The sequence below is a fragment of the Nocardia sp. 2TAF39 genome, assembly GCF_052114905.1.
Lineage (GTDB): Bacteria > Actinomycetota > Actinomycetes > Mycobacteriales > Mycobacteriaceae > Nocardia.
The window spans coordinates 1-57,671 of the sequence record NZ_JBFRFQ010000011.1 but is presented as its reverse complement, the minus strand read 5'-3'; the positions used below and the strand labels follow the sequence as shown (position 1 = coordinate 57,671).

The following is a 57,671-nucleotide window of genomic DNA, read 5'->3' as shown; positions in this document are numbered from 1 at the left end:
CCACGCGCGGCCCTCCGCGACAAGCAACGCGGCCACCCGACCCACGACCGCGTGAATCAGAGCTGTCGCAACGACTTCCGCGGCGATGTCGGCGCTGATCATCTCCGCGGCGTGACGGCTATACATGAGTTCGATCCGACCCTCGCGCGCTCCGTCCGACAGCCGCCACCAGCGTCGTTTGCCCTGCTCGACCATCGCTGCCACGGCGTACACCCGCGGATGCTCCGGTTGCAGCGCGCGCAGCCGAGCACAGGCGCGTCCGAATGCCGGCTGGGATCGGCGCGGTGTGGTGACAAGCTCAGTCATCGAACCTCCTCGGGTCGGCGTACTCGAAAGATAGGTTAGGCTTACCAGACCTAGCAAGTGTCGCGGTTCGAGTCAGGAGCAGTTCGTCGCCGTGAAACCCCTTGACACCGTGAGGCGGCGTCGTCTTTCCGGACTCCTCGTCTTGACCACCCTGCTGCTGTTCGCTGTTACGGCAGGCGTCGCCGTCGGCACCCGCTCGCTGACACCGGGAACCGTGTACGACGCCGCGCACCACGCATGGAGCTGTTCCGGCGGGCCCTTCACCTGCCCGGCGGACTCGACCGAGGAACAGATCGTGCGCGGCTTGCGCATCCCGCGCACGGCGCTCGCGCTGGTCTGCGGGCTGGCGCTGGGCATCGCGGGCGCGCTCATCCAGGGGTACACCCGGAACCCACTCGCCGACGCCGGGCTACTCGGCCTCAACGCGGGGGCGGCCTTCCTCGCAGCGCTGAGCGTGTATCTGTTCAGGTTCACCGCACCGGCGCAGTACATCTGGTTCGCATTCGCAGGGGCGTTGATCGCCGGTCTGGTGGTGTTCGGAATCTCGGCCGCCGGCGGCGGCAAGGCGAGCCCGCTGAGCCTCGTGCTGGCCGGCGTCGCGGTGACCGCGTCCTTGCAAGCGATGACGAACGCCATCATCGTGCTCGACGCGTCGGCGCTGGACACCTACCGGTTCTGGGTGGTCGGCACGGTCGCGGGCCGCGATGCCAGGGCGTTCTGGCAGGTGCTTCCGTTCCTGGCGCTCGGCACACTGCTCGCGCTCGCGGCGTCGCCGAGACTGAATCTGCTGAGTCTCGGCGACGAGGTCGCACGAGGGCTCGGCGTGCACGTCGGCCGCAGCCGGGCGGTGGGCCTGGCGGCCGTGGTGCTGCTGTCGGGAGCGGCCACGGCGGCGGTCGGGCCGATCGCGTTCCTCGGCCTCGCCGTCCCGCACCTCGCGCGGGTGTTCACCGGTCCGGACTATCGCTGGCTGGTTCCCTACTCCGGTCTGTTCGGCGCGTTGCTGCTGCTGGTCGCCGACATCATCGGCCGCCTGGTGGTCCGGCCCGGCGAGTTGCAGGTCGGGGTGACGCTTGCCGCGCTCGGCGCACCGTTCTTCCTCACGTTCGTCCGTCGCCGCAAGTTGGTGAGCCTGTGACGATTTCGCTGGAGACCAGAAGCAGGCGACGCGCATTGCGGGTAGGGCCGGTCTCGATGGTGCTGCGTCCGGCGATGGCGCTGATCGTCGTCGGGCTGGCCGCAGTGGCGCTAGCGCTGTTCTGCCTCGACATCGCCGTCGGCGAGTCGCATCTCCCGCTCGGTCGGGTGTTCGACGTGCTGACCGGAGGCGGCACCCGCTCGCAGCGGTTCATCGTGCTCGAATCCCGGCTGCCGCGCGCGCTCACCGCTCTGGTGGTCGGCGGTGTGCTCGGCCTCGCGGGCGCGATCACGCAGTCGATTCTGCACAACCCGCTGGCCGCCCCGGACATGCTCGGCATCACCTCCGGCGCGAGCCTCGGCGCGGTCGCCGTCCTCGTCGGCACCGGCGGCGCGAGCACAGGAGTGGCCGCCACGGTCGGCGCGCCGCTGGCCGCGCTGGCGGGCGGGATACTCACCGCGGTGGCCGTCTACCTGCTCGCCTGGGGACGAAGTCCCACCGGTGAGCGCGGCGCCACCGGCCTGCGGCTGGTGCTGATCGGCGTGGGCGTCAACGCGCTGCTGGTATCGGGAGTCAGTTGGCTGCTCAGCCGCGCCAGCTCGGTGGACGCCCAGCGTGCGCAATTGTGGCTCAACGGATCGCTCAACACGGCCGACCGCGCGCACCTGGCGCCCGCTGGGATCGCCACGACCGTAGTCGTGCTCGTCGCGCTGGGCTCGGCCCGCACGCTCGCGGCGCTGCGCCTCGGCGCGAACACCACCCGCGCGCTCGGTGTCCGAATCCAGACCCAACAGGCCATCCTGATCGGCGCGGCGGTGGTCGGCGCCTCGGTGGCGACTGCCACCGTCGGACCGGTGGGCTTCGTCGCGCTGACGGGCCCGCAGATCGCGCGCCTGCTGCTGCGTACTCCGGGCGAACCACTGATCGGCTCAGCGCTGATCGGCGCCATCCTCGTGGTCGGCGCGGATGTCGCCTCGCGCGCGTTGTCTCCGGTCGATCTGCCGGTGGGCGTCGTGACCGCGGCATTCGGCGGTCCGTTCCTGCTGTACCTGCTCGTGCGGATGAATCGGAAGGCGACGCTGTCATGACCACCGCGGATATCACCACTACGGACGCGACGCGCACCCGCCCGAACGCGCCGGAGCGCCGGCTCGGTGCCGATGGAGTCACCCTCGGCTACGGCGACCGGGTGATCGTCGAGGGGCTGAGCCTGGATATCGCTCCCGGTGTGATCACCACAGTGATCGGGCCGAACGGCTGCGGCAAGTCCACGCTACTGCGCTCGCTCGGGCGGCTGCTGCGCCCGCGAACGGGCCGGGTCCTATTGGACGGCAAGGCCATTTCGACAATGAAGACCAAGGATGTGGCCCGCGTCGTCGGCGTCCTTCCGCAGTCGCCGATCGCGCCGGAAGGGCTCACCGTCGCCGATCTCGTCGCGCGCGGTCGCCATCCGCATCAGTCCTGGTTCCTGCAGTGGTCGGCGACCGACGAAGCCGAGGTCACCACCGCGCTGGAGCAGACAGGGATCGCCGATCTGGCCGACCGCACGCTCGACGAACTCTCCGGTGGACAGCGCCAGCGCGCCTGGATTTCCATGGCGCTGGCCCAGGGCACCGACATCCTGCTGCTCGACGAGCCGACCACCTACCTCGATCTGGCGCATTCGGTCGAGGTGCTCGATCTCATCGACCGGCTGCACGCCGACCTCGGCCGCACCATCGTCATGGTGCTGCACGATCTGAACCTCGCGATCCGCTACAGCGACCAGCTGGTTGTCATGCGCGCCGGGCGCATCGTCGCCACCGGTGCCCCGGCCGACGTCGTGTCCGTCGAACTGTTGCGCGAGGTCTTCGACTTGCACGCCGCGGTGCTCGAGGACCCGGTTTCGAGCAGGCCGATGGTTGTGCCGATCGGCACCAGACACGTGCGCGGCACGGCGGGGGGACCGGCTACCGACGCGCCGGAAACCGTATCCTATGAGAAATGACACACCAGCTATTCCATAGTTACGACACCTTGTAGTACGCATCGTCGTCGTTGATTACCTAAAATTGTGGAATGGCAGGTCTTGGTGAACTCGAGAAAGCGGTTATGGACCAGTTGTGGTCAGCCGACGAACCGCAGACGGTCCGGCAGGTGCACGAGGCGCTCGCCACACGCCGTGAGCTCGCGTACACCACGGTGATGACCGTGCTGCAACGCCTCGCGAAGAAGAACCTCGTGGTTCAGCAACGCGACGACCGTGCGCACCGCTATGCACCCGTGCACACGCGCGACGAACTCGTGGCCAGTCTGATGGTCGACGCCTTACAACAGGCCGACGAGGCGGGCAGCCGCGCCGCCGCGCTCGTGCACTTCGTCGAACAGGTCGGGAAGAATGAGGCTGCCGCGTTGCGGGAAGCACTCGCTAAGCTCGAAGCAACCGAGGATTCGGCACCGCCACCGCAGTAGTCTCCTCGGGCGCCCTGGCCCCACAACGCAGTGAGCTGAGTCGATGAACGCAACCGCGCCGGTCTTCGCCGGACTCGCATTGCTTCTCGCGGGGCCTGCCCCGGCCTTGCTCAGTCGGGCGACCTGGACTTACCGCACGCCCCGGGCAGCGTTGGTGCTCTGGCAGGCCATCGCGCTGGCCGCAGTACTCAGCGCATTCGGGTCGGGGCTCGCCATCGCGGCCGAACTGCTCGTTCCCGGCCCGGACGGGCACCCGACCACCGCACCGACCCGCGAGATCGACGCACTCGGCCTGCCGCTGTGGCTGGCTTACGTGCTCGTCTTCGCGCTCACGCTCTTGGTCGGCGCTCGGCTGATCTACGCCATCGTCCGGGTCGGCGTACACACCCGGAGGCGGCGCGCGCGTCACCGCATGCTCGTCGACCTCCTCGACCAGAGCGGTCCGCGCCGGCGCGCGGCCGATATCCGGGTGCTGGCCGCCACCGAGCCGATCGCCTACTGCCTGCCCGGGCTGCGCCAGCGGGTCGTGCTCAGCGAGGGCACGCTGACCAACCTGGCAGACGCCGAGGTCACCGCTATCGTGAGCCATGAGCGGTCGCACCTGCGGGCCAGGCACGATCTGGTGCTCGAGGCGTTCACCGCGGTGCACGAGGCCTTCCCCAGGCTGGTGCGCAGCAAGGCGGCGCTCGGTTCGGTGAAACTGCTCATCGAATTGCTCGCCGACGATTCCGCCGTCAAGGTCACCGGGCCGAAACCGCTGGCCCGCGCCTTGGTGGCGTGTGCGAAGTCCACCGCTCCGCAGGGCGCGCTCGCGGCGGGCGGGCCGACCACGCTCATCCGTATCCAGCGTCTGAGCGATCGGATCGGCGACGTGCGCATCGCCACGGCCGCCTATCTCGGCTCGGCCACCATTCTCGTGGTTCCGACACTGGCTGTGGCCGTACCCTGGCTCGTGGAACTGGGTCGGCTGTTCCACGGCTGAGTCGCGTGCACGTATCCTGAACACTCGGCCCACACTCCGGTCGGCCGCAGCACCTCACCACCGGCACTCGATCGCTCGCGCCGCAGCGCGGTGAACCGATCCTGCACCGCTCTCGATCCCACCGAACAGTGCGTTCCCCGTCGAACGCGTTGTGCGACGAAAGGCATACACACCTCGTGACCCCCTCGACCACCGTCGCCGCGGCGCCCACCGTGACCTTTGCGGAACTGGGCCTGCCCGCCGTGCTCGTGCAGGCACTGCGGCGCGACGGCATCGAGACGCCGTTCCCGATCCAGGCCGCCACCGTGCCGGACGCCTTGGCCGCCAAGGACGTGCTCGGCCGCGGGCCGACCGGTTCCGGGAAGACCCTCGCCTTCGGCCTTCCGATGCTCACCCGTTTGGCGGGCGCGTCCGCCAAGCCGGGCAGGCCGCGCGGACTCGTGCTGGTGCCGACCCGCGAGCTGGCCGCACAGATCGAGCGGGCGCTCGACGAGCCTGCGCTCGCGCTCGGCCTCCGGGTTGCCTCGGTGGTCGGCGGCGCGCCGATCAGGCGCCAGGCCGACCGGCTCGCCCGCGGCGTCGACCTGCTCATCGCCACGCCGGGGCGGCTCGCGGATCTCCTCGCGCAGGGCTCCGCCGACTTGTCCGACGTGGCGATCACCGCGCTGGACGAGGCCGACCACATGGCCGACATGGGCTTTCTGCCGCAGGTGACCAAACTGCTCGACCGCACACCGAAAGACGGTCAGCGCCTCCTGTTCTCGGCTACCTTGGACGGCGATGTCGACAAGCTGGTCAAGCGCTACCTGCGCTCCCCCGTTACCCATTCCACCGCGCCGGCTTCGGCGTCGGTCGCCACGATGTCGCACCACCTGCTGTACGTACGGGACAAGGTGGCCAAGCGGGCTGTCGCCACCGAGATCGCCGCGCGCGACGGTCTGACCATCATGTTCGTCCGCACCAAGCACGGCGCCGACCGCCTCGCCAAACAGCTGCGCGGCGCGGGCGTCCCCGCGGGTGCGCTGCACGGTGGCAAGGCACAGAACAACCGGACCCGCACCCTTGCCGCATTCGCCGACGGCTCGGTGCCGGTACTGGTCACCACCGACGTCGCCGCCCGCGGCATCCACGTCGACGGCATTTCCCTTGTCGTGCATGTCGATCCGCCCGCCGAGCCGAAGGCTTACCTGCACCGGGCCGGGCGCACCGCCCGCGCCGGCGAGGACGGTGTCGTGGTCACGCTCGTCATGGACGAGGAACGCCGTGATGTCGAGTCGATGGCGCGCAAGGCCGGGGTCGAGGTCGACGGGGTCGAGGTCCGTCCAGGCGACCGCACTCTGATTCGGATCACCGGTGCGCGCCGACCGTCCGGTGTTCCGGTCGCGGCGCCGGCCGCACCCGCGGCACCCGCCACCGCCCCGGGGAAGTCCGCGCGCCGGAAGCCAGGGCGTCGCGGAGAGCCTTCCGCAACCAGTGGGCGCGGCGCGGCGAAGCAGTCCGGCGGACGTTCGGGCGCGGCGGCATCCCCGGCGGGCCGCATCAGCAGCCCCGCCAAGGGAACGTCGAGCCGACGCGGCGCCGCGAAAGTCGCTGGAAATTCCGCTGCGGGCAACACCCTGGGACGGCATGCGGGCACGCCGAAGGCAGCACCCGCGCGCAACGCTGGTGCGGCGGCCGAATTCTCGGCCCGAGCCGGAGGTTCCGGGTCCGCCGACACGCCCGGCCGGACGAGGCGACGCGCCGTGCGAGCACAGCAGTCGCCAAGGCTTGGCAATCACGGAGCGAACTAATCGGTGGCCAACCATCCGGTCGGAGCCGTCGCCAGCGCGCTGATCGCGGCGCTGCTGTTCGCGGTCGCCGCGGTCGCGCAGCAGCGGGCGGCGGCCGCGGTACCGGAAGGGAAATCACTCGTCGGATCGCTGTTGCGCAACCCGCGGTGGTGGGCGGGCATCGTCGGGGACGCGGGCGGATATGCCATGCAGGTCGCCGCGCTCGCGCTGGGCGCGGTGCTGTTGGTGCAGCCCATCCTGGTGAGCGCGCTGGTATTCGCGCTGCCGCTGGCGGCGCGGCTCAATAACCGCCGAATCACAGCCCGCACCTGGGCGACGGCGCTCACCCTGACTGCCGCGCTGGCCTGCTTTCTCCTCATCGGCGATCCAACTTCGGGCAATGTCAGTGCGCCGCTGCGCGAATGGCTGCTTCCGCTGGGAGTATTGCTCGGTCTGATCCTCGCAGCCACCGCAGGCGGCGTCGGCGGGGCGGACCCGGCGCGGCGGGCGCTGCTGCTCGGCGCGGCCAGCGGGTCCCTGTACGGTTTGGCCGCCGCCCTCACCTCCTATGTCACCGGACTGTTCGAACACGGCCTCGGTCACGTGGTCAGCGCCTGGCAGACCTGGGCACTGGTCGCAGCGGGCGTCACCGGCGTCTATCTGCAGCAGCGCGCGTTCCATGCCGGGCCGCTCGCCGCGTCACTGCCCGCCGTCACGATCGCCGAGCCGCTGGCCGCCGCCTTCATCGGCCTCGCGGTGCTGGACGAACGCTTCCGCACCGACACGGGGGGGCTCATCATCACCGGGCTCTCGGTGCTGGTCATGTGCGCTGCCGCGATCGCGCTATCCCGGTCCCAGGCTGCCGCCTGATCGCCAGCACCCGCGGCCGCCACGGCATTCGCCGCGCGGCAGGCTATCGCGCGCGCGTGTCCGCACCGCCCGCGATGCCGCGCAACAGTATTCGCACCTGATCGCCGACCAAGTGCGGCGGGACCACGGCGTGGTTCCGGGCCGTGGGACAGGCGGAGGGGAACCAGTTCATGACATGAGCCGATCAGCAGGTCGATCGCCGCGGCGGTGTAGGCGTGCCAGAGAACGGCGCACTCGCACCGCCTGCCGGTTATCATCGGTCAAGTGCACTTTCTCCCTGGTCACCAGCCGCCGTACGACCTGACCTACGACGACATCTTCCTCGTCCCGAACCGGACCGATGTCGCGTCACGCTTCGACGTCGATCTGTCGACGGCCGACAGGTCGGGCACCACCATCCCGATCGTCGTGGCCAACATGACCGCCGTCGCCGGGCGCCGGATGGCCGAAACCGTGGCCCGCCGCGGCGGCCTCGTGGTCCTCCCGCAGGACCTGCCGATCAGCGCCGCCGCCGACACCATCGGCTTCGTCAAGAGCCGCTCACTCACCGCCGACACCCCGGTTACCCTCGGCCCCGACCGCTCGGTCTCCGAAGCCGTCGCCCTCATGCACAAGCGTGCCCACGGCGCCGTGATCGTGGTCGACGCCGGACGTCCGGTCGGCGTGGTCACCGAGGCGTCCTGTGCCGACGTCGACCGCTTCGCCCGGCTACGCGAGGTCGCAGTCACCGATTTCGTGCAGGCGCCGGCAAGTGCCACCCCGCGCGACATCTTCGACCTGCTCGACGGCAAGCACGCCGCGTTCGCCGTGCTCACCGCCGAGGACGGCACCCTGGCGGGTGTGCTGACCCGCACCGGCGCCGTCCGCGCCGGCATCTACCAGCCCGCCGTCGACGCCAAGGGCAAGTTGCGGGTCGCGGCCGCGGTCGGCATCAACGGCGATGTGGCCGCCAAGTCCAAGTCCCTCGTCGACGCAGGCGCCGATCTGCTCGTCATCGACACCGCGCACGGCCACCAGACCAAGATGCTCGAAACTCTCGCCGCCGTCCGCGATCTCGGCCTCGGCGTCCCGCTGGTCGCGGGCAACGTGGTCTCCGCCGCGGGCACCAGGGACCTCGCCGAGGCGGGCGCGGACATCATCAAGGTCGGTGTCGGCCCCGGCGCCATGTGCACCACCCGCATGATGACCGGCGTCGGTCGTCCGCAGTTCTCCGCGGTGGCCGAATGCGCCGCCGCCGCCAAAGAACTCGGTCTGCACACCTGGGCCGACGGCGGGGTGCGCCATCCCCGCGACGTGGCGCTCGCGCTGGCGGCGGGCGCGTCCAACGTGATGATCGGCTCCTGGTTCGCAGGCACCTACGAGTCGCCCGGCGACCTGCGCGTCGACCGCGAGGGCAACGCCTACAAGGAGAGCTTCGGCATGGCGTCCAAGCGTGCCGTCGCCGCCCGCACTGCCTCCGACAGCGAATTCGACCGCGCACGCAAGGCACTGTTCGAGGAGGGCATCTCCAGCTCGCGGATGCGGCTGGACCCCGAGCGTCCCGGCGTCGAAGACCTGATCGACCACATCTGCTCCGGTCTGCGCAGCGCGTGCACCTACGCGGGTGCGCGAAGCCTCACCGAATTCCACGACAAGGCCGTGCTCGGCGTGCAGTCCGCGGCCGGTTTCGCCGAAGGTCGTCCACTACCCAGCGGTTGGTGAGCAGAGACACGCGCGAACGACCCGCCACCGGCCCACGCGACCCGATGCGTGGGCCGGTAACATAGTGGTTGCCGGACTCCGGCACCATGACTCATTCCGCGAAAGGATCCAGTTGTCACCCGCGTCCGAGGGCGCCACACAGGAGGGCTCCTCTACCGAGCCGGGTGACAAACCCGGCGTCCTCCTCTTCGCAGTAGTCGTCCCATCCCCGACGGGCCGGTTCCCAGCACTGTTCGGATGGTGCTGACGATGTCCGTCGCGCTCACCGCGCTCAGCTTGATCGGGTTTGTCGCTCTCACGGTAGGCACCGCCCTGTTCGTCGCCGCCGAGTTCTCTCTCACCGCGCTGGAACGCAGCACCGTCGAGGCCCACGCCCGCACCGGTGACGTGCGCGCGCGGATGGTCCGCAAGGCGCATCGCACGCTGTCGTTCCAGCTGTCCGGCGCACAACTCGGCATCACCATCACTACGCTGATCACCGGCTACATCGCCGAGCCCGTGCTGGCCAGGCTACTGAACCCGGTGTTCACCGGGATCGGCCTGAGCGACGCCGCCGCGCACGGCGTCGCGCTCGCACTCGCGCTGGTGCTGGCCACCTCACTGTCGATGATCTACGGCGAGCTGGTGCCGAAGAACATCGCCATCGGCAAGCCGCTGGCCACCGCCCGCACGACGGCCGGCCCCATGATCGGCTTCTCGGTGGTGTTCAAATGGATGATCCATTTCCTCAACAGCACCGCGAACTGGGTGGTCCGCAGGCTCGGCGTGGAACCGGCCGAGGAGTTGCGATCGGCGCGGTCCCCACAGGAACTCGGCTCCCTGGTGCGCACGTCCGCGCTACGCGGCGCGCTCGACCAGCGCACCGCGCAGGTGATGGATCGCTCGCTGCAGTTCGGTGAGCGCAGCGCCGAGGAGCTGATGACGCCGCGGGTGAAGATCGAGTCACTGGACAAGCTCGACACCATCGCCGATCTCATCGACGCGGCGGGCCGCACCGGCTACTCCCGGTTCCCGGTGATCGACGGCGATCTCGACAACACCTTGGGCTTCGTGCACGTCAAGCAGGCGTTCACGCACCCGGCGAACGCGCGCAGGACCATCCCCTTGCGCATGCTCGCCCGCCCGGTGCCGATCGTGCCAGCCAGCCTCGACGGCGACGAGGTGCTCGAACGCATCCGTGCCGACGGCATGCAGGTAGCGCTCGTCGTCGACGAGTACGGCGGCACCGCCGGCCTGGTCACCATGGAGGACATCATCGAGGAGATCCTCGGCGACGTCCGCGACGAGCACGACGAGGAGGAGCGCGATGTGCGGCGTGTCTCCGACGGCTGGGACTGCTCAGGTCTGCTGCGCATCGACGAGGTCTCCCGCGCCACCGGATACGACGCCCCCGAGGGCGAATACGAGACCCTGGGCGGCCTCGTGCTGACCAGGCTGGGCCGCATTCCCGTGGCGGGTGACGAAGTCGTGCTGCCGAATCCCCGCTCACAGCAGTGGTCGTCGGCGGACACCCCCCGCACAGGCGGCTGGGTTGCTCGCGTCGAGCGGATGGACGGGCGGCGCATCGACCGGGTGCGCCTGATACCCGTCGCCGCCGACGCCCTCGCCGCCAGGGAGCACAGTCATGGGTGACCTGTTCGGCGTGCTGCTCACCGTCGTGCTGCTCGGCGGCAACGCCTTCTTCGTCGCGGCCGAGTTCGCGCTCATCTCCGCGCGCCGGGACCGGCTGGAAGCGCTGGCGGCACAGGGCAAGCGCAACGCCACCACGGTGATCCGCGCGGGCGAGAACCTCTCGATGATGCTCGCGGCGGCCCAGCTGGGCATCACAATCTGCTCGATCCTGCTCGGCCGCGTCGGCGAGCCCGCCATCGCGCATCTATTGGAGGGCCCCTTCGAGCTGTTCGGCCTACCCGAGCAGCTGTTGCACCCGGTGGCGTTCACGCTCGCACTCACCATCGTGGTCATCCTGCACATCCTGTTCGGCGAGATGATCCCGAAGAACATCGCGCTCGCCGGGCCGGAACGCAGTGCACTGCTGCTGGTTCCGGTGCACCTGATGTGGCTGCGGCTGGCCCGCCCGCTCATCGCGCTCTACAACCTCGCCGCCAACCTCTCGCTGCGGCTGCTGCAGATCGAGCCGAAGGACGAGCTGCAAGCCACCGTCTCCTCGGTCGAGCTGGCCGAGATGATCGGCGAGTCACGCTCGGAGGGCCTGCTCGACGAGGAGGAGCACCGCCGCCTCACCCAGGCGCTCGGCACCAGCGACCGAGTAGTCGCCGACGTCATGGTGCCGCTGGACGCGACCCGGTCGATTCCGCTGCGTGGCTCCGGGACCACCCTCGGCGACATCGAGTCCGCCGTCGCCGAGACCGGGTTCTCCCGCTATCCGGTTCGGGCGAGCGACGGCTCGCTGGTCGGGTACCTGCACGTCAAGGACGTGCTCGACAAGGTCGCCGACGAGAGCGCCGGCCCCGCGACGCCGATCCCGCGCACCGATATCCGGCCACTGCCGACCGTCGGCACGGGCACCACGCTCTACGAGGCGTTGGCCCGCCTGCGCCGCACCAACAGCCACCTCGGCCGGGTGGTCGACGAGCGGGGCAACACCACCGGCGTCGTTGCCCTGGAGGACCTCGTGGAGGAGTTCGTCGGCACTGTCCGGGACGGTACGCACCGGGTGATCGAATGAATGCCTGGCGTCGAGTTCCACCGCCCTCGCCGTGGCGACGGGATGTCGGCATGACCGTACTACCGGCGGCGCGCTGGCGGGCGAGTGCTGCTGCCCACCGGGCCCGGCTCGACGAGCTGATCGGGCCATACTTCGAACGTCGGGCGCAGGGTTCGTCGCATCCGGTGATCGACTTCTTGTTCACCTATTACGGTCACAAGCCCGCCCAATTGCGGCGCTGGCATCCGGGTTACGGTGTCGCGCTGGCGGACGCCGCCGAGTACGAAGGCTTCCGCGGGTATCGCCGCATGGCGGCGGAAAGCGACACCGGAAGCGACGGCGCGGCACACGCACTACCCGGCGGCGTTTTCGTCAACGTTTTCACAGCCGACCCTGCCTATCTGGCAAAGCGCCGCGACACCGTCGAGTTCGTCGCGAACCTGCTGCGCGCCACCGCCTCCCGGCCCGCACAGCTGTCCTGCTTCGGTCTGCACGAGTGGGCGATGGTGTATCGCACCGACGACATCCGCCACCAGAAGGTGCCACTGCGGCTGGGGCGAGCGGGCACCGACACCGTGGTCGAGTCGATGTCGTTGCGCTGCACGCATTTCGATGCGTATCGCTTCTTCACCCCGGAGGCGGTGGGGCGGAATGCCGAGCCGCTGACGCGGGCCGACCAAGTGCTCCGCGAACAGCCGGGTTGCCTGCACGCCAACATGGACCTGTACAAGTGGGGCTTCAAGCTGGTCCCGCTGATCTCCTCGGAGCTGCTGCTGGAACTTTTCGAATCGGCCTGCGCCGCCCGCGAACTCGACATGCGCGCCAGCCCCTACGATCTGTCCGAGTACGGCTACGAGCCGGTGCGCATCGAGACGCCGGCCGGGCGCGCCGAGTACGTGCGCGCACAATCGGCGCTGGCCGATCGCGCGGCCGAGTTGCGCCAGATCTTCCTCGGCGTATGCGACGAACTTCTCGCGCAGCACTCCGCCCCGGGCGCCGTTCGCCCGGACCGGTCATTCGCGCCGGGCGTGGCACAGCGCTGAGCGTCGATCGCACGAAGATTTCCGTTCGGCCTTCGCCTACGAAGACCCGGCCGAGGAGAACGCTCGCTCGATGATCCACCAGCAGGGTCAGAAAGCGGGGCCGATGAGCTTACTGCCCGTTACCTTCTTCGTAGCTCCTGAGCTGCCACACCACCGGCCGGATCAGGCGTCCGGATCCGCGGCACCCGGAGCCCTGGCCGGAGCGCCGCGCTGCCACCAATCGATGGCGTCGCCGCCATCGGCCATGCGCTGAATCAGCTGCGCGGTGGATTCCACCTGCGTGCCGGACTGGGCACAGAACGACCACAGCTGCCTGGCCGCCCGATGGAACTGGTGGATCGCGGCGTCGACCTCGAACGCGTCTTGCTCGCCGGCACGGAACCGGTCCACCGCCCAGCCGACGTGCTCGATCAGCACACCGAGCTGCGCCTCGTGATACGCAGCCACCAAGCCACGGGCAGCCTGCCGCTCAGCCTTCGTCACCACCCAAGTCACGCTACCGACAACCGGCTTCGTCCAACACCGTGACCAACCAGAACACCGACACCGTGACTTGACAACAAACATAGGGACGCCCCAGGATCCGGGATCGTCACGGACTGGGTCTGGCCGATCTCGGAGGCGAAATACGTACTCGCATCACGCAACACAGCGTTGACACGTTCGAGTTCGGTGACCCGTTTCCGAAGCCGCTTGTTCTCCTCCATTGGCCGATCCAGTTCCGCAAGGCCTCGTGATGGACCCCGAGCTGGGCGGCGAGCTTGCGGATCACCGGCTCGGGCTCCGACTCCCGACACAAACGGACCGCCGGAGCCCTCGCCGTTCCCGTAGCGAACGAACGGGATGGTCGCGGTGACCGTACCGTCACAGCCGTTCGTGTGATCGTTCGCTGATTCGGGGTGCGCGCTTGGCTGCTTCCCTGCGGATCTCGCCGATCTGGCTTTTGGGCGCGAGTTTGATGATGTCTTGTCGTGAGGTGATCGCGAGCTTGTGAAAGATCGCCGACATTTGTGCGTCGACAGTTCTGACAGAATTGCCTCGCCGGGCCGCTATCGCGGTGTTCGTCCATCCTGCTGCAGCCAAGGTCGCGACCTCCCGTTCTGCTCTCGAGAGTTCCTCCCAGTGTGATGGGGTGTTCTTCCTGGCGGGATGGTCGATCGGCATCTTGTCGATGGACAACGTGCCCAGCGCCAAACGCTGCACCTCGCCCAGTTCGGGATGCAATAGGGTGCCTTGCCGGTAGGCGGAGGTGAACGCCGCGTGTCCCAGCACCCGATGGCAAACCTCGGTAGCCTTTTCGTTTCGGCAGCGAGCAACGCCAGATCGCCGAAATCGATACCCGGCCCCGCGTGCACCACTGCGGCTCCTCCGGCGAGTTGGGCGGTTTCGATCGCCAGCGCCCGGAGTTCGGCTGGGGCCGCACTTCCGGTGGCGATCGAATCGGCAAGGACCTGTGCCAATGCCCAGTGCCGAATATGCACCGCGAACGACACGCCCCATTGGTCGCGCGCGGCAGCCTGGTACGCGAGTGCCGAGTGACCGACGGCCAATGCCTCGCGGGGATCACCGTGTTTGGTCAATGCTATCGCCCGGGCCAACTCGGCCCATGCCTTCGCCCACCCGGCGCCGGATCTGGTGGCGTGATCGAGGTGACGCCCGGTGATCTCGAGAGCCTGCTGTGCGGTTCCGAGGGAGCCGGCGGCCACTGCCTGGTAGAACTCGCTTCTGCCCTCGCCACCGCGATTGTCGTGGGTTCCGAACTTTTCGCGAGCCCGACCGAACACGGCGATGGCCTTCGGGTCGCGGCGGGCCAGCATCAGTATCGTGCCCCACAGAAATTCGACGCTGGCGGGCAGACCGATATCGGTTTCCGGGTCCTGTCGCCAGTTCCGTCCGGCCTCCGCGTCGGCGATGGAATTGACCACACATTCGTCGAGTATCCGGTCGGCATCGTCGTTCCTACCCTGCAGCACGGAAAGCCACCCAAGCATGGTCATGGCGGCCGTTTGGAGTTCGGTCGGTTGTGACGCCAGTGTGCGGGTCGCCTGCAATGTGTGTTCGGTCCATCGACGTATTTCTCGGGGTGAGCCTTTGATAATCGGCAGGGCGACCAGGCCGGCGGAGATTTCCAGACCGAGTTCGGGCTCGCCGGAGCGGAGGCTCGACTCGATGGCGGTGATGATGTTGTCCCACGCCGTACGGGCACCCCAGTTCTCTTCGCCGGGGCTGAACCATTTGACCTGCGCTTTTACGACTTTGTCCCGATAGTATCGTCGGTGACGACGTTCGAGCCGCGCTGGCTCGTCAACCTCGCTGGTGGAGCGTTCTCTCAGTCGCTGCGCGGCGAAGACTCGGATACTTTCCAACAGGGAATACCGCACCGTCGTCGGCGTCTTGTGGGCGGTCACCAGCGACTGGTCGACCAGCCCCTCGAGCAAGCTCTCGATCTCGGCTCGCGCCAGGCGTACGACCGTGTCGCCGTCGGCTGGCAGATCCCCGCTTCGGGCGGGAACCACGTCGTCGGCGCACACCGTCCCAATGGCTTCCAGCCCGGCACCCACATCCGGGGAGGAGCCGGTGTCGTCCTCGGGGTTGGTGTCGTAGCCCGCGGCGAAGACCGACATCCGATCCAAAAGCAGCCGTTCCTTGTCCAGGCACAGGTCATAGGACCAAGCGATGACATCGGGAACGCTCTGGTGGCGTGGTTCGGCTCCCACCCGCGGCCCGCGCGACCAACGCATCCGTTTGTCGGTGGCCTCCCCGCTCAATTCCTGAACGATGACCGCCAACGGCTGACGCAGCAACCGTGCGGCCGCCAACCGGATATACAGCGGATTGTTGTGCACGTGACGGCAAACCAGGTTGGCCAGCTCGACCTGGTCGGGAGTGGTTACGGGATTTCCGGTGAGTTCGGCGCGCTGCCGGAACAAGGTGAGTGCCTGCTGCTGTGACAACGGAGCAACGACGACGACAAGCTCATCGACCCACCCTATCGGCCGGCGGCTGGTCGCCAGGATCGTCAAACCCGGCACCGCTTCGGTCAACTCCGCGATCAACTGTCCGGCAGCGGCCAGCACATGCTCGCAGTTGTCCATCACCAGCACGGTCTGCAGGTTCCGCCCTACCGCGTCCGTTTTGGTCAACGTATCGACCAACGCATCCCAGGTCGATTGTTGCGAGGAGTCGGGATCAACCACCGATCGCGTGACTTCATACTCGACCGCAGCGACGTCGGCGCCCCTGGCCAACCGCGCCAACCGCGCCCAGTACACCGGCCTGTGTGTGGCCGTGCCGAATCGGCGCACAGCTTCGGCGGCAAGGCGTGTCTTCCCGATCCCGCCTGGGCCGATCAAGGTGATCACCCGGGCAGAACCCAGCAGTAAGGTAGCGATCTTGTCCAGTTCCGGAGCACGACCAACAAAATGATCCGTAGTCGACACCGGATCTCCACGACGCTTGCCGCCAGCCGCCGTCATATTGCTCGAGCTTACTCATCCCCGCACAATTCCGAGGGGCAACCGTTTCTCTCGGCAACTCATGGGAGCGACGTACGCACTCATCGGCCCTGAGCTCGCTCTGCCGGGGCTTCGGCCACGCCTCGGTCCGCCGCGCCTCTGCCGACTGGCGGGTGTGTGGTTCGTCCGGTGTGAATAGGCGCTCGCCGAAAACGGCATCGACGTGGTCCACCTCGGCCGGCTCACGCCGGGAACGCACTGGAATGCCGCCGACATCCGGGCTGTCCGTCGATACCCATCGAGACTCTGATTACCTGATTCCGGCTGGACCTGCTGATGGTAGTGGGCCTCGTACTCGTCGGGTGACAGCCAGCCGAGCTTCTTCTGGATCCGGTGAGTGTTGTACCGACCATAATGTAGGCGAACAACGCGTTGTCGGCGTCTTCCTTTGTCCGCCAATTGTTTCGGCCCACAAGCTCGGTATCGAGTGTGGAGAAGGAGTTCTCCATGAGGGCATTGTCATAGAGACGGGATGGTTCACAACTCGACTTCGTGCACTGCGGCAGCGGCTCGCACGTCGAGGACCGCCAGCAGGACCATCCGGCATATGGACATATCCGACATGTGTCCGTGCGGTGTTATGACGGTGCGTGCTTCGGCTCGCCGGCATTCCTGGACGAGATCGACGAACGCCGGGGGCAGTGTCCCGTTCTGCGGTGCGGGCTCATGGAATACGGCACCCAGGTCGTATCCGAGTGACCTGGCGGTGTTGCGCAGTCTGTCTTCGCTCGAATTCGCGTCGCGGTCACGGAGCAAATCGTCGCGCAAGTATCCGTATGCAAGAGGCAATAGTGCGGTTGTCATGGGATGATACGGCTTCCGGTCGGCCGGCTACGGGAGATTTACCTCCGGGTAGCCGGATGGATCTGTCATCGCAGGGCGGCATGTGCCCACCTTGTGCCGTCGACCCGGCGTGACGTCGAGCTCGGCTGTCACTATTAATCGCTCGGGTCGCGTGTAGGTCATGGCCACGGCCAGCAGCGACCCGCATCACCTTCGACCTCGTCGGCGAAGATGTGGGACTGTCGCAACCCCACCGAGCGTCGTCGCTCGACCTCGCCCACACCCCATCGTGTGCCGCAGGGATCGTGATCGTCCTCGGCGGTCGTCTTGCGGTCGAACACCCCTTCCGGATGGGGGTTGACACATCTGTCCGCCGACACTTCCGATTCTCATCGACTAGGTAGTGGGCCTCGCATCAGTAGTGAGCCATTTTTGTGCAAACACCACCTACGGATGCGCCCGAACTGTCGATGTTCGAAGTCGACTTCAGTGATGTTCGAGGTCCTCTGCAGTCGCGTACTTGCTGGCGCGGGCTGGGTGGAGGATCGGCCTGCGCGGGCGGCACGGTCTGGGTAGGTTCGCCGGTCGTTGGATCGTGAAGACGGGTCCGACCTGGTCCGGTGGGTGCAGTTCACTGCGCCGGTGTTCGTGCGCAATGGCCACCACAACCCGATGGAGCCGTTCCACCCTCAACGACGAGCGGCGTACCACCAGCGGGCTCCACGAACCCAGCCCCGAGGAATCCCCGACCAGCTGTTCAACGAGCTGTTCGACCGGATGACATCGCATCGCGACCGGGCGATCCTGGCGTTCTACGTATCGACCGCCGCCCAGCCTGTTGAACTCCGCACTCTCACCCAAGCACGTGTGGACTACGGCGAGCAGTCGAGACGTACTCCATGCCGTCGTCGGCCCACAGATCGGCGACGGCCCGGCGGCGCAGCCGGGCATCGGCCTCGTTCCATACCGCCGGGTAGCGGGCAGCGTCCGGCGACTCCGCAACCTCGACATGCCGCTGGAGGAGATCCAGGTGATGCTGACGACCCTCCGATCCCGACACCCGCAACGGGACTGGCCCCCAGCGCGAGGCGGCGCGGCCGTCCTCACCGCCACGCGCCGTCAGGACGCCACGTGCAACCCGAACCCGCTCGCGCCCTTCGCTTCCCGGCCGGGCTCCAGGCGAAGACTCCGGTCGTAGTCGCCGCCGCCCTGCGAGCGGTAGCGGATCGGTTCCAGCTTCGCCAGGTTCGACATTCGCTGCCTGAGGTCGTCGGCAACCTCGTCGAAACGCTCCGAGCCGAGCCGAATGGTGCCGTGCACGAGGAACGGCGGCAGCACGTCCATGCCCGGATAGTAAAGAATGCCGTGGTGAATCGGGAACAGCAGGTCGTCGACCGGCCCGTTGATGCCGCGATCGGAGTACGACGGCTCCCTGCCACCGATACTCACCACGAGCATTGCGCGCCGGCCGGCCAGCACACCCGCCCCATACCTCGGCAGCGCACTCCCCCCGGCGCCGTAGGCGAACCCGCAGGTGAGAACTCGGTCGACCCAGCCCTTCATGATTGCGGGCATGCTGAACCACCACAGCGGGAAATGTAGGAGGACCGTGTCGGCCCAGAGCAGTTTCTGCTGCTCGGCGCGGATGTCGGGACTCAGCGTCCCGTTGTGATAGGCGGCACCTGAGGCCAGCATGAAGCTGGTCTCCTCCACCGCACCGAAATCGTCGGTGTCGGCGTGGGCTTTCCATCCCATGGCGTACAGATCCGTTATCCGCACGTCGTGCCCGTCGGCCCGTAACTGTTGTACTGCAACGTCTTTCAGCGCACCGGTAAGTGAGTCCGGCTTCGGGTGGGCGTACACGACCAGTACGTTCATTCCAGCTTTCGTCACATTTCCGCGCAACGCCACTCGCCACGAAGGAATTCCCGCAACTTTCCGACCTGCACGTCCGGCGGGGTAGGACGAGCAGGTAATGACTCAACCGCTGGGGACTCAGGGGACGCCGGTATCGTCGGACCGGACCGGGGACCATCGTCAGCCGGGAAAGGTTGAGCAGCAGATGATTCGGACCGATGCGTTCGCGGTGCCCAAGCACGTGCGCGGCTACCCGGGCGTCGCGTTCGGCGGCTACATCGCCGGGCTGCTCGCCGCTGCGAGCAGCGGCGCGGAAATACGCGTCGACTTCCGACGCAAAATCGCGGTCGACACCCCGATCGTGCTGACCACCGACGACTCCGGCGGCGCGACGCTGACCGATCTCGACGGCACCGTCCTCGCCGAGGCTTCGGCCTCGGTCGTCACGATCACTCCGCCCGCCGCGCCCTCCTCGGCGGAGGCCGCGGCCGCCACCGCGACCGCCGACGTGTTGCGCAAACTCAGCCACTGCTACGGCTGCGGCGCTGCCTGCGCGTCCGGCCGTGGACTGCGCCTGTCCCCCTGGGCCGTTCCCGCGCACGACATGGTCATCGCAGCCTGGACGCCCGACCCCGCCCTCGGAGGCCCCGACGGACGGATTCCCACCGAAATCGTCTGGTCGGCCCTCGATTGCCCTGGAGGTTGGGCCGCGATGGCCCTGCGCGACCTGCGTCCGGGTGCGGTGACCGCGGCACTCACCGCCACCCAATTCGAACCGGTCTTCGCGGGCATCACCTACCTCTCCTACGCCTGGCCGATCTCCCAGAACGGCCGCAAACACACCGTGGGCGTCGCCCTCGCCACCACCGATGGAACCCTCTGCGCCCTCGCCGAAGCTCTCTGGCTGGAGCCACGGCAATCGGCACCGTTCCACTGGTGACCGCCTGGATCACCCGCGCAGCCACCGCGAACCCACTCGACGAGGTCTCGGCGACCAGCGCCTGGTCAATGGTCCTCCACGAATCGATACCAGTGCCCCTCGAACGTCTCGTACCGGACGCCGTTGGTGGCGGGCGGGCCGATGTGGGGTGGGGTCGCGGTGTCGCGGAAGTAGGCGAATCCGGCCGAGTTCGATTCGTGTGCTTGGGTATAGAACAGGCAGCCACCGTCACGAGAGGTGATGTAGGTGATGGCGTAGACGCCCAGGCGGGTGCGGTGGCCGGGGTTGGCGCAGTCGGTGGCCTGGTCTTCGAGGATCGCGCGCGAGAGCCGCCAGCCGACGGTTTCCGGTATGTCGAACCAGACCAGCACGACCAGGATGCCGATGAGGAGAGGCGAAATGAGACTGTGGAAGAAGGCACGGTAGCGGAGCAAGCCCAGCAGCCCGAACAGCAGGGCGATCATGCCGAGCACTCCGAGGACGAACCACAGCACGACGATGGTCGGGAGCGTCCCTTCGGCCGCCAGCTGCCAGAACAGCGCTAGACAGGACACCGCTACGAAGGCGGCCAGGAGCCCCATCCAGAGAACGAACCAACGAGGAATGCGCGCCTGTTTACGGGGTCTGGTGGTGCTCACCTGATCAAGATACGAGTGGGGCCGGCTTCGCGGGCGCTATCGAGGGCGAAATCGCCCGACCCGCTGGCGATCACGATGCTGCGGACCTCAGCAGACGGGACGTTCTGTCGTCGCCGCACCTCGCAATCGTGAAGGCACGCTTCGGAACGATTCCGGAACCGGCCCCAGGCACGAAAATCCCCCGGCCAGACATCTGACCAGGGGATTCGTTTATCGAAATCCATCGCTCACAGCGGCGGGAACCCCGCCGACCCGGTGGCCAGCCAATTCCAGAACATCGCAGCACGATTGACGAGCAATGCCACGATATCGAGCACAACGCTTCCCATGAATCTTCCTCACAAATCGACGATCACGTGCGCCCACAGGGTAACGGATTGATAAACGGGAGTCGAAGCTCGTCATGGTGCGGAAAGCGCGAATCCCCCGGCCGACCAAGTCGGCCAGGGGATTCGCGACATGCAGGGTTATACGGAGGCCAGCGCCTTCGCCTCGCGGCGACGGCGGTGCAGGATCGGCTCGGTATAGCCGTTGGGCTGTCTGGTGCCCTCCAGGATCAGTTCCTTGGCGGCCTGGAAGGCGATGCTCCCCGCGAAGTCCGGCGCCATGGCCCGGTAGTTCCGATCGCCGGCGTTCTGCCGGTCCACGACCGGGGCCATCCGCTCCAGGCTGGCCACCACCTCGTCGGCGGTGACGATGCCGTGGCGCAGCCAGTTGGCCATCAGCTGGCTCGAAATACGCAGGGTCGCACGGTCTTCCATGAGCGCGACATCCTTGATGTCGGGCACCTTGGAGCAGCCGACGCCCTGATCGATCCAGCGCACCACGTAGCCCAGGATGGATTGCGAGTTGTTGTCCAGCTCTTGACGCTTCTCCTCGGCGGTCCAGTTCGGCTGGGCGGCCAGCGGGATCTCCAGGATTTCCTCGACGGTGGCACGGCGGCCGCCCTTGGCGATCTCCTGCTGCCGCTTGAACACGTCGACCAGGTGGTAGTGCGTTGCGTGCAGGGTGGCGGCCGTCGGCGAGGGGACCCACGCGGTGTTGGCGCCCGCACGCGGATGGCCGATCTTCTGCGCGAGCATGTCGGACATCAGGTCCGGCATCGCCCACATGCCCTTGCCGATCTGCGCCTTGCCCGGCAGGCCCGCGGCAAGACCGGTGTCGACGTTCCAATCCTCGTAGGACAGAATCCATTGCTCAGACTTCATGTCGGCCTTGCGGACCATCGGGCCCGCCTCCATCGAAGTGTGGATCTCGTCGCCGGTGCGGTCGAGGAAGCCGGTGTTGATGAACACGACACGCTCGGCTGCGGCCTGGATACAGGCCTTCAGATTCACCGTGGTGCGACGCTCCTCGTCCATGATGCCGACCTTGAGCGTGTTGCGATCCAGCCCGATCACGTCCTCGATCCGGCCGAACAACTCGTTGGTGAAGGCGACCTCGTCCGGGCCGTGCATCTTCGGCTTCACGATGTAGACCGAGCCGGTCCGGCTGTTCTTCAGCTCGGTGTCGTCGTTCAGGCTGTGCTTGGCGACCAGCGAGGTGATCAGGCCGTCCATGATGCCTTCGGGCACCTCGTTGCCCTCGGCGTCGAGAATCGCGTCAGAGGTCATCAGGTGGCCGACGTTGCGCACGAACAGCAGCGAACGGCCGTGCAGCACGAGCTCACCGCCGTCCAGCGCGGTGTACACCCGGTCGGGGTTCATGGTGCGGGTGAAGGTCTTCTCACCCTTGCTGACCTTCTCGGCCAGGTCGCCCTTCATCAGGCCGAGCCAGTTGTGGTAGCAGAGCACCTTGTCCTCGGCGTCCACGGCGGCGACCGAGTCCTCGAAGTCCATGATCGTGGTGACCGCGGACTCCAGCACGACGTCCTTGATACCCGCGCTATCGGTGCTGCCGATCGGCGAGGCCGGGTCGATCTGGATCTCGATGTGCAAACCGTTGTGCTTCAGCAGGACCGAACTCGGGGACTCGGGATCACCAAGGTAGCCGACCAATTGCGAGGCGTCGGCGAGGCCGATGCTGGTGCCGTCCTCCAAGCCGACCTCCAGCTCGCCGTCGACGATCTGGTACGACGTCGAGCCGATGTGCGAGCCGGTGATCAGGGTGACCGAGTCGTCGAGGAAGTTGCGCGCCCATTCGATGACCTTGTCGCCACGCACCTTGTTGTAGCCGCTGCCCTTCTCCGCACCGTTCTCCTCGGAGATGGCGTCGGTACCGTAGAGCGCGTCGTAGAGCGAGCCCCAGCGCGCGTTCGCGGCATTGATCGCGAACCGGGCGTTCATCACCGGCACCACGAGCTGCGGTCCGGCGGTGGTGGCGATCTCGTCGTCTACGTTCTGCGTGGTGATCTGGAATTCGGCGGGCTCGGCACGCAGGTAGCCGATGTCGGTCAGGAAGTTCCTGTAGGCGGCCTTGTCGTAGGTCGCGCCCGGGTGCTCGGCGTGCCAGGCGTCGACCTTGCCCTGGATCTCGTCGCGTTCGGCCAGCAGGGCACGGTTGCGCGGCGCGAGATCGTTGATGATCTGCTCGGCACCGGCCCAGAACGCGGCGGAATCCACGCCGGTCCCGGGGAGCGCCTCGTTCTCGATGAACTCGTGGAGAACGCTGGCCACCTGGAGCCCGCCGACCTGAATCCGCTCTGTCATCTACTGCCTCACTTCTGAGAAAGCCGGGTGGGAAAAGACCCAACCATGTTACCCGTCGGTAGCGGTACCACCGTGCGCCGGGTCGACACGCCGTATGCCCAATCCATTCCGCAACGCCGGTCGCGAGTGGGTGCAGCACCGACGGGTCGCAAATGTGTCGGCGGTAAGCCGGACAGCCTCTTGATCGTATCGCGCGACACAACTAATGTACTGATCGGAACATTTAGAGAGCAGGAGTTCGGGTGTCGCTCACAAACAAAGTCGTCGTCACGGGAGATGGCCGACGCCTCGGCAAGGAGAGGGCGCTCGCCTTCGCAGCGGCGGTGCGTGAGCAACTCACCGAGCACAATGCGCTACGCCGGGTCGGCGAGCCGAACGAGATCGCGGGCGCCGCACTGTTCTTCGCCACCGACGCTCCCGCCTTCCGCACCGGAGTCACCGCGGGCGGCAGGCTTCGGCCCGAAGCCGTTGTCACCCATCGCCTTCCGATGTCCGAAGGGCCCGCCGCCCGCGCGTTCGCCGATCGGGCCGACGGGGTGGGCAAGGTCGTCCTGGATCCGGCGCGATGATCGCCCCGGCACGTCGACGTGGTCGCCCGCGCGCCGCCGAGTCGACAGCGGGCGACACCAGGCAGCGGATCGTGCGGGCGGCGATCGATCTGTTCGCCGAAAAGGGCTTTCACGGCACCGGTGTGGCCGAGATCGGCGAACGCGCCGACATACAGCGCGGCGCGCTGTATTACCACATCGGCACCAAAGAAGAGTTGCTCTGGCAGATCCTGCGCGACTACATCCAGCCGATGCTGGTCGAGGCCGAACAGATCACCGACGGCGACGACGATCCGATCACCAAGCTGCGCAACCTGATCCACAGTCACGTCCGGCTGATCATCCGGCATCAGCGCGAGGTAACCATCCAACTTCGCGACGCCGGCGCGTTGACCGGCGAGCGCGCCGCCGACCTGCAGGACCTCCGCGACCGTATCCAGCACTGCTGGCAGCGCGTCATCGACGCGGGCCATGCCGACGGACTGCTGCGCACCGACGACCACGTGGTCACCAACAGCGTGCTCGGCATGTTGAACACGGTGACGTTCTGGTACCGACCACACGGCGGCCACTCCCCCGGCGAGATCGCCGACCTCCTCGCGGCCACCCTCCTCGACGGCGTGCTGACCTCCACCGATCGAAACACGAAAGGCTGACCATGGCTTGGGATTTCGAGACCGACCCGGAGTACCAGAAGAAGCTGGACTGGGCGGCGGAGTTCGTCCGCACCGAGGTGGAACCGCTCGACCTGCTGTACCCGAACCCCTACGACCGCACCGACCGAGAAGCCATGGCGTTGGCGCGCCCGCTCAAGGAGAAGGTCAAGGAACAGGGCCTGTGGGCTTGCCATTTGGGACCGGAACTCGGCGGCCCCGGCTACGGGCAGATGAAACTCGCGTTGCTCAACGAGGTGCTGGGCACCTCGGCCTGGGCGCCCTCGGTATTCGGTTGCCAGGCACCGGATTCCGGTAACGCGGAGATCCTCGCCCACTACGGCACCGCGGAGCAGAAGGCGACCTATCTGGAGCCGCTGTTGGCCGGTGAGATCGGCTCCTGTTATGTGATGACCGAGCCCACCGGCGGCTCGGACCCCACGCTGTTCACGACCCGCGCGGTGCGCGACGGCGATCACTGGGTGATCAACGGCGAGAAATGGTTCAACTCGAACGCGCAGTTCGCCGCCTTCCACATCGTCATGGTGGTGACCAACCCGGATGCCAGCCCGTACCAGGGCATGTCGATGTTCATCGTGCCCGCAGGCACCCCCGGTCTGGAGATCGTCAAGAACTTCCACGTCGCGGGGTTCAGCGAACATGAGGGCCATTTGCGGTTCACCGACGTCCGCGTACCCGCCGACAATCTGCTCGGCGCCGAAGGGCAGGGCTTCGTCGTCGCGCAGACCCGCTTGGGCGGCGGGCGGGTGCATCACGCGATGCGTACCGTCGCCCTGGTGCGCAGGGCCTTCGACATGATGGCCGAGCGCGCGGTGTCCCGTCGGATGCGCAAGGGTCCGCTGGCGGGGCTGCAGATGACCCAGGAACGCATCGCCGACAGCTGGATCGAGATGGAGCAGTTCCGGCTGCTGGTGCTGCGCACGGCGTGGCGGATCGACAAGGAGCAGGACTACCTGAAGGTGCGCAAAGACATCGCCGCCATCAAGGTAGCGATGCCCAAGGTGATGCACGATGTCGCCCAGCGCGCGCTGCACCTGCACGGTGCGCTCGGCGTCAGCCAGGACCTGCCGTTCGTCGACATGCTCAGCTACGCCGAGGTGATGGCCATCGCCGACGGACCGACGGAGGTGCACAAGATCACCCTGGCGAAGGAAGTCCTGAAGGACTATGCGCCTGGCGATCCGGTGTATCCGAGCGGCTATCGCCCCGCGCTGCGGGAGAAGGCGCGCGAACTGGTGGCCGAACGGTTGGAACACATCGTCGGGAACCTCTGACCAGCCCCGGCAGGCAGTTACTATTCGGTTATCGCGGCTGCTCCTAACTTCGAAACATGACTACTACCGCTGACTTCACCCACATCACGACCGACTGGATCGCCCTCGCGCGGCGAGTCGGCGAATCCCTGCGCACCGACATGGCCGCCCGCGATCATTCCGGCGAGATCTCCCTCGCCGCCTACGACCTGCTGCGCGCTACCGGGCTGTCCGCCGCCCTTGTCCCCGCCGAATTCGGGGTGGCAGCGGCGTCACCCACCGCGAGATGGGGGAGATCCTCCGCGAGCTGGGCCGCCACGACCCCTCCACCGCAGTGGCCTTCGCGATGCACACTCACTTGGTCGCCGCCAGGTGTGGCGGCACAAGCACGGCATCGATGCCGCACCGGTGTTCGCCGAAGTGGTCGCGGGCGCGATCCTGGTCAGCACCGGCGTGTCTGATCGGCTCCAACGGATTCGCCGAGCGGGTCGACGGCTACCGGGTGCACGCACGCAAGGCACCCGCCAGCGGATGCGAGGCCGGCACCCTTCTGGTGACAACCGTGCGCTGGGACGAAGCACCGGACGGCCCGAAGTGCGGCACTGCGCTGTCCCGCTCGACGCCGACGGCGTGCGCATCGAGCAGACCTGGGACACGCTCGGCCTTCGAGCCAGCGGCTCGCACACCGTGGTTCTCGAGGACGTGTTCGTGCCCGACGCGGCGGTATCGCTGACCCGCCCCGCGGACGCTTGGCCGCCGATACCGAACACGGTGATCGGCGCGGCGATGCCGCTGGTAATGGCGGCCTATCTCGGCATCGCCGACGGTGCCGTGAACCTGGCCTGCGGCGCTGGTGGCCGGCCGGGCCGACGCGCCGACCTTCCAGCTTGCCGGCGAGATGTGCGATGCGCACACCACGGCCACCGAGCGGGACGTGGACCGACCGCCGGAAAATGACCCGACAACGGCGGGTACGTTGTGTCACCATGTGATTCGACGATGACCACCGGATCGAGGCTGGTCACCGAGCAGTGGAGAGGAGGGGCGGCAGTGATTCCGGAGATAGCGAATCGGGTGGATCCCGACGCGATGCCGCGGTTGTCGACCGCGGGCGACGCGTTCGGCACGCAGCTGTGCGTAGTTCACCGCGGACCGGGCGACAGCCGCCTCCCAGCCGTCCACTGACGACAGCGCACCTCTCTCGTCTCTCGCTCGATTTCGCACGAAACATGGTGATTCCCATGCTGTTCCGCCGCGCCACCGATCGGGTGGTGTTGACCGCCGACAACTGGATACACACCGGAGTGCTGGTCCTGAACGCCTCCTACGAGGCGCTCGACGAGATCAGTGCCGACCGGGCCGTCGTGCTGCTCATCGCCGGAACGGCGGAGACGGTCACGGACCGCGAGCCGCACTTCCCGATTCGGTCTCGACGCGTGGAACTCGCTCTGCCGGAGACGATTCGGCTGCTGCGCTATGTGTACATCGAACACACCGCGCGGGTGCACGACGAGAGCCGGGCGACGCTGGCCGGTGTGCTGCGCCGGGACAACCACCGGTGCGGCTACTGCGCGGGCTGGGCCCACACCGTGGACCATATCCGGCCGCGCTCGCGGGGCGGCCCGAACATTTGGAGCAACCTGGTGGCTTGCTGCGCGCCGTGCAACACGGCCAAGGCCGATCGCACCCCTGAGGAGGCGGGCATGCGCCTGCTCTGGGAGCCGAAGGCGCCGAACCACCGCGCCAAGCCGCAACGGCGGATCTGGAAGCAACTCGCCGCCACCTGACCACGATCCGAGGAAGGAGAAGATCGCGATGACGCGTACCGAGACCACCATCGTCGCGGAGTTGACCCTGGCCGACCTGCTCCCCCTCTCGGATTCCCGAGAGTGGCACCGGGCGGCCTGCCGCGGCGACCCGAACCACGAAGCCTGGTTCCCATACCCCTCGCAGGATTTCGACTATGCGCGCGAAGTCTGTGCGGTTTGCCCGATCCGGGATGCGTGCGGTGAATTCGCCGCACACACCGGACAGTCCGGTGTCTGGGGCGGGCACGAGTTCGACCGCGGACGGGTGATCCGCCAGTGAGAATCCGCCCTCGGGCCTCGCCAGGTGCGACAGTGGAGCATCGCATGCGACACGCACCGTCCGCCGCGGCGCAGGAGGGGGAACCTCGCCGATCCTGGCAACCGCGGTGACCATACACTGAGCGCGTGGGCACTCATCGCAGCGGAACCAGGTCCCGGGGCGTCAGCAAAGGTCCGGTTATCGCAGTGGTCGCCGTTGCGCTACTCGTCGCGAGCGTCGTCGGCTGGTTTCAGCTACGGGATCGGGCGGCCGATCAGGACAGCGCGGCGGCGGCCGAGTGCGTGGAGGGGCCCGCGACGCTCTACGTGACGGCTGATCCGGACATCGCGTCGCAGGTGCGGGCCGTCGCCGACAGCTACAACGCGACCAAGCCGCGGGTCCGCGACCATTGCGCGCAGGTCGAGGTGACGGCGCAGCCCTCCTCGGCGATCGTCGCCGCGTTCACCGGCGGCAAAGCGTGGGACCGGGCACTCGGTCCGCAGCCTGCGCTGTGGATCGCCGATTCGACCCGCTCGATCGAGTCGATGCGGGTACCTGGGTTGATCGAGGGAACTCCCGTGCCGGTAGCCGGGAGCCCGATCGTGCTCGCGGTGCCGGAGGATCTGCGCGGCGCGCTGGAGCAGGCCCAGCTCGGCTGGGCGGATCTGCCGCGGCTGCAACAAGGTTCGCTCGGCGAGCTCGGACTGTCCGGCTGGGGCGGTCTGCGGATGGCCTTGCCGTCAGGTGACGCCACGCTCGCCGCGGCGACCGCGGTCGGCGCCGCGGTGTCGGGCGCCGACCCGCTCAGCGCGGAGGCCGCGCAGTCCGGTCAGGTCATCGCCGCGGTCTCCGGGCTCGCCGCCGGCGCTCCCCAGGCGTCCGACACCGCGGCCGCGCTCTCCGCACTCGCGGGTGCGCAGGACGCGCCGATTCACGCGGTGGCTGCTACTGAACAGCAACTGAAAGCGCGGCCCGGGCTCGCCGCGTTCCGCCCCATCGGGTCCGCGCCGACGGCGGATTACCCGGCCGCGCTGATGTCCGGGCCGTGGGTGGACAAGACGCAGAATCTCATCGCTGGACGCTTCCTCGACTACCTGCGCGCCCCGAGCCAGGCGCAGAACTTCCTCGCGGCCGGATTCACCACCGCACCACAGTCCGCGGCCGCTGCCCCGCCGCGTGCTGCCCTCGACAAGGTGCGGGCCACCCTCGCGAACCCCGTTCTCGGCGTGCAGTCCACGGTCCTGGTCGACGTTTCGTCCTCCATGACGACCACCGAGGGCGGCACTACGCGGCTGGCGAATGTTCTTGCCGCCCTGAACTCCACGATGACCGTCATGCCACCCGATTTCGGCCTCGGCGTCTGGACCTTCGGCAAGAATCTCGACGGAACCGCCCCGTACCAGGTGCAGGCCGCCACGGCGCCGCTCACCGCCGATCAGCGTACAAAGATCGACACGGCCCTGAGTTCCGTGCGCCCCAGCGAGATCCGGTCCGACCAGGCCTACCCCTCGCTGATCGCCGCGTACAAGAGCGCCATCGCCGGGTACGCACCGGGCCACACCAACTCGGTGCTGCTGATCACCGACGGTCCCGACGACGACTCGACGGTCACCGGAACCAAGCTGGAAGCCGACATCGCCGCCGCGATCGACCGCGCCCACCCGGTCCGGATCGACGTGATCGTCCTCGGCAGCGGCACCCAGACCCTCCAAGGCCTGGCGCAGCGGACCGGCGGCACCTACACCCGCCTGGCCACGTCCGACGACATCAGCTTGGGCTCCGCCGTCGTTCATGCCCTCACCACGCCGTAGCCGACCCCGTCCGCCATCGGCAGGACCAGTGAATACATCCGGCCACGTCACACCGGCTTGCCCGCGCAACGACGTCGGCAACGCAGACGGTTGGCCGGACCCGGCAAATACCTGTGCGAACGTGGTCGCGGCCGGTGAATCCGATGTCCGGCCGCGCCGCGTGAGAACGGTCCGGCTTGTGGGTGTCAATCGGCGTAAGACTCCAGCGGCGGGCATGAGCACATCAAATTCCGATCGCCATATGCCCCGTCGATCCGCCGTACCGGCGGCCATACCTTGGCCCTGGCGTGCGCAAGGCCGCGGGGGTAGACCGCGAGCTCACGGCTGTACGGATGCCCCCACTCCCCCACCAGCGAAGCCGCAGTGTGCGGCGCGCCGCGCAGCGGGTTGTCGGTCACCGGCCACACTCCCGCGGCGACCTGGTCGATCTCGGCACGGATGGCGATCATCGCCTCGATGAAATCGTCCAGCTCAGCGAGGTTCTCGCTCTCGGTCGGCTCTACCATGAGCGTGCCCGCCACCGGGAAACTCATGGTCGGTGCGTGGAAACCGTAGTCCGCCAAGCGCTTGGCCACGTCGTCGACGGTGACGCCGGTCTGCTTGGTGATCTCGCGCAGGTCGAGGATGCACTCGTGCGCGACCATGCTGTGCTCACCGGTGTAGAGCACCGGGAAATACTCGTCGAGCCTGCGGGCGATGTAGTTCGCCGAGGCGATCGCCGACAGCGTGGCCCTGCGCAGGCCGTCGGCGCCCATCATGCGGATATAGGCCCAGGTGATCGGCAGGATCGAGGCCGAGCCGTACTTCGCCGCCGATACCGCGTGCGAGCCCGCCTGCAGCGGATCGCCGGGCAGGTACCGCGCCAGGTGTGCACGCACCGCGACCGGGCCGACACCGGGACCGCCGCCACCGTGCGGGATGCAGAACGTCTTGTGCAGGTTGAGGTGGCTCACATCGCCGCCGAACCGGCCCGGACGCGCAAGGCCGACCAGAGCGTTCAGGTTCGCGCCGTCCACGTAGACCTGGCCGCCCGCGTCGTGCACGAGCGCGCACAACTCGGCGACCTCATGCTCGTACACCCCGTGCGTGGACGGGTAGGTGATCATGATGCAGGCCAGCCGGTCGGCATGGTCGGCGATCTTGGCGCGCAGATCGTCCAGATCGACATCCCCATTGTCGCGGCACCTCACCACCTCGACACGCAGCCCGGCCATGGCCGCCGATGCCGCGTTGGTGCCGTGCGCGCTGGATGGGATGAGGCACGTGTCGCGGTGGGCGTCACCGCGGTCCCGGTGGTAGCGGCGGATGGCCAGCAGCCCGGCGTACTCTCCCTGACTGCCCGCATTCGGCTGCAGGCTCACCGAGTCGTAGCCGGTGACATCCGACAGCCAGTTCTCCAAGTCCGATATCACCCGCAGCAGTCCGGTCGCGTCCTCGACTGGCGCGTACGGGTGCACACGGGCGAAGCCGGGCCAAGTGATGGCCTCCATCTCCGCGGTGGCGTTGAGCTTCATGGTGCACGAGCCGAGCGGAATCATGCTTCGGTCCAACGCGATGTCCTTGTCGGACAGCGACCGCAGATAGCGGAGCATGGCCGTCTCGGTGTGGTACTTCGTGAACGCGGGATGGGTCAGGAACTTCGAGGTGCGGGTCTCGATCGCGGCGATCGGGGCCGCGCCCTGCTCGGACGACAACGCGGTGCCGAAGGATTCGAGCACGGCCGCGACGTGCGCGTCGGTCGTCGCCTCGTCGCAGGCGATGCCGACGCGGTCGGCGTCCACGAGGCGCAGGTTGATGCCGCGCGATTTCGCCTTCGCCACAACAGCTTCCGCTCCCCCGGGCACATACGCCAGCACGGTATCGAAGAAGGTGTCGTACACGACGGCGCCATCCAGCCCCGCCGCGATCGCCGCAGCGTGCCCGTGCACCCTGCGGGCGATGGCGCGCAGGCCCTCGGCGCCGTGGTAGCTGGCGTACATCGCGGCCACGATGGCCAGCAGCACCTGCGCGGTACAGATGTTGGAGGTCGCCTTTTCGCGGCGAATGTGCTGCTCACGGGTCTGCAGCGCGAGACGGTAAGCGATATCGCCGTCTGCGTCCACCGAAACGCCGACCAGGCGGCCAGGCAGCTGACGAGCCTGCGCCTTGCGCACCGCGAGATACCCGGCGTGCGGACCACCGAAGCCGAGCGGAACACCGAAACGCTGGGTGGTGCCGAAGCACACGTCGGCGCCCTGCTCGCCGGGCGGCGTGATGAGTGTCATCGCCAGCAGGTCCGCGCCGACCGCGACCAGCGCACCGCGCTGGTGTGCCGCGGTGGTGACGCCGGTCCAGTCCACGACGCGACCGGAGGCGCCGGGCGTCTGCGCCAGCACACCGAAGAACTCGCCGTCGGGCAGGTCGCCGGTGGACAGATCCGCTTCGACGATCTCGAGGCCGAGCGGCTCAGCCCTGGTGAACAACACCGTCCTGGTCTGGGGGAACAGATCGGTGTCGATGACAAGGCGCGAGGACTTGGACTTGCTCGCGCGACGCAGCAGCGTCATCGCCTCGGCGGCGGCGGTGGCCTCGTCCAGCATGGACGCGTTGGCGACGTCCATTCCGGTCAGCTCGGACACCATGGTCTGGAAGTTGATGAGCGCCTCGAGTCTGCCCTGGCTGATCTCCGGCTGATAGGGGGTGTAGGCGGTGTACCAGGCGGGGTTCTCCAGCAGGTTGCGCACCAGCACCGGCGGCGTCAGCGTGTCGTAGTACCCGAGCCCGATCATCGAGCTGGCCACGGTGTTCGCCTGCGCGAGCCCGGCCAGCTCGGCCAGCACCTCATGCTCGGTGGCCGCCGCGGGCAGTCCGGTCAGGCCGGTGCTGTCTCGGATGCCGGCGGGCAGAGCCTTGGCAGCCAGCTCGTCGAGCGACGGAACGCCGACGACGTCCAGGATCCGGGCGAGTTCGTCCCGGTCGGGTCCGATGTGGCGGTCGGCGAATGAGCGAGTCACGGCAGCTCCCAAGGTCGGGCGGGTCGACCGGTGGTCGACGGGTACCAGCCCTCCCCCTCTGTCGTGGCGCCTGAGAGATTCGGGTGGCGCGACCGTCGCCGAGCCCCTTTCCCCATGGGCGGGCAGCTCGAAGCCACCACTTTCCAGAGGCGCCGAAGCCCGCACGGTCCTTGCTGCCTGAGAGATTGACGGGGAGGTGCTGCTCCTTCGGCGCCCGGACTCATGTCGAGCCGGGACTCTCCCGCACGGCGGCGACGCACCGCTAGTTTATGCCGACGCGACGACGAAGCGCGCCGCAAGACCCCGCGCAGCCGTGTCGTTCTCGTCACTCCGCGATCGCGCGCACCCCGATCGGCCCCCACGGCTCGGTGATGTCGTCGGCGACTCGCACGGCGGGCCCCTCCGCCTCGCCGCCGCGGTATGCATACGATCGTCCGCGACGGAACAACTGCACACCGCGGCCGGGGAGGTTGCACCCGTGGCCCGGCCGCGGGAGCGCTTCGATTGTCATCCGAAACGCTGCGCTCGAGAGTGCCGCCGCTCCGATCGCGCTCATCGAGCGGCGGCTGGACCTAGCCTGTCTTGCGGTTCATCCGCGCCTTGCGCCGGAAGGACAGCTCGTCCTCGGGGCGTTCGGTGACGGCCGACGCCCGTTCCGCGGGGAAATTGGCGATCGCGCCGGTCAACTCGCGCATGGCACCGCTGACGGCGATCCCGAAGACACCCTGCCCGCCCTGCAGTAAATCGACGACCTCCTCCGGCGAGGTGCACTCGTAGACCGAGGTGCCGTCGGAGAAGAGCGTGATGCCCGCCAGATCCTGCACGCCGCGGCTGCGTAAGTGGTCGACGGCGATGCGGATGTTCTGTAGCGAGATGCCCGCGTCCAGCAGCCGCTTGACGATCTTGAGGACCAGGATGTCCTTGAACGAGTACAGCCGCTGACTGCCCGAACCGGCGGCGCCACGAACGGAGGGCACGACCAAACCGGTGCGAGCCCAGTAGTCGAGCTGCCGGTAGGTGATCCCGGCCACCTGACATGCGCTGGGGACGCGATAGCCGACCAAGTCGTCAGGTACCGAGTCGTCCGGGAACAGGCCTGGCTGTACCACATCCTGCGATTGCTCTGCCACTGACCACTCCCTTGCTTCGCCGACGCATTCACAGCCTCATCGATGACCCGGCTCCGTTGGTGGCCGAACCGGGTCGGATCCGGCCGAAACGGACGTGGCCCCAACTGTCGAGATTACTCCCCTCGATTGTCCAGGGAGCGCCCTCATCGAGCCAAACGCGACGCGCGGTAAAAGTCTCGACCTCTACTTCAGCTGTCGGTTGCCTTGAAGTCGTCTGGTGACACCGACTCGAGAAATTCCTTGAACTTCTCCACCTCGTCCTCGCGCTCGTCCGGCATGACCAGCCCGGCTTCCTCGAGGACGGCCTCCTCGGCATAGATCGGGCAACCTACCCGCAAGGCGATCGCAATCGAATCGGACGGGCGCGCCGAGATTCGCAGATCGTTCTCGAAAACCAGGTCCGCGTAGAACGTGCCCTCCTGGAGGTCGACGATCCTGACCTCCTTGAGGGTGTGCCCGAGCTCGGTGATCAGGATCTTGATCAGATCGTGCGTCAACGGGCGGATCGGGGTCACCCCCTCCTGCTCGAGCACGATCGCCGTCGCTTCGGCCTGCCCGATCCAGATCGGCAGATACCGATCCCCAGCCACCTCGCGGAGCAACAGCACGGGCTGGTTCTGTGGCTGTTCGACACGGATGCCGATCACGCGCATTTCGCTCATCGCACTGCCTCCCATACTCGCCGCCAGCCCAGCATGACCGCTGCGGAGCTCGCCGTACCACGAGTCTAAGCGAACCAGCACTGGTGCAGCGATCCGTGTGCACAGCCGAAATCGGCGTGTTGGCTCGACGAAACCCGCGAGCCGGAACCGCGGACGGCTCAACCGCCCAGCGAACTCCGGACCGAAGCCTTGACCAGACAGGTGTGCAGGGTCAGCGACAGCGCCGCTAGTTCCCGCACCGTCTCCTCCGCGCGGGCTCGCGCACCCGCGTCGCGGCTCTTCGCAATCGGGGCGGCGATCTGCGCGACGAGCGCGGCCTCGCGATCAGCGGCGAGCTTGAAGGCACGCAGATGTCTTGCCTCCAAACCGAATTCGGCCATCGCCCGCGCGGCCTTGGCCAGCGTGACCGCGTCCGCGTCGAAGTACCCCGCGGGTCCAGGCGTGATCAGGTTGGCGCGGATCAGGTCGTTGAGGAACTTCTCATCGATCTCGGCCTGGTCGAGCAGATCCGCCCGGGTGACGCGGATTTCCTGATCGAACCGCAGATCATCCGGAGAGATCTCGCTCGGCACGACGCCGAGCCTACGTGGCGCGGCCACCTGGCGCGCGCCACGTTCGGCACCCGAAGCGGGATGCTCGGCGTCCGGCCCCACGCGCCCGGACTCCGCGGCACCGACGCGGCCGACGTGCGCCCGGGCGCGGGCTTCCCGCACGCCCAGCGTCGCCGCACCGCTGTCGATCGCCTCGAGCTGCTCCTTGATCACCTTCAGCGGCAGGTACTGGTCGCGTTGCGCGGTCAGTACGAACCGGAGCCGTTCGACGTCCGCGACGGAAAATCTGCGGTAGCCCGAGGGCGTCCGCTCCGGCCGGATCAGGCCCTCCGCTTCCAGGAAGCGGATCTTCGAGATGGTGACGTCGGGAAAATCGGGGCGCAGCAGGTCCAGCACGGAGCCGATCGACATGCCTCCGCGGGCCCACTGCGCCGCACCGGTCACCGCGCCAGGTCCTTCATGACCCCGAGCCTTTCATGAGGTGCGAGACCCAGCGCCACCGTTGTCATAGACTGCCCGCACCCGCCGACGAGTCGGTCACCTGTGCCCGCGGTCCGGTCAGGAACACCAGCCGGAACTTCCCGATCTGCACCTCGTCACCGTTCTGCAGCTCCGACGAGTCGACCGGCTCCCGGTTCACGTAGGTGCCGTTCAGGCTGCCCACGTCGACGACCTGGAACGAATCGTCGTCCTGACGGAACTCGGCGTGCCGACGGCTGACGGTGACGTCGTCGAGAAAGATGTCACTGTCAGGGTGGCGCCCCGCCGACGTGGTCGGCTGATCCAGCAGGAACCGCGAACCCGCGTTCGGGCCGCGTTTGACGACCAGAAGGGCCGCGCCGACGGGCAGACCCTCGACCCCTTGGACCGGCTGCTCGCCGGTCGTCTCTGCGGCGCGCGACGCGTCGACCTCGTTCAGGAAATCCGCGCGGAAGACCGACGTCGTCTCGGCCGCGGTCTCCCCGTAACCCGGGTCTTTGTTCTCGCTCACCGTTTCTCTCCTCCTCGAACCTGATTATCCATGCAAGCAGGTGATACCTGTGGCACCACGACCTGCCCTCGAGTGCCTGGACTCCCGGCACAACCGCCGGATACGTCTGTTGGCATTGACCGTACCCTGCCGGGCCGCACCCGTGCAGGTAGAACTGGGAAGGCTGATTCAGCCCCCGATAACTCCTTGATAACCTGCGGCATCCAGCAGTTCATCGAGCGTCGCGTCCAGGCGCTCCGTGTCACTCACCTCCAGTTCGAACAGCCACCCGTCACCGTAGGGATCGGTGTTCAACGTCTCCGGCTCCGAGGTCAACTTCTCGTTCACCGCAACGACTTTCGCGCTCAGCGGCGCGTAGATGTCGGACACGCTCTTGGTCGACTCCACCTCCGCGATGCTGTCCTCGGCGGCCACATCCGTGTCCGTCTGGGGCAACTGTACGAACACAACGTCACCGAGTTGAGACTGGGCGTAGTCGGTAATGCCCACCCGAACCCGGGTCGGGGCGATCCGGCGAACCCACTCATGCTCCTCGGTGTAGCGCAGATCCTCGGGGGTCTGGGTCACAGGCCGTCCTTTCGTTTGAACGTTGCACGCAAACTCTATCGGCTACGCCGCCCGGTCCGGCACGGCCGGTATCGCTCTTGCGACCCTGATGGCCTTGCCGGTGTAGAGAACGCCGGTCCACACGTATACCGCCGTACCCCAGACCAGTAATGCCCCACCGAAGGCCCGCCCGAAACCGTCGGCCGCCCAGTCCATCTGCCCCGCCAGCAACCAGGGCAGCGCGGACATCAGCGCGAAGGTGGCCGCTTTGCCCAGGTAGATCACCTCGGGCGGGGGCAAATCGCGACGCCTGTAGACCGAGAGCGTGAGGGTGAGCACGAGGTCGCGGCCGACCAGGATCACGGCCACCCACCACGGGATCAGGCCTCGTATCACGAAGGACGCCAGCGTCGTGACCAGATACAGCCGGTCGACGAGCGGATCGAGCAGCGCCCCGAGCCGCGAGGACTGGTCGAGCAGCCGCGCGAGCTTGCCGTCCAGGAAATCGGTGACCCCGCTGGCGACCAGCAGCGCGAATGCCCAGCCATCGGCCCGCTCGACCAGCAGCAACCACAGGAACAGCGGAACGCCGAGCAGGCGCAGCACGCTGAGTACGTTCGGCACGGTCAGGACGCGGTCGGCGGGGACGCCGGGATTCACCCCGTCGGCCTCCGCGTGCTCGTCCGGTTCCGTTCTGCCCGACTCGGTTGTCACGACCCGTGCTTACCGCACCGACCCCCGCCGCCGCCATCTCCTCGCGCCGATTTCTCCGATATCCCGCCGACGATGCCGTGCGACGATGGTTTTCGCCACAGCTCGACGATGACAGAATGAGTATGAAATTATCTCACCTATCGGCAGATGAGTGAGAGGTAGGCATGTCCGCATTCGACTACGACGTGGTAGTGATCGGTTCCGGCTTCGGCGGCAGCGTCAGCGCCTTGCGGCTCACCGAGAAGGGATACCGGGTCGGTGTCCTAGAGGCGGGTCGACGGTGGAACGCGGAGGACATCCCGCGCACGAATTGGAATGTGCGCAAATCGATCTGGGCTCCGCGGATCGGCCTCACCGGACCGCAGCGGATCAGCCTGCTCGGCAAGTGCGCCGTATTCTCCGGCGCGGGGGTCGGCGGGGGCTCGCTCATCTACGGCAACACCCTCTACGAACCGCTGCCGAACTTCTACACCGACCAGCAGTGGGCCCACATCACCGACTGGCGTGCTGAACTGGCACCGTACTACGACCAAGCCAAGCGCATGCTCGGCGTCGCGCCGAATCCGCGCATGACCCCCGCCGACGAGGTGCTCGAGCAGATCGCCGAGGACCTCGGCGTCGCCGACACCTTCCACCCGACCGACGTCGGCGTGTTCTTCAACGAGAGCGATCCCGGCACCGAAGTCGACGACCCGTACTTCGGTGGCGCGGGGCCACGACGCAATGGCTGCGTGCATTGCGCGCGGTGCTTCACCGGCTGCCCGCACAACGCCAAGAACACGACCACCACCAACTACCTCTATCTGGCCGAACAGGCGGGCGCGCAGGTACACCCGCTGACCACAGCCACCACTGTCCGCCCGCTGCCCGACGGCGGCTACGCGGTCGATACCCAACGGTCCGACCGCTGGTTCCGCAAGCAGCGCAGGACCTTCACCGCCGAGCAAGTGGTGCTCGCCGGAGCCGCCCTCGGCACCCAGAAGCTGCTGCACAAGATGCGCGACGACGGCGTGCTGCCGAACCTGTCACCTCGGCTCGGCGAGCTGACCCGCAGCAACTCCGAGGCGATCCTCAACGTGGTGAGCCGGTCGCGCCGCGACTTCGCCGAGGGCATCGCCATCACCTCCTCGATCCATCCGGAGGCCGATACCCACGTCGAGGTGTGCCACTACGGCAAGGGACAGAACGCGCTGTTCCCGATGTCGGTGCCGATCGTGGACGGCGGCGCGTTCCGTTTCCTGCGGTTCCTGCTGGCGGTACTGCTGCACCCGCTGGTGTTCCTCCGTAGCCTCAACGCACGGCACGCGTCGGAGAAATCGGTGATCTTGCTGATCATGCAGTCGCTGGACAACTCGCTGACCTCGTTCCGCCGGCATGGGCAGCTCGCGACCAGGCAAGGCACCGGCGAGTCGAACCCGACCTGGATTCCGCTGGCCCACGACATCGGCCGCCGGTTCGGCGCGAAAGTCGACGGCGACACCCACGGCCTGATCATGGACGTGTTCGACATCCCGGCGACCGCCCATTACATCGGCGGCTGCGTCATCGGCGACAGCACGGAGACGGGAGTGGTCGACCCGTACCAGCGGGTCTACGGGCACCCCGGCCTGCACATCGCAGATGGCTCCGCGGTGACCGCCAATCTCGGCGTGAACCCGTCGCTGACCATCACCGCGCAGGCCGAACGCGCGATGGCGTTCTGGCCCAACCGGAACGAACCCGATACGCGGCCGGAGCTGGGATCGTCCTACCGGCGCGTCGCACCAGTGGCGCCCACCCATCCCGCGGTGCCCGCTGCGGCGCCTGGCGCGCTGCGGCTGCCGATCGAGCCGGTGCAGCCCCCGATCCCGGCGAAGTGAGGCCGACACCACACTGTTGCGGGGCCACGCACCCGCTAGCGTGAGTCGTTGTGTCAAAAGGTGGTATCGACCTGCGCTCCTATGTGCCCGCCGACAATGTCCGCGCGAAGGGGCGCGCGCTGCGCCAGCGGGTACCGGTCGTCGCGCGGGACCGGGAGGCGACGAGCGTGCGCCGTCCCAGCGTGCTCGAGTTCGTCGAGAAGAGCAACACCGGTCGGCTACCGCACCTGATACCGCTGCGCATCGGCCGCATGATCGCCTCCCCGTTCACTTTCTACCGCGGCGCGGCGGGGTTGATGGCGGCCGACCTGGCGGGTGGTCCGGACAGTGGGCTCGTCGCCCAGCTGTGCGGCGATGCGCACGCCGCGAACTTCGGCCTCTACGGCACCCCTCGCGGCGAAATCATCATGGACATCAACGATTTCGATGAGACCATCGCGGGCCCGTGGGAGTGGGACCTGGAGCGACTCGCGGCCGGCTTGGTGCTGGCAGGACGCGAAGGCGGCGCCGGCGAGGACGACTGCCGCACGGCGGCGCGCGATGCGGCCCGCTCCTACCGCTTGGCCGTCGACGCCTTGGCCGCCATGCCGTTCATGGAGTCCTGGAGCGCGCTGCCGGACGAGTCGGTGATCAGCCGCGCCAAGGCCGACGACCTGCTCGACGACTTCAAGAAGGCCGCGAAGAAGGCGCGTAAGAACACCAGCGCCAAAGTGGTGGCCAAGTGGACCGAACACCTCGACGACCATGAAACCGGCATCCGCCAACATCGGTTCGTCAGCGACCCACCGATTCTCACCCTGGTGGACGACCAAGTCGCCGACGCGGTGATCGGAGGGCTGGAGCGCTACTCCGGGACACTGCGCGAATCCCGGCGCAATTTGATCGCCCGATTCGCGGTGTCCGACATCGCGTTTCGGATTGTGGGCACCGGAAGTGTCGGGCTGCACACCTACCTCGCGCTGCTGCACGGCAACGACGGCGAGGCGCTGGTCCTCCAGGTGAAGCAGGCCGGCCCCTCCGCGCTCGCCCCGTTCCTGCCTGCGGTCGGCACCCGGCACGAGGGGGAGCGAATCGTGCAGGGCGCCAGGCTCGTTCAGTCCGAGTCCGATATATTGCTCGGCTGGACTTCCCTCGACCCGACCGGCGCCGGGATCGAATTGCCCTTCATCGTGCGGCAATTTCGCAACCTGAAGGGCAGTATCGACCCCGCGGAGTTGCCCGCAAGCGACCTCGACGACTACGGGAGGCTGGCGGGTGCGCTGCTGGCCAGGGCACATTCCCGCTCGCTGGACCCCCGGCTGCTGTCGGGATACCTCGATGGCGACGAGCATTTCGACGACGCGGTGGCGAGTTTCGCGGTGCGCTATGCCGATCGCACCGAGGCCGACCACGCCGAACTGGTCGACGCGGTCCGTGCAGGCCGGATCGCGGCAGAACAGCCGGAGTAGTCCCGGTCCCAACACGCCGAGTGTTGCCGTGGGCGCGGCGAACTCGGCGCGGAACCTCGTATCCTGTCCACTGTCGAGTGTCGACGTGAAGGGCGGTCGCCAATGCTCGTGCGAGTCCAGAACGCCGCAGGCACAAATGCCGAGCGGGCGCTGATCGATTGGCTGCGCACCTGGAAGGATCCCGACACTCCGCACGGTGTCGCGACCATCAACTGCAGCCTGTTCCACCAGGACCGGCTGCACCAGTTCGATGCCGTGGTGTGGACGCCGACCAGCTGTGTGGTGATCGAGGCCGAGGCGCTCGTCGCCCGGCAGGACGGAGTGCTGGAGGTCCCGCTCAATGGCCCGTGGACGATCAACGGCGCGCCAGCCGCAATGGAGGGCCGCGATCGCGGCACACCCCTGGAGAGGTCCCGCGAACACACCTTCGCGCTGCAAAGCTGGCTCGCCGCCCGCAGCCTGGGGCAGCGAGCCGTCCACGGCCTCGCACTGATCGTCCCGCTGCGCGGCGCCGAGTTGCGGATCGAGCAGGCGTGGACCGATCCGAGCTTCGACGTCATCATCGGCGACGACGCCGGGCGGCTCCGGCACTACTTCGACGTGCTCGCCGAGGAGGAGAACTTCCTCTGGACGGCCAACGACGTCGCCGTCGCGTTCCGCGGTCTCGGTATCCTGCCCTATCTGCCCGCGCCGCAGGACCTGCTCAACGAAGGATTCCTCGGTCCGATCGATATCACGCTGTGGCACGGCGGACCGAACCAGGCGCAGGCCGAGGCCTATGCGGAGGAGCTGGCGCAGGCCGAACGGGACGCGCAGGCGTCCGCGTTCACGATCGAAGCCCCGTGGTACAGCCCGTGGAAGCTGTACCCGAGGGAGGCCGGCGATCTGGATCTCGGCCGCACATTCATGCGTACCCTTTTGGTGATCGGCATGGTCATCGGCTTCGTCTGGGTGCTGTGGTTCGTGGTCACCGCGATATCGACCTATGGCCCAGGCTGACCCGCTGACTATCGTCGAGCGGTGCTCGCAGTTCCGGAAAAATTGGTCCCAGGAAATGTCGTCCGGATCGGCGTCGCCGCGGTAGGAGCCGCCGTCACTGTCGCAGTGCCGATGACCCTGCCCGCCGACGGCGGTCCGTCCGCAGTCGATCGCGCGATCGCCGATCCCCTCCACTCGGCGCTCGACGCGAGACCCGGCGTGTACGAGGCGCTCGTCGTCCCGAGCAACGGTTACATCCTGCTCCCACTGCTGCTGCTGGCGTGCGCGTGGTTCGCGTACCGCGGTGACTTGCACCGCGCTGTGACGATGGCCATAGTGCCGGAACTCGCCGTCGCGGTGAACACCTGGTTGCTGAAACCGCTGTGGGGACGGCAGTGGCAGGACTATCTCGCCTACCCGAGCGGGCACACAGTCCACCTCGTCGCGATCGCCGGCACGTTCGTGCTGCTGGCCGACACACACCGCACGCGATGCGCGGTGTGCGCCATGGCGAGCCTGGCACTACTGGCGGCCGCTGCCGGGATGGTGGGCCTCGATTACCACCACCCGACCGATATCCTCGGCGGCGCCGCAGCGGCGATCGTGATGGTGATACTGCTGTGTTGGGCAGCCGAATTTCGGCGCGGCCGCAATTCCCGGCCCCGCGCCGGCGCTCGGACTACGTCCGGTCGTACACGCTCGCGTCGTCGAGCATGGCCGCACCTAGCATCGACTCGGGCACGCCCATCGCATCGACCAGGGCGGGCGCGTACGGACGCAGCCGGTCGACCAGCTCGTTCACACCCCGGCGCACCGCCTTCGCCCGGTCGACCGACATGAACCGGTGCATGATGTACCAGGCTTGGTTCTCCTCGATCGTCGAGTAGACGAACAGGTCGCACATCGAGTCGGCGAGCGCCCGCGCGTCCGGGTCCTCGATGTCCGCGATGCCCTCGATGAACGCCTCGAGCACCAACCGGTCGATATGCGCCGCGCCGGCGGCCAGGATGTGGTCCTGGGCGTTGTTGAACGCCTCGAACGGGCGAGTGTCCGCGGCCCGGGCGCGCAGCCGGTGTCCCGCGGTGCGGACCAGGTAGTCCTCCCGATCGGCGAACAGCTGCAGCTGCACCGCGCGACGCGACAGGTCCCCCTCGTCGATCGACTCGTCGCCGCGATCCTTGAGGGTTTGGATCAGCTGGCGCACGCCCGATCGCTTGCGCACCACATCGCCCGCCATGGTCGCGGCGAAGCGCACCCAGCCGAGCGCGTCCAGGTCGCGCACTTCGTCGGCGTAGGCGGTGAGCAGTTCCTTGGCCACCAACTGGGTGAGCACGACGTTGTCGCCCTCGAAGGTGGTGAACACGTCGGTGTCCGCCTTCAACGTGACGAGCCGGTTCTCGGTCAGATAGCCGGCGCCGCCGCACGCTTCGCGGCACTCCTGAATGGCACGGGTGGCGTGCTCGGTCTGCGCGACCTTCAGCCCCGCCGCGCGCTTCTCCAGCGCACGTTGCGCGCCCGGCTCGAGGTCCCGGCCGGTCTGCACCATATGCATCCGACGTACCAGGTCGTTCTGCGCGAACGCGAGCGCGTAGGACTTCGCGACCAGCGGCAGTAGGCGACGCTGGTGGCTGCGATAGTCCAGTAGCACCGTCTCCGCGCCGGTGTCCGGGTCGGCGAACTGGCGCCGCTTCAGTGCGTAACGCACCGCGATGCTCAGCGCCACCCGCGCACCGGCCGCCGCGGCGCCGCCGACGCTGACCCGACCGCGCACCAGCGTGCCCAGCGTGGTGAAGAACCGGCGGCTCGGATTCTCGATCTCGGAGCTGTAGGTGCCATCCGGCGCGACATCGGCGTAGCGGTTGAGCAGGTTCTCCCGGGGCACGCGCACGTGGTCGAAGACGATGCGCCCATTGTCGACACCGGGCAGGCCACCCTTGAGTCCGTCGTCGGAAGTGGTCACCCCGGGCAGGTCTGCGCCGCTCTCGTCGCGGATCGGCACCAGCAGGCAGTGCACACCCTTGTTCTCGCCATTGGTGATCAACTGCGCGAAAACCGCCGCCATTCTGGCGTGTTCGGCGGCGCCGCCGATATAGTCCTTGCGTGCCGACGGCGTCGGCGAGTGCACGACGAACTCCTCGGTCCGCGGATCATAGGTCGCCGTGGTCTCCAGATTCGCGACATCGCTGCCATGTCCGGACTCGGTCATGGCGAAGCAACCGAGCAGATCCAGCGAGATCAGCTGTTTGATGTACTCCCGGTGCCGTTCGCTGCCGAGATTCTCCACCGCGCCGCCGAACAATCCCCACTGCACACCTGACTTCACCCACAGCGACAGATCCGCGTAGGCCAGCATCTCCAGTCCGACCACCGCCGACCCCGGCTCGCCGGTTCCACCGTTCTCCCGCCGAAATCCCCGCTCGGCGTAGCCAATCGCGGCGATGGCACGCATCTGCTCGAGCACCCGCGCCCGCGCCGCCTTGTAGTCGAGGTAGGGGTCCCCGGTGAACTGCTTTCCCGCCAGCTGGATGCGAGCTTCGTCGCGGACCGCCGCCCAGGGGCCGTCGAGTGCCATGCGTAGGTGATCGGCCGTCGTTGCGGTGCCCGAGGTCATAACCCGACGATAGCCCGTACCGGGGCGGTAAAACGTTGACGCGTCATGTCCACCGAATCCCTTGCTAGAAGCTTGAACAAGCGTTTAATATACTGAACATGTGTTTAATCAACAGCCCGTTTCGCAAGGACCCGCCGACGATCTGACCACCGCGGCCCGCATCCGCGACGCCGCGATCGAGGTCTTCGGCGAACACGGATTCCAGGTCGGAGTCCGCACGATCGCCGCTACCGCCGGCGTCTCCCCCGGGTTGGTCAATCACCACTTCGGTTCCAAGGACGGCTTGCGCGGCGCCTGCGACGACCGTGTTCTACAACTGATCCGCGACGAGAGGTTCAAGGCGATCACGGCACCCTCCGTCGCGAAGGGCATGCTCAACGCCCTCGCCGAGATCGAGTCGTACGGACCGCTGGTCGCCTACATAGTGCGCAGTCTCCAGGCGGGCGGACCGATGGCGAAATCGCTGCTCGATCACATGGTTTCCGACGCCGAGGCGTACCTCGAACAGGGGGTCGAAGCGGGCGCGATCAAACCGAGTCGCGACTCGGCGGCACGCGCCAGATACCTGATATTGCTCAATGTCGGCGCCACCCTGCTGTACATGCAGATGCGCCGGCAACACGGCGAGAAGATCGATTACCGCAAGGCTGTTCGAGAACTCACCGAAGAACTCACCGCACCCGCCCTGGAGTTCTACACCCAGGGCCTCCTCACCGATCCAACGATCTTGGAGACATTCACCAAGGAGAACTGATGTCCGACGTCATCGAAGTCCACGATCTCCGCAAAACCTTCGGACACGTCACCGCACTCGACGGACTGAATCTCACTGTGACCGAAGACGAGATCCACGGATTCCTCGGACCCAACGGTGCAGGCAAGTCGACCACGATCCGGGTACTGCTCGGCATTCTGCGGGCCACCGCGGGCCGGGCTCGGCTCTTCGGCCGCGATCCGTGGGCCGACGCGGTCGCCCTGCACCACGAACTGGCTTATGTCCCCGGCGATGTCACGCTGTGGCCCTCGCTGTCCGGCGGCGAAACCATCGACCTGCTCGCCAGGATGCGGGGCGGCATCAATAAGCAACGCCGCGCCGAACTGATCGACCGCTTCGACCTCGACCCGCGCAAGAAGGCGCGCACCTATTCCAAGGGAAACCGCCAGAAAGTCGCGCTGATCTCCGCGCTGGCCTCCGACGTGCGCCTGCTGCTGCTCGATGAGCCGACCGCGGGCCTCGACCCGCTGATGGAGCAGGTCTTCCGGGAGTGCGTGAACGAGGCGAAGGAGCGCGGCACGACCGTCCTGCTGTCCAGCCACATCCTCTCCGAGGTCGAGGCGCTGTGTGACCGGGTGACCATCATTCGCGCCGGGCGCACAGTCGAGAGCGGCTCATTGTCGGACATGCGCCACCTCTCGCGCACTTCGATCACCGCCGAATTACTCGGCGAACCCGGCGATCTCAGCCGCATCCCCGGCGTGGAGGACATCGAGCGGGACGGCGCCACGCTGCGCTGCCAGGTCGAGGGCGAGCACCTCGGCGAGCTGATCCGGGTGCTCGGCGACACCGGCGTGCGCAGTCTGATCAGCGCTCCGCCCACGCTCGAGGAACTGTTCCTGCGGCACTACCACGTCGACGGCGAGACACCAGAGACCGCTGCGACCATCGGGAAGGTGCGAGCATGACCACCCCCACCACCGACCGCACCGCCGCGGCACCGGCATTCGGCGACTTCAGCGATTTCGCAGGCACCCGGCAGTTGCTGCGGTTATATCTGCGCCGGGACCGGATCGTGCTGCCGCTGTGGACGCTGCTGATCGGTTTGATGCCCGCTTTCCAGATCGCCAGCATCAAGGATCTGTACGACACCCAGGCCGAGCTCGACGGCTTCGCCAGAACCACGGCCGACAGCCCGGCGCTGCTCGCCATGTACGGCCCGGTGTTCAGCTCGCAGCTCGGTTCGATCGGCACCTGGAAAGCAGGAGCCATGTACACCATGATCGCCATCGCCACGGTACTGACGGTGATCCGGCACACCAGGGTCGAGGAGGAGACCGGGCGCGCGGAGCTGGTAGGCGCCACCAGCATCGGGCGGTTTGCCGGGCTCACCACCGCGCTGATCATGACCTATTCCGGCGCGCTGTTCGCCGGAATCGTGTGCGCCTTGTCGCTCTACGGCAACGATCTGCCTGGCGCGGGCTCGCTCGCCTTCGGCGCCGCTCTCGCGGCATCGGGCATCCTCTGGGGTTCCGTCGCCGCGGTGGCGGCCCAGGTGAGCGCGGGCGCGCGGGTGGCGCGCGGCGTGGCGTTCGGCACGCTCGGCGCCGCGTTCGCGCTGCGGGCCGTCGGCGACGCCGGAAACGGTGTGCTGTCCTGGTTTTCGCCGATCGGTTGGTGCCTGCAGATCCGGCCGTACGCGAGCGAGCGCTGGTGGGTGCTGATTCCGCTGTGCGCCGCTGCCGTGCTCGGGACCGCCGCCGCGTACGTACTGCTCGGCAACCGCGACACCGGCTCGGGGCTGCTCGCCGAGCGTCCTGGACCGCCGGCCGCGGCCCCCAGCCTGTCCGGCCCGCTCGGACTGGCCTGGCGGTTACAACGCGGCACGCTGCTGGCCTGGACCGTCGGCTTCACGCTCTATGGCCTGCTGATCGGCGGCGCGGTCAACAGCATCGGCGACATGCTCGACGGCAGCGCCACCATTCGCGACATCGTCACCCGGATGGGCGGCTCCGAGCAGTTGCAGCAGTCGTTCATCACCTATGCCGTTGCGATGCTCGCCGCGGCCGCGTCGGCCTACTCGATCTCCGCCGCCCTGCGGCTGCACGACGAGGAGTCCAGCGCACGCGTCGAGGCCACGCTGTCCGGCGCGGTCGGCCGCTCCCGATACGCGCTCAGCCATATCGGTTTCGCGGTACTCGGTCCTGCGGCAGCGCTGCTGGTCGCCGGTGCGTCGATCGGCGTCGTGTACGGCTCCTCGGCGGGCGATCTGGGTACGAAGTTGCCGCAGTCGATCGGCGCGGCGGCCGTGCAGCTGCCCGCGGTCTGGGTGGTCACCGGCATCGCGGTGGCCCTGTACGGTCTCGCGCCGCGGTTCACACCGGTGGCGTGGGGCGTGCTCAGCGCCATGGTGGTGCTCTACTTCGTCGGCTCCCTGGACGGGCTGCCGCAGTGGATGGTGGATCTGGTGCCTTACATCCATCCGCCGAAGCTGCCCGGTTCGGAGTTCCAGGCGCAGCCGGTGCTGTGGTTACTCGGAATCGCCGCGATCCTGCTCAGCGTCGGTGTCGCCGCCTTCCGCAGGCGCGACCTGCGCTGATCAGCCCGATCTTGTGGCCCGCGCGTTGTGCGGGCCACTTCCCGTGGTGGGGCAGTACGACTCGCGCCACGAAGACTCGAGCAATACGGTCGTCGGGAACCGTAGCGTGCCGTGTAATACAGCAGGCGATACACAATTGACGAGGACCATGCTGAGATTCACCACGTTCACCGCCGTGCTCACCACCTGCCTGATCGGTGCGGCACTCGCCGCTCCGAGCGCCTCGGCACAGCCGAACCACTCCGAACAGACCGTGCAGTACGCACCGACCATGCTGATTTTGGACGCCTCCGGATCGATGCAGCGGCCGGACCCGGCGGGCACCATGATGGACGCCGCCAAGACCGCGGTCCGCACGTTCGTCGACGCCGCGCCCGCCGAGTCGAAGGTGGGGCTCGTCACCTACGGCACCAGCACCGGCAACACCGAGGCGGAGAAAACCACGGGATGCCGGGACGTACAGATGTTGCACCGCCCCGACACCCTCGACCGGACCGCACTGATCTCCGCAGTCGACCGCATCCAGGCCCGCGGCTGGACCCCGATGGGCACCGCACTGCGCCAGGCCGCCGACGCTCTCCCCGGTTCCGGCCCACGCTCGGTCGTGCTGGTTTCCGACGGCGACGACACCTGCGCCCCGCCCGACCCGTGCGAGGTGGCGCGAGAGGTGAAGCAGCGCGGCGTCGACCTGATCATGCATGCGATCGGCTTCGCGGTGGACACCAAGGCCCGCGCCCAGCTGACCTGCATGGCACAGGCCACCGGCGGCACCTACACCGACGCGGCGGACGGCAACGCGCTGAAGCGGATCCTGCCCCGGGTGAGCGCCGCCGCGCTGCGCAACTATCAGGCCGCGGGCACGCCGATCACCGGCACCGCAGGCTACGACAGCGCACCCGTCGCCACACCCGGCCAGTACCTGGACACCATCGGCCAGCGGGAGACCCGGTACTGGGCAGTCGACGTTCCCGCCGGTGCCACCGCGTATTTCAGTGGTACCGTCTCCTTTCCGCGGCTGCCGGGCATCGGATCCGTCGATGACATCAACGTCCTCGACCTACGCGTGTACGGTGCGGACGGCCGGGACTGTAACGCCTTCGAATTCGAACAAGCCACCAGTTCCAGTGATGGCGTTGCGCTCACCGTCGCCAGCACCTGGGACGGAGCGACCAAGGAGCGCACGGGCAAAACGAGCGCCGACAAATGCACAGGGGGCGGCCGGTATTACTTCGCACTGAAGTGGGACAAGGTCTCCGCGGGAGTGCCCGAGCGACTACCCCTCGAACTGCTCGTCGGCATCGAGCCCGCGGTCACCGACGGCGGACCGGTGGCGGCGCTCCCGCCCACAAGCTTCAGCGAGCCCACCGGCACGGGCACGCCGGTTACCGGCGGGGGATCGTTCAACACCGCAGCCACACTCGACGGCGGCGGTCGCTACACCGACACCATCCAGCGGGGAGAGTTCGTGTTCTACCGGGTCCGGCTCGACTGGGGCCGCGGTCTGGCATATCAGGTGCATTTCGCGGGGAACGACCGACACGGACTCGACGACGTGTCCAATATCCGCACTACTCTCTACAGCCCGATCCGGGAGGCCATAGACTCCGATTTCACGTCGTACACCGGTAGTGACGAAGTGTTGCCAACGGACAAGGCGATAGCCACGGTGCCTATCCGCTACCACAACCGCGACGCCGGCCAGGCCGACATACGAAAGCAGTCCGTGGCCGGTTGGTACTACATCGCGGTGAAGGTTGGGTCCACGTTCACCGAGAAGGGACAACAACAGCCGCTATCCATTCGATTGGATCTCACCGTCACCGGCAATCAGGAGGGCGGGCCGCAGTATTCGACCAGCGTCGTCGACGGCGTCTTCGGCGAGAATTCCGCGCCGAAGCCCGGCAAATCCATGACGAGTGCGAGCGGCGGAACGAGCGCGGAAGCCACCGCCGAGGCGGAATCGTCGCAGAGCTGGGTCCTCCCCGCAGCGCTCGGCGCCGTCGTCGTGGTCGTGGTCGGCGTGATCGCGGGTTTGGTGGTGGTCCGCAGGCGAGGTCAGGGGCGAGGAACCCGATAGTGCCCGTGGTGTTATTGGGCTTCTTCGATTCCGAGTTTCCCCGCCAGCCGCATGAGGTAGGCCCTGACGTCGTCCGCTGACCGGTCGGGCAGTCCGAAAACCACTTCGGTGACGCCGAATTCGGCCCACTGCGTCAGCTGCGCCGCGTCGTGCCGACCGGCGAGGGCGACGATCTCGGGAGTGCCCGCGCGATCGTGCTCCCGCCAGATCCGATGCAGAAGTGCGATTTTGTCGCCCAGACCGTCCTCGGTGGGGGTCGTGATCCACCCGTCGGCGTTCTTCGCCAACCATGTGAAGGTCTTCTCGGTCCCGGCAGCACCGAGCAGCACCGGGATTCGCTTCCGCACCGGCTTGGGCCAGGACCAGCTGGCGCCGAAGGACACGAATTCCCCATCGAAGCTGGCTTCCTCCTCGGTCCACAGGGCCCGCATGGCGTCCAGATGCTCGCGCAGCACAGTCCTTCGCTTGCCCGCGGGCACGCCGTGGTGGGCCAGCTCGTCGGTGTTCCACCCGAATCCCACACCGAGGCTGACCCGGCCGCCGGACAGATGGTCCAGCGAGGCGATGGTCTTGGCCAGCGTGATCGGATGATGTTCGGCGGGCAGCGCCACCGCGGTGGACAACCCGATGCGACTGGTCACGGCGGCCGCCGCGCCGAGCGCCACCCAGGGGTCGAGGGTGCGCAGGTACCGGTCGTCGGGCAGGCTCGCGTCGCCGGTGCGCGGATGCGCCGCCGCGCGGACCACCGGGATATGGGTGTGCTCGGGCACATAGAACGTGTCGAAACCGGCACGTTCGGCGGCCACCGCCGCATCCGCGGGGCTGATTCCCCGATCGCTGGTGAACAACACGATTCCATACCGCACCGTACACGCTCCCATCGCCGAAATTAGAACAAGTTCTACCACGGTTGGCGAGACCGACCAAGAGCCTCCGCAAGACCGACACGCCCGCCGTGACGCGCCCGGATGCCAAGGACACGCACAATGACTAGGTTCGCGGTCATGGGTCCTGACGCATTTTCCGGAGGCGACATCACCGCCGAGCGAGTCGACCACCTCGGCTGGCGCCGTGGGCTCCGCCTGCGGCGGGCCCGCCGGATTCCCGTCGTCAGCCAAGCCGTCGGTTTGCTCGTCGCGGACCGTCAGGCGACCGCGGACACTATTGTCTCGGCGCCGACGCCGCTACAGCCGATCGACCTCACCGACGACGCCCGCGTCGCCGAGGTCCTCGATCTCGCGGTCCGCGTCGGCGAAGTGGTGCTCGCCTCCGGCACCGGCGTCGTCGACACCACGACGACGGTACGATTCATCGCCGCCACCTACGGCCTGTCCCGCTGCAGCGTTGATGTCACCTACGACGCCATCAGGATCTGGGCCGACCGCGGACGGCAGCTGCCACCGGCAAGCGCCGCTCGGATCGTGCATTACCGGTCCCTGGATTTCACGCGCCTCGCCGCGGTAGACCGGCTGACCCGACGGATCCGCAACGAGCTGATCCCACCGGACGAGGCGCGCGCCGCTCTCGACGCGATCACCTCGGCCCCGCACCCCTATCAGCGCTGGACCGCCACCTTCGCCTGGTCGCTCATGGCGGCGGCGATCGCGGCACTGCTCGGCGGCGGCGCCCTCGTCGCGGCCGTCAGTTTCGCCAGCACCGCGGCGATCGACCGCACCAACCGGGTGCTCAATCGCTACGGCCTGCCGTTCTTCTTCCAGCACGTGGTCGGCGGCGCGATCGCGGCGATACCGGCCATCGTGCTGGCCACCCTGGCCGCCCGGCTGCACATCGACGTCGACCCCACCCTGATCATCGCGGCGGGAATCACCGTGCTGCTCAGTGGATTACAACTGGTCGGCTCGGTACAGGACGCGATCACCGGCGCGCCCATCACCGCGACCGCCCGCATGCTCGAGGTGATGATGATGACCGGCGGGATCATCGCGGGTATCGCGCTGACGCTGCGCATCGCCGATCTGGTCGACGCCACCGTGCCGCCGGTCTACCTCAGCTCCGCCCGCGACATCACCGACCTGCCGATGAAGATCATGGCGGGCGCCATCGCGGCGCTGGCCTTCGCGCTCGCCTGCTATGCCGAACGTCGCGCCCTCGCCGCCGCCGCGGGCAGCGGCGCCGCGGGCACCATCTGCTTCCTGCTCGCGCAACAAGCCGGGTTCGGTCCGGTGATCTCCTCCGCCGTCGCCGCGACGCTGGTCGGCCTGGCCGGTGGTCTGATGGCCCGCCGGGCGCTGACTCCTCCGCTGGTCGTCGCGGTCGCGGGCATCACCCCGCTGCTACCCGGTCTCAAGGTCTATCGAGGTTTGTCCGCGCTACTCAACGACGAACTGTTGATCGGAGCCAACCAACTACTCGCGGCGGTCGGCGTCGGCTGCGCGCTGGCGGCGGGCGTCACCCTCGGCGAATGGTTCGACCGGACCGTCCGCCGGCCACAGATACTGCGGCGATTCGGCTCGCTGCGCCGCCCGACCGTGCGGCGTCGCCGCCGGTCGGCGCCGGTTCAGTGAACGGCAAGATACGTATAAGACCCGCACCCACCCGGTACCCTCGTATCGGTTGATCGGGTAGCCGAATATTGTGGCCAAGGGGAGGTGGTTCGGGACATGGCGCAGGCAGTCCCATTCTCGACCCAGATTCGCCGCGCCACCGAGCGGCAGCACGCGGAGGCGGAAAGCTCCCGGTTCATGAGCGACATGCTCGGCGGAGCGCTCGGCGTCGATTCGTATCACCGCTACACCGCCCAGCTCTGGTTCATCTATCGCGCGCTCGAGGGCCGCTCGGACGCGCTGGCCGACGACCCGATCGCCGGACCGTTCATCCGGCCCGAGCTCGCGCGCACCGTCGAACTCGAGCGCGACCTCGCCCACCTCATCGGTTCCGAGTGGTGCGCAGGCCTCGAACCGCTGCCCGCGACCGCCGCCTACGCCGAGCGTATCGACGAGTGCGCCCGTAACTGGCCCGCCGGCTACATCGCCCACCACTACACCCGCTACCTCGGTGACCTATCCGGCGGACAGGTCATCCGCGGCACCGCGGAGAAGCTGTGGAACCTGTCCCACCGCGGCGACGGTGTGCGCTTCTACGTGTTCGACGGCGTCGGCAACCCGGCGGCGTTCAAGCGGGAGTATCGCGGCCTGCTCGACCGGCTGCCACTCGACGATCTGGAGCGCCGCCGCATGCTCGATGAGGGCCGGCGCGCCTTCGCGATGAACACCGCGGTCTTCCAGGAGTTGGCCGAGCAGTTCCCGGCCGCCCAGTAGGCGGCGTCCCGCCGCGGCGGGTGACAGAGACCCGGAGAATCAATCGACCCGGGCCGTGGCTGCGAACAGCGAGTCGGGGTCCCTTCGGCGGGTGCGGATTCCGCAGTGCCCGGCGTGGACAGACGCGGCGTGAGACAGTCGTGACATGAGAGCGCGCCGTCGTATCGCCGTGGTTCTTGTCGGTCTTGTGGGTCTGGTCGGGGGATGCGGCCGGACGTCCGATGCCGGCGGAGGGCCTGCCTCCTCGACGGCGCTACGAGTGGTGCCATTGGTTTCGACGAATGATCTGCCTGCGCCGCATCCCGACGAGGTGCACCTGTTCGGCTTCAACGACCTGCACGGAAACTTACAGCCGCCGGGCGGGTCGACCGGGAAGATCGCGGGATACGACGCGGGCGGGGCGGCGTATCTCGCCACCCACCTGGGGCGCTTGCAGGCCGCGTATCCGGCGAGCGCCGTGGTGGCGGCCGGAGACAACATCGGGGCCAGTCCCCTGATCTCCGGGCTGTTCCACGACGAGCCGACTATCACCTTCATGAACAGCGTCGGGGTGGCCGCGTCGTCGGTGGGCAACCACGAATTCGACGACGGTGTAGTGGAACTGGGGCGGATCCAGCAGGGCGGTTGCGCCCCGGACGGCTGCTCGCCCGGTGCGCCGTTCACGGGCGCGAGATTCCCGTATCTGGCCGCGAATGTTGCGGACGCGCGAGGCGACCTGCCGCCCGCGCTGCGCCCGTGGATACTGCTCCGGGTGGGCGGGCACAAGATCGGCATAGTTGGGACGGTCACGCCCGACACGGCGAATATTGTTCTGCCCGAAGGCATTCGCGGTTACACCTTTGGCGACGAAGCCGACGCGGTCAACCGCTACGTGCCCGAGGTGAAGGCGGCGGGCGCGGAGACGATCGTGGCCCTGATACATGATGGTGGCGTCCAGCGACCGGGCAAGGACGCACCACTCGACTACAACGGATGCGCCGACATCACACCGAACGTCACCGGTATTGCCGAGCGGGTCGACCAGGCGGTGCGCGCGGTGATCACCGGCCACAGCCATCAGCCCTACGTGTGCACGATCGGCGGGAAGGTGGTGACTCAGGCCGCTTCGTACGGGCGGCTCATCACCGACATCACCCTGCGCTTCGGCGCCGACGGGGTGCAGGCTTCCGCGATCAACCGAGTAGTGTCTCGCGAAGTCACACCGGACACCTCGACAAACGCGCTCATCGACTTCTTCACCGAGCAGTCCCGCTCCCGCGCCGACCGCGTAGTCGGCGCGACCGCGGACACTCTTCCGCACGAACCGGGCCCTGCGGGTACGTCACCGCTCGGTGACGTGATCGCCGATTCCATGCTGTCGGTCACCGCGGGCCCCGCGGCGGCCGTCGCCGCGTTCATGAATCCTGGGGGTGTGCGCGCCGATCTGGAGGCTGGTCCGATCACCTACGGCGACATCTTCACCGTGCAGCCGTTCGGCAACCAGGTCGTCACGCGCACGCTCACCGGTACTCAGATCCTGCGCCTGCTCGAACAGCAGTGGGCCGATGTGAGCAAGCCGACTGTCCTGTCCCTCGCCGGCATCACCTACACCTACTCCGACACGGCCCCCACGGGCGCGAAGGTGATCGCCGACAGCGTCCGCGTCGCGGGACAGCCGCTCAACCCGGTCGCTGCCTACCGCATCACCACCAACAGCTTCCTCGCCTCCGGCGGCGACGGTTTCACCGTTTTCGCAGAGGGAACCGACAATGCCCCGGGCCCAACGGATTTGGATGCCTTCGAAGCGTTTCTCCGCGACAGACCGCCGCTGCAGGCGCCCCCCGCCCGGGTCGAGAAGAAGTAGCGGCACCGAAACGCCGCCAGATTACTGGACACTCGACCAGAATTCGGATAACTGGAAATCTTTGTAACACACACCCTTTGACCTGGGCAGACGGTGACCATTCCCACAGCCAGACCGGACCATGATCGCTTGCTCGCATTACGCGCGGTCGGTTACTGTTCAGTAATAAGTCAGGACGAAGGTGTTCCTACTTTCGGCCCGACGGACTGTCATGGGGGCCGAATCCAAGCTGTCCGCATCCACTGCCGCATGCCGGATGACTTGTGCGACAACATGGTTCGAGCGAACGGCAGGAGAGGGCGATGGCTTCCTACATCGTTACAGGCGGTACCGGATTCTTGGGCCGGCGGGTGGTGCAGGATCTCCTGGATCGCGATCCCGAGGCGATCGTGCACGTGCTGGTGCGCGAGGCCTCGCTGGCGAAATTCACCGAACTCGCAGCGGGTTGGCATGGCGGCGAGCGCGTCTTCGCGCTGATCGGCGACCTCACCGCCGACGGACTCGGCCTGGCCTGCGAAGCGCCGCCGGCCGACCACATCATCCACCTCGGCGCCGTCTACGACATGACCGCCGACGAGGACACCGCGCACGCCGCGAACGTCGCGGGCACCCGCTCGGTCCTGGCGCTGGCCCGCGAGTTGGACGCGGTACTGCACCACGTCTCCTCCGTCGCCGTGGCGGGCGATCACAAAGGCAAGTTCTTCGAAGAGGACTTCGATCTCGGACAGCAGCTGACCTCGCCGTATCACCGCACAAAATTCGTCGCCGAGAAGCTCGTTCGCGAGTCGCGCGGCGTGCGCTGGCGGGTGTACCGGCCCGCGATCATCGTGGGCGATTCCCGCACCGGCGAGATGGACAAGATCGACGGCCCGTACTATTTCTTCGCCGCCATCGCCAAGCTCGGCGCACTGCCGACCGACCTGCCGGTACCTCTGCCCGATCTCGGCGCGACCAATATCGTCCCGGTCGACTACGTCTCCGCCGCCATGGTCGAGCTGGTCCGCCGCCCCGGCCTGGACGGCCGCACGTTCCACCTGGTCAACCCGGTGCCGCAGCCGTTCAGCGAGATCTATGGCGCACTCGCCGCCGCGGCGGGCGCACCCTCCGGCGTCGGCCCGGTGCCCGGCAGCGGCCTCGCACTCAGCGGGCTCGCGCAGATCCCCGGCGTCCCCGCCATACGCGATTTCCTGTTGGAGCAGTTGGGCATTCCCGCCGAGGTCGCGCCGCACACGTCGTTCTCGGCCGATTTCATCAGTGATTCCACCCGCGCCCAGCTGCGCGGCGCAGGCCTGACCGTGCCGTCGTTCGACAGCTACGCCGAGCGCCTGTGGCAGTACTGGCGCGACCATCTCGATCCGCAGCGCGGCCGCGTGTCCCTCACCGGTGATCCGCTCGCGGGCCGGGTCGTTCTCATCACGGGCGCCTCCTCCGGCATCGGTCTGGCCACCGCGCACGCGGTCGCCCGGCGCGGCGCCACGGTGCTCATGGTCGCGCGCGGACATGACGACTTGGCCGCCGCCGCCGACGCGGTGCGCGTGGAAGGCGGTGTGGCGCATGCCTATCCCTGCGATATCACCGACTCCGAGGCGGTCGAGAAGCTCGTGCAGTGCGTGCTCGACGACCACGGCCACGTCGACTACCTGGTGAACAACGCCGGCCGCTCGATCCGTCGTTCCGTGCTGAACTCGACCGACCGGATGCACGATTTCGAGCGCACCATGGCGGTGAACTACTTCGGCGCTGTGCGGCTCATCCTCGGATTGCTTCCGTCGATGCGGGCACGCCACTTCGGACATGTGGTCAACATCTCCTCGATCGCGGTGCAGACCAAGGTGCCCCGGTTCGCCGCGTATGTGGCGAGCAAGTCGGCGCTGGACAACTTCAGCGAGATCGCTGCGGTCGAGAACCGTGATGCCGGAGTCACGTTCACCTCGGTGCGGATGCCGCTGGTGCGCACACCGATGATCGCGCCGACCGACCTGTACCGTGCGCTTCCGGTTCCCGACCCGGAGCGGGCGGCCGCCATCGTGATCCGCGCGCTGGAGGACCGTCCGCATCGGATCGACACCCCGGTCGGCACTTTCGCCCAAGCGGTCGAGCTGCTGATGCCGTCGGTGAAGCGCCGGATCATGCACCAGGGCTTCCGCCTGTTCGGGGAATCCCGCGCGGCGCAAGGCGACACGGACCCCGCGACCATGAAGCCCGCCGCTGCGGACGCGCGGCACAGCCGCATGCCCCTCGCTGTGCTCGCCCCGGTCATCATGCCGCTCATGGCCCTGCCCGGGCCCGCGGCGCGCGTCGCCCGCATCGTCCCGGGGTTGCAGTGGTAGGCACGGGATGATCGGACGATGACCGAAGGCATTGTCAAGTTCTTCCGCGCCGAGAAAGGCTGGGGCGCCATCGCGTCGGCCGAGTTGCCCGACGGGCACGACGCATGGGTGCACTATTCCGCCATCGAGGACACGGGGTTCCGGGCACTGCAGGCGGGCGATCGCGTCGAATTCCACTACGAGGCCGCCAGACAGGACAGCTTTCGTTTTCGAGCCACCCGAGTCAGGAAGCTGTGAGCCCGGCACAAGTGACTCCCGCACACAACGGTGGTGGCCGATAGGCCACCACCGCGCGCGAATTTCCCGGTTCGGGTTTCACACCCGGCGCGTCGCGAACTCCACGGCAGGCCACATGGCCCACCCATAGTTCGTGAGCGCGATCGGGTCGATCCCGCCGTCGCCGGGTGACGCCTGTCAGAGGCAATCACCCGGCTATATACGCGAAAGTAAGAATGCGCCTGGAAGGCGTCAAGGAAATCGACCCGACCGATACGGACTCAGCGCCGAATCGTGTTCTGCGGCACTTTTCCTAAGACCGTGTCTTACGTGGTTGTGATTCGGTTCTGCTGCGTCGGATCCGGTTGTGCTGCATGATGTTCGACTTGTGGTAGACGAGTTGTCGAAACGCCTTGTCCCGGACGAGTTGTGGGCTCTGGCCGAGCCGCTGTTACCGGAATTCAATTC

General features: G+C 67.7%; 52 protein-coding genes, 1 pseudogene and 1 riboswitch (1 of these 54 running past the window's edge). Of the genes and pseudogenes, 34 read left to right on the top strand and 19 right to left on the bottom strand.

Annotation, left to right across the window (positions count from 1 at the left end):
* Positions 1-306, bottom strand: partial view of a hypothetical protein gene (locus AB4Z47_RS09090; protein ID WP_441949480.1) — the 5' portion only. Its footprint begins 402 nt before the window's first position; the window shows 306 of its 708 coding nt (coding positions 1-306); its start codon is at positions 304-306; its stop codon lies off the left edge, out of view.
* A 91-nt stretch (positions 307-397) separates the two neighbouring features.
* On the opposite strand from AB4Z47_RS09090, the gene AB4Z47_RS09085 reads away from it, so the two are divergent.
* From AB4Z47_RS09085 to AB4Z47_RS09035, 11 genes are all read left to right on the top strand, one after another.
* Positions 398-1,444 (top strand): FecCD family ABC transporter permease, encoded by a 1,047-nt coding sequence (locus AB4Z47_RS09085; RefSeq protein ID WP_441949478.1) that lies wholly within the window; start codon positions 398-400, stop codon positions 1,442-1,444.
* Positions 1,441-2,532 carry a FecCD family ABC transporter permease gene (locus AB4Z47_RS09080; RefSeq protein WP_441949477.1) on the top strand — a complete coding sequence of 364 codons (1,092 nt, stop codon included), beginning with the start codon at positions 1,441-1,443 and terminating at the stop codon, positions 2,530-2,532. The genes AB4Z47_RS09085 and AB4Z47_RS09080 overlap by 4 nt, the downstream gene beginning before the upstream one ends.
* A complete protein-coding gene (locus tag AB4Z47_RS09075) occupies positions 2,529-3,431 on the top strand; it encodes an ABC transporter ATP-binding protein (protein WP_441949476.1) in 903 nt (300 codons plus the stop codon). Before AB4Z47_RS09080 ends, AB4Z47_RS09075 begins: the two co-directional genes overlap by 4 nt.
* 71 nt (positions 3,432-3,502) lie before the next feature.
* Positions 3,503-3,895, top strand: a complete 393-nt coding sequence (locus AB4Z47_RS09070) for a BlaI/MecI/CopY family transcriptional regulator (RefSeq protein WP_441949474.1) — start codon at positions 3,503-3,505, stop codon at positions 3,893-3,895.
* Positions 3,896-3,938: 43 nt separating this feature from the next.
* A complete protein-coding gene (locus tag AB4Z47_RS09065; protein ID WP_441949472.1) occupies positions 3,939-4,877 on the top strand; it encodes a M56 family metallopeptidase in 939 nt (312 codons plus the stop codon).
* A gap of 176 nt (positions 4,878-5,053) precedes the next feature.
* Positions 5,054-6,667, top strand: coding sequence for a DEAD/DEAH box helicase (locus AB4Z47_RS09060; protein WP_441949471.1), 1,614 nt, complete (start codon positions 5,054-5,056; stop codon positions 6,665-6,667).
* A gap of 3 nt (positions 6,668-6,670) precedes the next feature.
* Entirely contained in the window at positions 6,671-7,516 is an 846-nt protein-coding gene (locus tag AB4Z47_RS09055; protein ID WP_441949469.1) for a DMT family transporter, read from the top strand.
* 264 nt (positions 7,517-7,780) lie between these two features.
* Positions 7,781-9,217 carry a GuaB1 family IMP dehydrogenase-related protein gene (locus tag AB4Z47_RS09050; RefSeq protein ID WP_441949468.1) on the top strand — a complete coding sequence of 479 codons (1,437 nt, stop codon included), beginning with the start codon at positions 7,781-7,783 and terminating at the stop codon, positions 9,215-9,217.
* Between the two features lie 249 nt (positions 9,218-9,466).
* Positions 9,467-10,849, top strand: a complete 1,383-nt coding sequence (locus AB4Z47_RS09045; RefSeq protein WP_441949466.1) for a hemolysin family protein — start codon at positions 9,467-9,469, stop codon at positions 10,847-10,849.
* Positions 10,842-11,906 carry a hemolysin family protein gene (locus AB4Z47_RS09040; protein ID WP_441949464.1) on the top strand — a complete coding sequence of 355 codons (1,065 nt, stop codon included), beginning with the start codon at positions 10,842-10,844 and terminating at the stop codon, positions 11,904-11,906. Before AB4Z47_RS09045 ends, AB4Z47_RS09040 begins: the two co-directional genes overlap by 8 nt.
* Before the next feature lie 50 nt (positions 11,907-11,956).
* A complete protein-coding gene (locus tag AB4Z47_RS09035; protein WP_441949463.1) occupies positions 11,957-12,928 on the top strand; it encodes a 3-methyladenine DNA glycosylase in 972 nt (323 codons plus the stop codon).
* A 162-nt stretch (positions 12,929-13,090) separates the two neighbouring features.
* Here the strand turns inward: AB4Z47_RS09035 and AB4Z47_RS09030 are convergent, their stop codons facing one another.
* The 6 genes from AB4Z47_RS09030 to AB4Z47_RS09005 form a co-directional block, all read right to left on the bottom strand.
* Positions 13,091-13,414, bottom strand: coding sequence for a hypothetical protein (locus tag AB4Z47_RS09030; protein ID WP_441949461.1), 324 nt, complete (start codon positions 13,412-13,414; stop codon positions 13,091-13,093).
* A 378-nt stretch (positions 13,415-13,792) separates the two neighbouring features.
* The gene (locus tag AB4Z47_RS09025) at positions 13,793-14,092 is read right to left on the bottom strand and encodes a helix-turn-helix domain-containing protein (protein ID WP_441949460.1); all 300 of its coding nucleotides are present in this window, start codon (positions 14,090-14,092) and stop codon (positions 13,793-13,795) included.
* Positions 13,978-16,368, bottom strand: a complete 2,391-nt coding sequence (locus AB4Z47_RS09020) for an ATP-binding protein (protein WP_441949458.1) — start codon at positions 16,366-16,368, stop codon at positions 13,978-13,980. The genes AB4Z47_RS09025 and AB4Z47_RS09020 overlap by 115 nt, the downstream gene beginning before the upstream one ends.
* Before the next feature lie 552 nt (positions 16,369-16,920).
* Positions 16,921-17,247: a hypothetical protein gene (locus tag AB4Z47_RS09015; protein ID WP_441949456.1), complete on the bottom strand. Its 327-nt coding sequence runs from the start codon at positions 17,245-17,247 to the stop codon at positions 16,921-16,923.
* An 832-nt stretch (positions 17,248-18,079) separates the two neighbouring features.
* The gene (locus AB4Z47_RS09010) at positions 18,080-18,286 is read right to left on the bottom strand and encodes a hypothetical protein (RefSeq protein WP_441949455.1); all 207 of its coding nucleotides are present in this window, start codon (positions 18,284-18,286) and stop codon (positions 18,080-18,082) included.
* A gap of 59 nt (positions 18,287-18,345) precedes the next feature.
* Positions 18,346-19,104, bottom strand: a complete 759-nt coding sequence (locus AB4Z47_RS09005) for an NAD(P)H-dependent oxidoreductase (RefSeq protein WP_441949453.1) — start codon at positions 19,102-19,104, stop codon at positions 18,346-18,348.
* Between the two features lie 184 nt (positions 19,105-19,288).
* On the opposite strand from AB4Z47_RS09005, the gene AB4Z47_RS09000 reads away from it, so the two are divergent.
* Positions 19,289-20,023, top strand: coding sequence for a hypothetical protein (locus tag AB4Z47_RS09000; RefSeq protein WP_441949452.1), 735 nt, complete (start codon positions 19,289-19,291; stop codon positions 20,021-20,023).
* 65 nt (positions 20,024-20,088) lie between these two features.
* Here the strand turns inward: AB4Z47_RS09000 and AB4Z47_RS08995 are convergent, their stop codons facing one another.
* Together AB4Z47_RS08995 and AB4Z47_RS08990 are read right to left on the bottom strand one after the other, a co-directional pair.
* Positions 20,089-20,661 carry a hypothetical protein gene (locus AB4Z47_RS08995; RefSeq protein WP_441949450.1) on the bottom strand — a complete coding sequence of 191 codons (573 nt, stop codon included), beginning with the start codon at positions 20,659-20,661 and terminating at the stop codon, positions 20,089-20,091.
* Between the two features lie 467 nt (positions 20,662-21,128).
* On the bottom strand, positions 21,129-23,309 hold the full coding sequence (locus AB4Z47_RS08990; RefSeq protein WP_441949449.1) for a malate synthase G: 2,181 nt from the start codon (positions 23,307-23,309) through the stop codon (positions 21,129-21,131).
* A 242-nt stretch (positions 23,310-23,551) separates the two neighbouring features.
* Here AB4Z47_RS08990 and AB4Z47_RS08985 point away from each other — a divergent pair, with 242 nt between their 5' ends.
* The 9 genes from AB4Z47_RS08985 to AB4Z47_RS08945 all read left to right on the top strand — a co-directional run bounded on the left by AB4Z47_RS08985 (position 23,552) and on the right by AB4Z47_RS08945 (position 29,662).
* A complete protein-coding gene (locus AB4Z47_RS08985; RefSeq protein ID WP_441949447.1) occupies positions 23,552-23,878 on the top strand; it encodes a hypothetical protein in 327 nt (108 codons plus the stop codon).
* Positions 23,875-24,513 (top strand): TetR/AcrR family transcriptional regulator, encoded by a 639-nt coding sequence (locus tag AB4Z47_RS08980; RefSeq protein WP_441949446.1) that lies wholly within the window; start codon positions 23,875-23,877, stop codon positions 24,511-24,513. Before AB4Z47_RS08985 ends, AB4Z47_RS08980 begins: the two co-directional genes overlap by 4 nt.
* Positions 24,514-24,515: 2 nt before the next feature.
* On the top strand, positions 24,516-25,805 hold the full coding sequence (locus tag AB4Z47_RS08975; protein ID WP_441949444.1) for an acyl-CoA dehydrogenase family protein: 1,290 nt from the start codon (positions 24,516-24,518) through the stop codon (positions 25,803-25,805).
* A gap of 56 nt (positions 25,806-25,861) precedes the next feature.
* Positions 25,862-26,245: a hypothetical protein gene (locus AB4Z47_RS08970; RefSeq protein WP_441949442.1), complete on the top strand. Its 384-nt coding sequence runs from the start codon at positions 25,862-25,864 to the stop codon at positions 26,243-26,245.
* Between the two features lie 70 nt (positions 26,246-26,315).
* Positions 26,316-26,741: a hypothetical protein gene (locus tag AB4Z47_RS08965; RefSeq protein WP_441949441.1), complete on the top strand. Its 426-nt coding sequence runs from the start codon at positions 26,316-26,318 to the stop codon at positions 26,739-26,741.
* A gap of 42 nt (positions 26,742-26,783) precedes the next feature.
* Positions 26,784-26,969: a hypothetical protein gene (locus AB4Z47_RS08960; RefSeq protein ID WP_441949439.1), complete on the top strand. Its 186-nt coding sequence runs from the start codon at positions 26,784-26,786 to the stop codon at positions 26,967-26,969.
* 56 nt (positions 26,970-27,025) lie between these two features.
* Positions 27,026-27,571 carry an HNH endonuclease gene (locus AB4Z47_RS08955; RefSeq protein ID WP_441949592.1) on the top strand — a complete coding sequence of 182 codons (546 nt, stop codon included), beginning with the start codon at positions 27,026-27,028 and terminating at the stop codon, positions 27,569-27,571.
* A gap of 28 nt (positions 27,572-27,599) precedes the next feature.
* Entirely contained in the window at positions 27,600-27,872 is a 273-nt protein-coding gene (locus AB4Z47_RS08950) for a WhiB family transcriptional regulator (RefSeq protein WP_441949437.1), read from the top strand.
* Between the two features lie 125 nt (positions 27,873-27,997).
* Positions 27,998-29,662: a VWA domain-containing protein gene (locus AB4Z47_RS08945; protein WP_441949436.1), complete on the top strand. Its 1,665-nt coding sequence runs from the start codon at positions 27,998-28,000 to the stop codon at positions 29,660-29,662.
* A 185-nt stretch (positions 29,663-29,847) separates the two neighbouring features.
* Here AB4Z47_RS08945 and gcvP read toward each other — a convergent pair whose 3' ends face one another.
* From gcvP to AB4Z47_RS08905, 8 genes are all read right to left on the bottom strand, one after another.
* Positions 29,848-32,655 (bottom strand): aminomethyl-transferring glycine dehydrogenase, encoded by a 2,808-nt coding sequence (gcvP, locus tag AB4Z47_RS08940; protein WP_441949434.1) that lies wholly within the window; start codon positions 32,653-32,655, stop codon positions 29,848-29,850.
* Between the two features lie 154 nt (positions 32,656-32,809).
* Positions 32,810-32,909: riboswitch (glycine riboswitch) on the bottom strand.
* Between the two features lie 71 nt (positions 32,910-32,980).
* Entirely contained in the window at positions 32,981-33,166 is a 186-nt protein-coding gene (locus AB4Z47_RS08935; RefSeq protein WP_441949432.1) for a hypothetical protein, read from the bottom strand.
* 61 nt (positions 33,167-33,227) lie between these two features.
* A complete protein-coding gene (locus AB4Z47_RS08930) occupies positions 33,228-33,785 on the bottom strand; it encodes a MerR family transcriptional regulator (RefSeq protein ID WP_327115458.1) in 558 nt (185 codons plus the stop codon).
* A gap of 188 nt (positions 33,786-33,973) precedes the next feature.
* Positions 33,974-34,447 carry a bifunctional nuclease family protein gene (locus tag AB4Z47_RS08925; protein ID WP_406275138.1) on the bottom strand — a complete coding sequence of 158 codons (474 nt, stop codon included), beginning with the start codon at positions 34,445-34,447 and terminating at the stop codon, positions 33,974-33,976.
* Between the two features lie 158 nt (positions 34,448-34,605).
* Positions 34,606-35,409 carry a transcriptional regulator FtsR gene (gene ftsR / locus AB4Z47_RS08920; protein ID WP_441949590.1) on the bottom strand — a complete coding sequence of 268 codons (804 nt, stop codon included), beginning with the start codon at positions 35,407-35,409 and terminating at the stop codon, positions 34,606-34,608.
* A gap of 94 nt (positions 35,410-35,503) precedes the next feature.
* Positions 35,504-35,989, bottom strand: a complete 486-nt coding sequence (garA, locus tag AB4Z47_RS08915) for a glycogen accumulation regulator GarA (protein WP_327115454.1) — start codon at positions 35,987-35,989, stop codon at positions 35,504-35,506.
* Positions 35,990-36,157: 168 nt separating this feature from the next.
* Complete coding sequence (gene gcvH, locus AB4Z47_RS08910) at positions 36,158-36,556, bottom strand: glycine cleavage system protein GcvH (protein ID WP_441949430.1); 399 nt, start codon at positions 36,554-36,556, stop codon at positions 36,158-36,160.
* 42 nt (positions 36,557-36,598) lie between these two features.
* Entirely contained in the window at positions 36,599-37,249 is a 651-nt protein-coding gene (locus tag AB4Z47_RS08905; RefSeq protein ID WP_441949429.1) for a CDP-alcohol phosphatidyltransferase family protein, read from the bottom strand.
* Between the two features lie 164 nt (positions 37,250-37,413).
* On the opposite strand from AB4Z47_RS08905, the gene AB4Z47_RS08900 reads away from it, so the two are divergent.
* The 4 genes and pseudogenes from AB4Z47_RS08900 to AB4Z47_RS08885 form a co-directional block, all read left to right on the top strand.
* Positions 37,414-39,108 carry a GMC oxidoreductase gene (locus tag AB4Z47_RS08900; protein WP_441949427.1) on the top strand — a complete coding sequence of 565 codons (1,695 nt, stop codon included), beginning with the start codon at positions 37,414-37,416 and terminating at the stop codon, positions 39,106-39,108.
* A gap of 50 nt (positions 39,109-39,158) precedes the next feature.
* Complete coding sequence (locus AB4Z47_RS08895) at positions 39,159-40,556, top strand: DUF2252 domain-containing protein (protein ID WP_441949426.1); 1,398 nt, start codon at positions 39,159-39,161, stop codon at positions 40,554-40,556.
* A 102-nt stretch (positions 40,557-40,658) separates the two neighbouring features.
* Positions 40,659-41,555, top strand: a complete 897-nt coding sequence (locus AB4Z47_RS08890; RefSeq protein WP_441949424.1) for a nuclease-related domain-containing protein — start codon at positions 40,659-40,661, stop codon at positions 41,553-41,555.
* Between the two features lie 111 nt (positions 41,556-41,666).
* Positions 41,667-42,155, top strand: a pseudogene (locus AB4Z47_RS08885) (phosphatase PAP2 family protein); the annotation flags it as partial.
* Between the two features lie 58 nt (positions 42,156-42,213).
* On the opposite strand, the gene AB4Z47_RS08880 reads toward AB4Z47_RS08885, so the two are convergent.
* On the bottom strand, positions 42,214-44,145 hold the full coding sequence (locus AB4Z47_RS08880; RefSeq protein WP_441949422.1) for an acyl-CoA dehydrogenase family protein: 1,932 nt from the start codon (positions 44,143-44,145) through the stop codon (positions 42,214-42,216).
* 100 nt (positions 44,146-44,245) lie between these two features.
* Between AB4Z47_RS08880 and AB4Z47_RS08875 the strand changes: the two genes are divergently transcribed.
* The 4 genes from AB4Z47_RS08875 to AB4Z47_RS08860 all read left to right on the top strand — a co-directional run bounded on the left by AB4Z47_RS08875 (position 44,246) and on the right by AB4Z47_RS08860 (position 49,536).
* The gene (locus AB4Z47_RS08875; protein WP_441949421.1) at positions 44,246-44,899 is read left to right on the top strand and encodes a TetR family transcriptional regulator; all 654 of its coding nucleotides are present in this window, start codon (positions 44,246-44,248) and stop codon (positions 44,897-44,899) included.
* On the top strand, positions 44,899-45,828 hold the full coding sequence (locus AB4Z47_RS08870) for an ATP-binding cassette domain-containing protein (RefSeq protein WP_441949419.1): 930 nt from the start codon (positions 44,899-44,901) through the stop codon (positions 45,826-45,828). The genes AB4Z47_RS08875 and AB4Z47_RS08870 overlap by 1 nt, the downstream gene beginning before the upstream one ends.
* The gene (locus AB4Z47_RS08865) at positions 45,825-47,459 is read left to right on the top strand and encodes an ABC transporter permease (protein ID WP_441949418.1); all 1,635 of its coding nucleotides are present in this window, start codon (positions 45,825-45,827) and stop codon (positions 47,457-47,459) included. Before AB4Z47_RS08870 ends, AB4Z47_RS08865 begins: the two co-directional genes overlap by 4 nt.
* Before the next feature lie 148 nt (positions 47,460-47,607).
* Positions 47,608-49,536 carry a vWA domain-containing protein gene (locus AB4Z47_RS08860; RefSeq protein ID WP_441949416.1) on the top strand — a complete coding sequence of 643 codons (1,929 nt, stop codon included), beginning with the start codon at positions 47,608-47,610 and terminating at the stop codon, positions 49,534-49,536.
* Positions 49,537-49,547: 11 nt separating this feature from the next.
* Here the strand turns inward: AB4Z47_RS08860 and AB4Z47_RS08855 are convergent, their stop codons facing one another.
* Positions 49,548-50,402 carry an LLM class F420-dependent oxidoreductase gene (locus AB4Z47_RS08855; protein ID WP_441949414.1) on the bottom strand — a complete coding sequence of 285 codons (855 nt, stop codon included), beginning with the start codon at positions 50,400-50,402 and terminating at the stop codon, positions 49,548-49,550.
* 120 nt (positions 50,403-50,522) lie between these two features.
* On the opposite strand from AB4Z47_RS08855, the gene AB4Z47_RS08850 reads away from it, so the two are divergent.
* The 5 genes from AB4Z47_RS08850 (at position 50,523) to AB4Z47_RS08830 (ending at position 57,224) form a co-directional block, all read left to right on the top strand.
* Positions 50,523-52,061: a threonine/serine ThrE exporter family protein gene (locus tag AB4Z47_RS08850; protein ID WP_441949413.1), complete on the top strand. Its 1,539-nt coding sequence runs from the start codon at positions 50,523-50,525 to the stop codon at positions 52,059-52,061.
* 96 nt (positions 52,062-52,157) lie between these two features.
* The gene (locus AB4Z47_RS08845) at positions 52,158-52,814 is read left to right on the top strand and encodes a heme oxygenase (biliverdin-producing) (RefSeq protein ID WP_441949411.1); all 657 of its coding nucleotides are present in this window, start codon (positions 52,158-52,160) and stop codon (positions 52,812-52,814) included.
* A 145-nt stretch (positions 52,815-52,959) separates the two neighbouring features.
* Complete coding sequence (locus tag AB4Z47_RS08840) at positions 52,960-54,657, top strand: bifunctional metallophosphatase/5'-nucleotidase (protein ID WP_441949410.1); 1,698 nt, start codon at positions 52,960-52,962, stop codon at positions 54,655-54,657.
* A 302-nt stretch (positions 54,658-54,959) separates the two neighbouring features.
* Complete coding sequence (locus tag AB4Z47_RS08835) at positions 54,960-56,987, top strand: SDR family oxidoreductase (RefSeq protein WP_441949408.1); 2,028 nt, start codon at positions 54,960-54,962, stop codon at positions 56,985-56,987.
* An 18-nt stretch (positions 56,988-57,005) separates the two neighbouring features.
* Positions 57,006-57,224, top strand: a complete 219-nt coding sequence (locus tag AB4Z47_RS08830) for a cold-shock protein (RefSeq protein ID WP_441949407.1) — start codon at positions 57,006-57,008, stop codon at positions 57,222-57,224.
* Positions 57,225-57,671 lie beyond the last annotated feature (447 nt).

What these genes read in the sequence shown, in the direction of transcription:
- AB4Z47_RS09075 (WP_441949476.1), top strand. Translation starts at nt 2,529, where the DNA reads ATGACCACCGCGGATATCACCACTACGGACGCGACGCGCACCCGCCCG.
- AB4Z47_RS09070 (WP_441949474.1), top strand. Translation starts at nt 3,503, where the DNA reads ATGGCAGGTCTTGGTGAACTCGAGAAAGCGGTTATGGACCAGTTGTGG.
- AB4Z47_RS09065 (WP_441949472.1), top strand. Translation starts at nt 3,939, where the DNA reads ATGAACGCAACCGCGCCGGTCTTCGCCGGACTCGCATTGCTTCTCGCG.
- AB4Z47_RS09045 (WP_441949466.1), top strand. Translation starts at nt 9,467, where the DNA reads ATGTCCGTCGCGCTCACCGCGCTCAGCTTGATCGGGTTTGTCGCTCTC.
- AB4Z47_RS09040 (WP_441949464.1), top strand. Translation starts at nt 10,842, where the DNA reads ATGGGTGACCTGTTCGGCGTGCTGCTCACCGTCGTGCTGCTCGGCGGC.
- AB4Z47_RS09035 (WP_441949463.1), top strand. Translation starts at nt 11,957, where the DNA reads ATGACCGTACTACCGGCGGCGCGCTGGCGGGCGAGTGCTGCTGCCCAC.
- AB4Z47_RS09025 (WP_441949460.1), bottom strand. Translation starts at nt 14,092, where the DNA reads ATGCCGATCGACCATCCCGCCAGGAAGAACACCCCATCACACTGGGAG.
- AB4Z47_RS09015 (WP_441949456.1), bottom strand. Translation starts at nt 17,247, where the DNA reads ATGACAACCGCACTATTGCCTCTTGCATACGGATACTTGCGCGACGAT.
- AB4Z47_RS09005 (WP_441949453.1), bottom strand. Translation starts at nt 19,104, where the DNA reads ATGAACGTACTGGTCGTGTACGCCCACCCGAAGCCGGACTCACTTACC.
- AB4Z47_RS09000 (WP_441949452.1), top strand. Translation starts at nt 19,289, where the DNA reads ATGATTCGGACCGATGCGTTCGCGGTGCCCAAGCACGTGCGCGGCTAC.
- AB4Z47_RS08990 (WP_441949449.1), bottom strand. Translation starts at nt 23,309, where the DNA reads ATGACAGAGCGGATTCAGGTCGGCGGGCTCCAGGTGGCCAGCGTTCTC.
- AB4Z47_RS08980 (WP_441949446.1), top strand. Translation starts at nt 23,875, where the DNA reads ATGATCGCCCCGGCACGTCGACGTGGTCGCCCGCGCGCCGCCGAGTCG.
- AB4Z47_RS08975 (WP_441949444.1), top strand. Translation starts at nt 24,516, where the DNA reads ATGGCTTGGGATTTCGAGACCGACCCGGAGTACCAGAAGAAGCTGGAC.
- AB4Z47_RS08970 (WP_441949442.1), top strand. Translation starts at nt 25,862, where the DNA reads ATGACTACTACCGCTGACTTCACCCACATCACGACCGACTGGATCGCC.
- AB4Z47_RS08965 (WP_441949441.1), top strand. Translation starts at nt 26,316, where the DNA reads ATGCGAGGCCGGCACCCTTCTGGTGACAACCGTGCGCTGGGACGAAGC.
- AB4Z47_RS08960 (WP_441949439.1), top strand. Translation starts at nt 26,784, where the DNA reads ATGACCACCGGATCGAGGCTGGTCACCGAGCAGTGGAGAGGAGGGGCG.
- AB4Z47_RS08955 (WP_441949592.1), top strand. Translation starts at nt 27,026, where the DNA reads ATGCTGTTCCGCCGCGCCACCGATCGGGTGGTGTTGACCGCCGACAAC.
- AB4Z47_RS08950 (WP_441949437.1), top strand. Translation starts at nt 27,600, where the DNA reads ATGACGCGTACCGAGACCACCATCGTCGCGGAGTTGACCCTGGCCGAC.
- AB4Z47_RS08935 (WP_441949432.1), bottom strand. Translation starts at nt 33,166, where the DNA reads ATGACAATCGAAGCGCTCCCGCGGCCGGGCCACGGGTGCAACCTCCCC.
- AB4Z47_RS08925 (WP_406275138.1), bottom strand. Translation starts at nt 34,447, where the DNA reads ATGAGCGAAATGCGCGTGATCGGCATCCGTGTCGAACAGCCACAGAAC.
- ftsR (WP_441949590.1), bottom strand. Translation starts at nt 35,409, where the DNA reads ATGTCGATCGGCTCCGTGCTGGACCTGCTGCGCCCCGATTTTCCCGAC.
- AB4Z47_RS08900 (WP_441949427.1), top strand. Translation starts at nt 37,414, where the DNA reads ATGTCCGCATTCGACTACGACGTGGTAGTGATCGGTTCCGGCTTCGGC.
- AB4Z47_RS08890 (WP_441949424.1), top strand. Translation starts at nt 40,659, where the DNA reads ATGCTCGTGCGAGTCCAGAACGCCGCAGGCACAAATGCCGAGCGGGCG.
- AB4Z47_RS08880 (WP_441949422.1), bottom strand. Translation starts at nt 44,145, where the DNA reads ATGACCTCGGGCACCGCAACGACGGCCGATCACCTACGCATGGCACTC.
- AB4Z47_RS08870 (WP_441949419.1), top strand. Translation starts at nt 44,899, where the DNA reads ATGTCCGACGTCATCGAAGTCCACGATCTCCGCAAAACCTTCGGACAC.
- AB4Z47_RS08865 (WP_441949418.1), top strand. Translation starts at nt 45,825, where the DNA reads ATGACCACCCCCACCACCGACCGCACCGCCGCGGCACCGGCATTCGGC.
- AB4Z47_RS08860 (WP_441949416.1), top strand. Translation starts at nt 47,608, where the DNA reads ATGCTGAGATTCACCACGTTCACCGCCGTGCTCACCACCTGCCTGATC.
- AB4Z47_RS08850 (WP_441949413.1), top strand. Translation starts at nt 50,523, where the DNA reads ATGACTAGGTTCGCGGTCATGGGTCCTGACGCATTTTCCGGAGGCGAC.
- AB4Z47_RS08845 (WP_441949411.1), top strand. Translation starts at nt 52,158, where the DNA reads ATGGCGCAGGCAGTCCCATTCTCGACCCAGATTCGCCGCGCCACCGAG.
- AB4Z47_RS08840 (WP_441949410.1), top strand. Translation starts at nt 52,960, where the DNA reads ATGAGAGCGCGCCGTCGTATCGCCGTGGTTCTTGTCGGTCTTGTGGGT.
- AB4Z47_RS08835 (WP_441949408.1), top strand. Translation starts at nt 54,960, where the DNA reads ATGGCTTCCTACATCGTTACAGGCGGTACCGGATTCTTGGGCCGGCGG.
- AB4Z47_RS08830 (WP_441949407.1), top strand. Translation starts at nt 57,006, where the DNA reads ATGACCGAAGGCATTGTCAAGTTCTTCCGCGCCGAGAAAGGCTGGGGC.